Here is a 57,671-nt window from a genome sequence, read left to right as displayed (position 1 = left end):
ATAATCTGCGGCAATAGTTCTGGTTTTGACATAAAAACAGGAGAAACAACAGCCGAGAGTATCCGCATTGTGGCTAACTCATAGCTATCAGTCATTACCGGAACATTTTCTAGTTCCTCAAGCTGAGGTAACTTAATTGCAGCCAAACCCTCTCGCGGGAGTTTTGAGAGAGAAAATCCCAATATTTCCAAAGTCTGTAAACCAGTATCTATGGCTTGTAGAAGCTGCTTTTGAAAAATATAAGACTGGATTTGCAGTTCGTAACCTTTAACTTTATCCAGCAGATTTGTCGCTTGTTGTAACACGATATCAGCTAATTCTTGCGATCGCCCAAAGTTAGTATTCAGATACTCGGCTTCGGCTGCTTCTACGTGCAGGCTCAGCGTCAAGTCATAATCTGTCTGCCAACTTGACTGTACACTAACGGGAGATTGAGGGGAGGTAATGAGTTCCAAACCGACATTCAAATACCTGACAGCAGCTTCGTAAGCATTCGATACTTTAGCTTTTTTCCCTGCGATCAGATTCAGTTGTGCCAGTTGATATCTTTCGGCTTTTCCTGCAAGGAATTCAACACCGATATTTAATTGATTGACAATATCAAAGACATTTTCTTCAATGTCGGAAGCCGGAGTATTTTCGAGTAGTAGTTGACCGATTTTGAGGTGCGTTGCTTGCTTTTCTTCGTCAGGAATCAGAGAATATGCTGCTTGTTGTACTCTGTCGTGCAGGAATTTGTATGCAATCTTGGATTGGGAAGCGGGAAGAATCGATCGCAAATTCTCTAATCCCCAGCCTCCAAGCAGCGGAATCTTGTAAGCATTACTCAACGGGAGAACCAATCCGGTTTGTAGCCCCGCCCAGAGTTCGCTAGCTGCTTGCGCCTGAGATTGTTCGCTGACAATTGATAACACATCGAGGGTAAATTTGTCGCCAATACAAGCCGCCAATTGTAACATTTTTTGCGTGGTTTCTGGCAGTTTTTCGATGCGGCTGGCTACCAATTCGACGACACTTTTGTCCGTAATGCCGATCGCCTGAATCTCTGCTAAATCCCACTGCCAACTACCGCTGCTAAATTCAAAGTGTAACAGATTGTCTTGATACAGCGCTTGCAAAAGCTGCGTGATGAAGAAAGGATTGCCGCCCGTTTTGTTGAAAATCAACTCAGCCAGCAATCTCAGCTTGTCGTTAGCTGTGAGGGTGTCGGCGATTAATTCGTATACATTCGCGAAATCCAGCGGTTGCAAGACGATATGATGTACAGGAGTGCCAGTTTTTTCGATTTGGTCGATCGCCTGCACGAGCGGATGAATCGCATTAACTTCATTATCCCGATAAGCACCAATCAAAAGCAGATATTGACTTTCCGAGTTGCCAACCAACAACTGCATTAAATTCAGGGATGCCGAATCAGCCCACTGCAAATCGTCTAAAAATAGTACCAGCGGATGTTCTACACAAGTAAAAACGCTGATAAACTCTTGGAAGACTCGATTAAACCGATTTTGAGATTCAGCAGCCCCCAATTGTGGCACTTCCGGCTGTTTGCCAATAATCAGCTCAATTTCAGGAATCACATCAACAATCACTGCACCATTTGCACCCAAAGCCGCCGCTAACTTTTCGCGCCAAGCTTGCAAATTTTCCGCACTTTCAGTCAGCAACTGCCCGATTAATGACTGGAAAGCTTGAATCAAAGCTGCATAGGGAATGTTGCGCTTGAATTGGTCAAATTTGCCGCTAATAAAATAGCCACGCTGTCTGACAATCGGCTTGTGAACTTCATTGATAATCGCGGTTTTCCCAATGCCAGAATAACCTGAAACTAAGACTATTTCGCTTTGGGGAGTAGGTACGAGATTTTCTGCATTTTCTGACTGTTGCGCGTGATCAATTCCGCTAACTCGTTCAAAAGCAGCCAGGAGGCGATCGACTTCAGCTTCTCGCCCGTAAAGTTTTTGAGGAATTGACAGTTGTGGCGATCGATCGAACTCTCCCGGTAAAAAATCAGCAATTTCTCCAGTTGTCTGCCAAGAATTAAAACATTTTTCTAAATCTGCTTTAATTCCATCCGCAGTTTGATACCGATCTTCGGCATTTTTTGCTAACAGCTTCATCACAATATCAGCAACAACTTGCGGAATTTTATCACTATTTTCTTGATTTCTTCTGCATTCACAAGGCGGTGCGGGATGTCTGGCAATGTGACAATGCACGAGTTCCAAAATATCGTTACTGATAAATGGCAATTCGCCTGTCAGCATTTCGTAAAATGTGACACCGAGGGAATAAAAATCGCTGCGATAATCTAAGGTACGATTCATTCTCCCAGTTTGTTCGGGAGACATATAGGCGACTGTGCCTTCAACTAAGTTAGCGCTGTTAATTTGCGGGGTTTCTTTGCTCAGTCGGGAAGCGATGCTGAAGTCGGTGAGTTTGACGGTTCCTGTTGCCAGGTTAACGATTATGTTGGAGGGTTTGATGTCTTTGTGAATGATGCCCTTTTGATGAAGCGAGTTGATGGCTGATGCTAGTTGAATGCCAATGTTGAGAAATGCTGTTAAGTCAAGTTTTTTTGAGATCATTTGGCTGACGGAGTTGCCGCCAAAGTCTTCTAGAATTAGGGCGAGACGGTTTTGATAGGTTTCGAGACTGTATGATTTGACGATGCTTTCTACGTGTAAATGCTGAGTAATTTTATATTCGTTTCTTAATCGCGTAATTTGTTCGAGGGTGGGAAATTCTGCCTTAAGGATTTTGATGATGACTGGTTGTTCGTCTGACTGTCTAATTCCCCGGTAAACGCTGGTATTGAAGCCCTCGGAGATGGAAGTGCTGATTTGATAGCCCGGAAGTGTCAAGGTATTCATTGAAATCATCCTGATAGCTGAGGTAAGTTGATTTTTTTAAATGCCGACGGAAACGATAGGATGCAACGAGGGCGATCGCGCGGCGCTGGCAAAATAATGATTCTAATCTCGGCAGAAACGATATTATAGGGCAATAGGGTTCACTTAATATTGTCTGAAGAGAGGAACGAAGCAATCGCAGGATCTATTTTTCATAGTGTTTTACCCCGGAGCCGTCTTCAGTGAACCGTGTTGTATTATAGAGTTTAATTTTTATAATACTGAACATAAAATATGATGTCAACCCCAATTTGGCTTGGTACCTTAAGCTAAATCGCTATCTTTTATCGGCAATTTCACCTAGTAACTTCTATTTTTCCAAATTTAAGTACAGAGGCGGCACCGATACGGAGATTGAAACATTTTCAACAAACATACAAATCAATGCTTGATATCAGCTCCGATGGATTACGATAACTAAAACGGTTCGTAGTGCGGGCTTCAGTCCGCCGATTCGTTCGTTCGTAGTGCGGACTTCAGTCCGCCGATTCGTTCGTTCGTAGTGCGGACTTCAGTCCGCCGATTCGTTCGTTCGTAGTGCGGACTTCAGTCCGCTCCCGCAGAGCAAAGTTTCGCGGACAACCGCGAGCGAATCTTACTGCTATGAATCGATCCGACACGATAGGAATGCACAAAAATTCCACCAGTAATAAATATAGAGCTATACGGTTTACTTAAGACTGTCCGAAGAGAGGAACGAAGCAATCGCAATATCTATTGATCATCGGTTTCCCCTGTTGTCATTTATTAAGTAAATTCTATAGAAATATAGAGTTATCAATAAAACGGATACAATAATCAATGACATATCGATTCATATATCCGTATGGTTGAATTATAAATTAGGCTTGATGTAAGTTTTATAGGCCTAATTTACTTGGTAATTAATGCCCATATCAAATCAAGCGAATGTGAAATTGAGATGCCATATTTACTAAAGTTGTATGCTGAAATTGCAACTGAGTTGTCAAACCAAAACTATGAATATTATTCATTGTGGATGGTTGCGAAATTCCAGGAACACAAGATGCACCAAACAAAGAAGACTTGGTAGTTAAGAGTCGATCGCTCTGTTGGCTGCCGAAGTTGGTATTTTTGGAACTGCCGATTAAAAAGTCATCATTATCTCGATCGCCCGCAACAGAAGCACAGTTAGGTGTTGAAGGTGCGATCGGCTTGGCAGCAAGCAGCGGCGGGCAAATGCTGGGTGCTGGAGTGTTGCTGCGGTAATTGACGGGATTTGTTTGAGGGCAAGTTATGGGGTCATATCCGCGATCGGGCTGACGATTTACAGGTATCGGGGTGGATGTCGATCGCGCGATCGGCATTCCCGCAGGCGGACAATCGCTGACTGTGCGTGGGTTAGTTGGTGGCGCGGTAAACACAGGTGTTCGCGTTGCGATCGCGATCAGTGTGCGTGTCGCAGTTGCAGTTGCAGTTGTGCCAGTTGATGTCGCCGTCGCGATCAATTTGGGCCTGTCGATCGCTGTTGGTGCCGCCGTTGGTGTGTCGATCGCTGTTGGTGCCGCCGTTGGTGTGTCGATCGATGTCGGCGTGTCGATCGCTGTCGGTGTGTCGATCGATGTCGGTGTGTCGATCGCTGTCGGCGTGTCGATCAATGTCGGCGTGTCGATCAATGTCGGCGTGTCGATCGATGTCGGCGTGTCGATCGGTGCAGACTTCGCCGTCGGCGTTACTTTGAGAATCGGTGTCACGATGCTCGATGCAGGTGCAGATACAGGTGTTGTTGTGACAACCGGTGTGACTGGCGGTGCTGTGACAACGGGTGCAGGTGTGACTGGCGGTGCTGTGACAACGGGTGCAGGTGTGACTGGCGGTGCTGTGACAACGGGTGCAGGTGTGACTGGCGGTGCTGTGACAACGGGTGCAGGTGTGACTGGCGGCGCTGTGACAACGGGTGCAGGTGTGACTGGCGGCGCTGTGACAACGGGCGCAGGTGCGGCAGGAATATTGACTGTAAAAGTTCCCAGATTGCCAGCTACATCAAAATTACCAACAGTGTCGCTCACCTGCTGAGGTTGTAACTGTACCGTGTAAGTGCCATTATCTGCGGTATCCCAAGTGCCGCCGGGGGGAACGAAGGAGTAGGTGGCGCTACGGGGAGTGCCGTTACCTAGGGGCGTGAAGTTTACCAGAGTAGCTTGTTGGATTTTGCCCTCAGGCCCAGCCACCAAGATATCCTTACTATCTAAGGTACTGACATTGAGGGCTGTATTGTCGGTATAGGTGACAGTGAAGTTGTAAGTATTTCCACCTGCGGTGTTGATGTTGCTGAAGCTGCTGGCGGCGGTAGGCGCAGTGAAGTCGGCACTCCAAATATTGCTAGCATTTGTGTTGAGAGCGTTGCCGACTCGATCGACAATACCAGAACCAGCAGCAGTCAGAGAGAGTTGGTAATTACCGTCACCACCCGTCAATCCCGTTAAGTTGTCTAAAGTCCAATTAGTATTGTTAGTGCTGTTTAGCGTAGCACCTGTGAGAGGAACAGCCACGCCGTTGCGAGTGAGAGTGAGATCGGCTGTATCAAAGCCAGTTACAGGTTCGCTGAAAGTAATGGGAATTGTGGTAACACTTGTGTTGCGCGGATCTGGAGTAACAGGGTCGAAGCTGACTGTAGGCGGAGTTTTATCAATAGTATAAGTTTGTCCGGTAAAGTTGCCGTTACCTTGACCTACGCCACCTAAGGGTATAAGTAGGGAATTGTTAATCGAGTCATTATCGACGAGATTTAATCCGACGGTTCCAGAGCCTTTGCCAGTGTTAACACTTACGTTATAGGATGCACCGCTACCTGTAACTGCTGCGATATTGGCACCATTTATTACGTTCGAGTTCAGAGTAAAGTCTGCGATGTCTACTCCGGTAACACTTTGATTGAAAGTGACGGTGTAGTTGACTGTATCTGCTTTAGTGGGGTTGGCGTCAGCAAGCTGAATGCCATCCACTACGGGAGTGTTGCCTGTGAAACTCATAATTTGTTGTTGTATGGTACAGCTTACTTTAGCACGGTTAATACTGTTAAAAATTGACTCCTGCGAGTTCAATTGCTCGCTAACAAAGGTTGAACAAACAGGTTAAGTAGTCGGGTGTTATTTTTTAGTTAAGTTATTACTGATTTGAGGTTAAATTATCAGTCATCTTGGGTAATAAAAAAGTTAAATATCCTTGTTTATGCCTCAAAATGAGGAAATACGAGCATGATTACTGAGCGGTAAGTAAATATGTCCAGAGGCCTTGGCGATCGCACGATCGGCAAACTCACTAATTGCGATCGCACGATCGGCACAAATTCTCGGCATCTATAACAATTTCTCGGTATCTGGGAGAATTCTGAGAATATAGTGATATCTCTCTAGTTGAGTAAGGTAAAAATGAGCATTACACCAAATTTCAGATGGTTTTCGTCAGTCGCGAGTGTTTGTAGCGCGATCGCGATCGGCACTTTCAGCGGCTTGACATCTCCTGTAAAAGCGGCAGAAACCGTGGTTGTGCGTAAAGGTATTTTAGAATCGTCAATCTCGGTTGCAGATTTGCGCGAGCTGGCAAAAACTGGACAAGTCCCCGAAAAACTGCAAGCTTACGCCAGTCTGTTGTCTGACGCACAGCGCAGTCAAATCTTGGGAGCGCTAAAAGCGAAAATCCCCCTGAATGTAGTCGGTTTGAGCAACTTGCTCAATACGCGCATCGGGACGGCGATCCTGACGGATTTGACTACGGTGATACCGAGGCGCGACGGTGCGGGTGTGGAAGCCCTGCGAGCGGCTTTGGTGCTGGGGGCTAACGCGCCGGAAGGCTTATCGGTATTGAGTTTTATTGAATCTTATCCGAGTTCGCGGGTAGTGGTGGATCTCGATCGAGCTTTCGCAGTTTTGAGCAATTTAAACTCGGGTTTTTGGCAAACTCAGAGGTTTATGGCGGCGATCGCACCTCAATTAGCCGCTACTAAACCCGCCTTTAACCCGCCTTTCGACCCCACCCAACCCGGCCCGAATTCGGTGCGCGTACTGAAGCTAGATTTAAACGATAGCGCCCGCAATCGGCGCATTCCGGTTGATGTGTATTGGTCGAAAGCTGCGACTGCTGACAAACCGACGATCGTGTTTTCTCACGGTTTGGGTTCGGTACGCACGGATTTGCGCTATTTAGCCGAGCATTTGGCGTCTCACGGCTATGTGGTAGCTGCTTTGGAACATCCGGGAAGCAACGAAACGAATACCAATGCTGCGATCGCCGGTAAATCTCGGTTGTTAGCTGCTCAGGAGTTTTTAGACCGTCCTAAAGATATCAGTTTTGTGCTGGATGAACTGGCTAAATTAAACCAAACTGATGATAACTTGCAGGGGAAAATCGCGATCGAGCGATCGATGATCGTGGGCTATTCCTTCGGCGGCGGCACAGCCTTATCCTTAGCAGGTGCCGAACTGCAATTGACCAGGCTCAAACAGCGCTGTCAGGGCGATTTGATTGGGTTTAGCTTGGGCGAAGGCATTCAGTGCGCGGCGGCCGGATTGCCCCAAGAACGGTATCAATTGCGGGATGTGAGGATTAAAAGGGCGATCGTCATGAATCCCACCACATCATTACTATTTGGAGAAACTGGATTAAGTGCCATTCAAATTCCCACATTGATAGTAGCATCTTCAGCCGACAAAACCACACCCGCCTTAGTCGAACAAATTGCCGGATTCCAACAAATTCCATCTCCCAAATGGTTAGTCGGTTTTGTCGGCGGCACTCACTTAAGCGTTAAAGATCCGAGTACAACCTTAGACCAAGTTAGAAGGCCCAGCACAGTAATAACTGGCGACGAAGTTGTCGGCGAACAAGCAGTTAGCATACGCAATTATATTAAAGCTATCAGTCTAGCCAGTGCCGCTCAACTAACGGCAGAAGCTGACAAATATGCAGTATTTCTCACCCCAGAATACGCGCAATTTGCTTCAACGAATGCAATTCCAGTGCGCCTAGTTACAGAAATTTCTCCTGAAACTAACGCAGTCGTGCAAACTTTTATTCAAGGAAATAAGTAGTCAGTTGACCTGGGACAGTTGACCTGGGACAGTTGTCATTTGTCAGTTGTCAGTTGTCAGTTGTCAGTTGTCATCAATACTTCTGACAGTTTGATTCCCCGCGCAGAGGCGAGAAACCCGGTTTCTACGAGTTTCCCATTTAGTAACGATAAATTTACGAAGAAACCGGGTTTCTGAACTCACGAGTCCGCAGTATCAGTTGACCAGGGACAGTTGACCAGGGACAGTTGACAGTTTGATTCCCCGCGCAGAGGCGAGAAACCCGGTTTCTACGAGTTTCCCATTTAGTAACGATAAATTTACGAAGAAACCGGGTTTCTGAACTCACGAGTCCGCAGTATCAGTTGACCAGGGACAGTTGACCAGGGACAGTTGACAGTTTGATTCCCCGCGCAGAGGCGAGAAACCCGGTTTCTACGAGTTTCCCATTTAGTAACGATAAATTTACGAAGAAACCGGGTTTCTGAACTCACGAGTCGGCACATTTGAACTGAGATTGTCAGTTTGTAGTCAGCATTTTTTAATGATATTGCTACTTACCAGCATTTTATGCTGTCTGGGTGCCTGCTGCGCCGAGGCGTTTATTTTTCTTGAGCGCTGATATATTTTGTCCATGCCAGGGCAAAATATAAACAAGGACTTTTACAAACTTAACTGTGAAACTGCCATGCCTAAAAAAAATATTATCCCGATAGTGCTGCTGTTTGTAGCCCTGTTTACCCTTTACGGTGACAGCTTAACTTTTCTTCCCAAACCTATAAGAGATACCAGCGTGGCGAGTAGAAAATTATTTGTCGGGTTGTGGCCATCATGGGTAAAGCCAAAAGACGTAAACAAGCAAAGAGATAAGGAGATTGAGGACTTGCAAAAAAACCCTAGTCCGAATCGATAGTTTTCACAGTTGACAGTTGACAGTTGACGGTTGACAGTTGACAGTTAACAGTTGAAAGAAAGAAGAACTTAGTGACCGATTTTTGTCTGTTATACCATTTTTCTAAAGATGCAATAGAGGTAAACGACCGTTGGACATTGTAATTATCTCCTTGACCTTTTCATAAAACTCTATCATAACTTAAAAAAAATGGTATAAGGTTCGTAGTGTGGACTTTAGTCCGCTCTTATTGCGGACTAAAGTCCACACTACGAACCTTTCTTGTTATGGGATTGTTCGTGGCGACACACCCTACTACTACTTTTGAAAATTAGTATTAGATTGGCAATTTTAGATCTTAGATAGAACAAAAAATCTAAAATCTAAAATCTAAAATCTAAAATCGATTACGCTTGCTTTTTCAACCAGCTAAACATGGCGCGCAAATCTTTACCAACTTCTTCAATCGGATGTTCTGCTTCCTGACGGCGCATGGAAGTAAAGCCCGGTTTCCCAGCTTGGTTTTCGAGAACGAATTCGCGAGCAAATTGACCGGATTGAATTTCGCTGAGAATTTTACGCATTTCGGCGCGGGTGTCATCGGTGACGATGCGGGGGCCGCGAGTTAAATCGCCGTATTCTGCGGTATTGGAGATGCTGTCGCGCATTTTGGCGAGGCCTCCTTCTACTACTAAGTCAACGATAAGTTTAACTTCGTGCAAACATTCAAAATAAGCTAATTCCGGTTGGTATCCAGCGTTAACTAAGGTTTCAAATCCAGCTTTAATTAAGGCGCTTAAACCGCCGCACAAAACTACTTGTTCGCCAAACAAATCGGTTTCTGTTTCTTCGCGGAAAGTGGTTTCGAGGATGCCGGCTCTGGTGCCGCCGATACCTTTAGCATAGGCCATTGCCCGATCGCGCGCTTGGCCGGAGGCATCTTGATATACTGCAAACAAACTCGGCACGCCTTCGCCTTGTTCGTAAGTCCGCCGCACCAAATGTCCGGGGCCTTTGGGCGCTACCATTACTACGTCTACGTCGGCTGGGGGCACAACTTGACCGAAGTGAATGTTAAAACCGTGAGCAAATGCTAAAACATTTCCTGCTGAAAGGTTAGGTTCGATTTGTTCTTTGTAAATAGTTTTTTGAACTTCATCGGGTAATAAAATCATGATGAAGTCAGCGGCGGCGGCTGCTTTGTCTACCGGGTGAACAGTTAAACCTGCTTCGGTGGCTTTGGCGGCGGATTTGCTACCGGGATACAAACCGACAATGACATTCATGCCGCTGTCTTTGAGGTTGAGGGCGTGGGCGTGTCCTTGGGAACCGTAGCCGATGATAGCAACCGTTTTGTTGGCTAAGAGGTCTAGGTTGGCGTCGGTGTCGTAATACATACGGGCCATGGTGCTGGTCTCCTTGAGATGCAAATAGGGTAATTGACTGCAAAACTCTCATTTTATCAAAGTGGGGTGCTTTTTTTTCGAGAATTTTACCGATTAAGATTTGGAAGGGGGAAAATAAAGGGCGATCGGGCTTCAATCAGACCATTTTAGATTTTAGATTTTAGATTTTAGATTTTAGATTGAGGATGATTTACGGGATAAGGGTTTGAAGCACGGGGCGACAGTTTTATTATTTGGGGAAAATGGTATTAGCAGGTTTTCCTGGAAGTCAAATATAATTATCGATACCGTACTGTGCTACAAAACGCAACTAACTTTTTTAAGATGAAAATAAAAGCAATACATCATGTGGCAATTATTTGCTCAGATTACGAAAAGTCCAAGAAATTTTATGTAGAAGTCTTGGGATGTTCCATTATCAAAGAAACCTTCCGCAGCGAGAGAAGTTCTTACAAACTAGATTTGCAAGTCGGAAACGGCGACGCAATGATTGAACTGTTCTCATTTCCGCATCCTCCCGCCAGAGTCAACAATCCTGAAGCTTGCGGTTTGAGACATTTGGCTTTTGCAGTCGAGGATATAGAAGCATCCGTTGCTTACTTGAAATCGCGCCAAATAGAAGTAGAAGAGATTCGCTTTGACGAGATTACAGAAAAACGGTTTACCTTTTTTATAGATCCAGATAACTTACCGTTAGAAATTTATGAAATTTAAACAGTATTCTATTTGTTCAAGCCACCTTCGAGTCAATCAGTTTGCAATCCACACCCGACCAACTGAATCATTAAATTTCTTGCAAGAATCGGAACGGGCTCTCCGGCCCGTTCCACAATTTTTTTTTATGTGGAATGGGCCGGAGAGCCCGTTCCAAAAGTTGATTTAAAAGACTTTTGCAAGATATCCATTTATTTTAAAACTAAAATCTAACATTGTATGATTGACAAGCTCATCAGAAACACAATCACGATCGGATTTCCTGCTTTAATGCTATTTATCGCCATATTAGCTACGGGTAAAACAGGCGATTCAGCTACTTGGTCGGGTTTGAGGAAAGTAGGCCTTTCCTTTGGGATGCTCAGCGGTTTAGGTGTGTTGGTATTTGCAGGATTTGTTGCCAATTATTTTAGTTATTTTGTGGTAGATAGCTTGCTGGTAAGATTTTATCAGCAGCGGCGAGAGTTGGAACAGCCGGAACAATTGGTAACAGAAATTGATAGATTGCCGATTACCAACGACCTGAAAATTAAGCTGAAATGGGCGGTGCTGCACAGTAGCAATCATAAAGTTATTAGTTTAAAGCACGCAATCTTAAAATGGTTTATTATCGCAGCGATTGTAAATGCACTCTTGTCAATCGCAGGTTATCTGGGAGAATTTAATCTACTTTTTGAGTTAAATTCTCATTTTAAACTACAATATCTCCTGGTTAGTTTCTCTACTTTGATATTTTTCGCTTTGGTACGATCGAAAAAAATATGGCTGCTGGTAAGCGCATTTTGTATAATCATTAATTTAGCCGAAATTGTTCCTTGGTATTTTCCAGCGCCAGCATTTGCTGGCTCGACTCCCGGACAACTTTTGCGGATTTTGCATTCAAATGTTTTAACGAGTAATCGCCGATATGCTGATGTGATATCCCTCGTGAAATCAGAACAACCAGATATCGCTGTTTTTGTAGAAGTCAGCACAGATTGGGCAAAAGAGTTAGCGGTTTTAAGGGAAATGTTTCCTTATTCTTCCCAGCAGCAAGAATCTGAGGAATATGGAAGTGCAATCTACAGCAAGCTGCCTTTAGAGAATGCTGCTGTTAAAGCTTTTTCACAGACAAGAAGGAGCCTGTCTGCGGATGTTAAATTTCAAGGTAAAACTATTTCGATGCTGCTTGTTCATCCGTCTGTGCCGATCAAACCGCAGAGTTTTATCGATCGCAACCAACAGCTAGCAGCCATCGGCGAGTATGCAGCCCAACTCAAAAATCCGCTGGTGGTGGTTGGCGATTTCAATACCACAATGTGGTCGCCGTTCTACAAAAATATGGTAAATACTGGAAAATTGCACAATGCGCGATCGGGTTTTGGCCTTTTACCGACTTGGCCGACTTTTATGCCGCTGCTGTACATTCCCATCGATCACCTTCTAGTCAGCAAAGAAATTGGTGTACTCAAGATTCATACTGGTAGCAATATCGGTTCGGATCATTTGCCATTAATTACAGATTTGGTTGTGGGAAGGTAGAATGCGAACTTGCTATCATGAATTTTTCAACTTAAATTCATCAAACTTCACGACTGCCGACTCAGGTTTCCGCGTATCAAAATAATAGCTGCTCACCGTACCGTTCCCCGTATCAAACACACTAAAAGCTGTAATATCGTTGCTGTCAATATACGGCAGCGCCCGCCCATCTTTCCCCAACAAAGGCGCCACAGTAGGCACCACAGGTTCCAAATTGTTCGGATCTCCAATAGCGCTGTAATCTTCTTGATATCCCGGCGGTATAAATCGGCGCTTTTTCCCTGCAAAGGCGCCGTAACTGTTACCGACATTAGAAGTCTCTAAAAAGTGCATTCCGCTGGAGCTGATAAATCTATTCCACAAATGCGAATGTCCGTACAAAACTAACTGCACCCCCGCGGCTTCTAACAGTGGCACCACATCCCGAATCAGATAATCTTGCTGTTTTGGATATTCGTAACGCACCATATTAATCTCGCCATCGGAAGTGCGATCGACTATTTGCACCGGGTCAGTATAAGCAGGTACAATATTGTCGCCCAGAGAATGCGGCGGATGGTGAAACATCACAATTTTATATTTAGCCTGCTGAAATTCCGAACTATTTAACTCTTTTTGCAGCCAAGTATATTGAGCGCTGCCCTTGGCAATCGGCTCAAAAATATGCTGTCCGTATCCCCATTTTTCAGGGCGGTCAAAATCTTCGTCTCGTTCCCGATACTTGCCTCTGGCACCCGGATCTAAATTCGGAGTCCGCCAGATATTCGTCACATACAAAGTAATTAACCGCACGTCTCCAAAAGTCACAGCATAGTAATTTTTCTCACGGGGAAAGCTAAAAATCTCGTTGTAAGTATCGCTATTAAAACTATTGTTTTTTAACCAAAGGTCTCGATCTTTTACCGCATATTGTTGAGTGAGGTATGGATATATTTTTTCCACAGCAGCGCGGGGAAAAGGGTCATTAAACTGCTCGTTGAGCGTGCTGCTATTGGAAAACCTGCCCATGATTTCATGGTTCCCAATCGCCGGAAATAAGGGGGCGTGTTGGATCAGCTCGCCACCGCTGTACAGGGTTTTGATGCCGTTTTTGTCGATTTCGGAGAAGGCGCGGCCTTGCAAACCGGGGAAAAATGCGCGGCCTCGGTCGTCGTCGAACCATTCGGAAGCGCGATCGGCTATATTAATTAAATCCCCAGCCATGAAAACCGCATCAACTTTATCAAATGTTTCTGCTACTTTCTGGAGATTGGCCGCTGTCATCGGCATCAATTGATGGTCGGAAGTGAACAGAATTTTTAGCCCAATTCCTGGTGCTGGTGTCGGAGAGAGACTGAAGATTTTGCTGCTAACAGATGCGCCATCTTTCCTGTCGCTGGTGACTTGATAAGGAATGCGAACACCGGGCATTAAATTGGTAACTTCTGCTTCGTGGCGCCAGATGTTGCGAGCAATGGGATTGCTGCCAGTTATCCCCTGTTTCATTTCATCGGAGATGCGCGATTCTTTGTCTTCGCGAACGCGACTTAGCTTTGTAGTATTTGCCACCGCGATTTTAGTTAAATTTTTGCCGCAAGCAACAATATTGCGAATCCCGGGAAATTCGGTAAACCAGACGACTCGCACCGAGTTAGTTGTTGGGAGTTGCAGGAACGGATCGGTTAAAAGTTTTGGTTGGTTGAGAAAAGATTGGACAATTAAACCTAATAATAGGAGCGTCAAAATCAAAACTGCAAAAAACCAAGGATTGCGCGGAGAACCCTGAGGTGTTTCTGCTCGATCGGGCAATGGTGTTAACATAAGTTATTTGTCATTTGTCATTGGTCATTGGTCATTGGTCATTTGTCATTTGTCATTTGTCATTTGTCATTTGTCATTTGTCATTGTTCAAACAGGTCATTGGTCATTGTTCAAACAGGTCATTGGTCATTAGTATCAAACAAAAACAGCGATTTCATATTCTAGACTTTATATTTTAGATTACGAATGTTATCAAAAAGTTAAGAAATTTTTAGAATGTCTCAGATACGATTAACCTCAACTATAGCAGTTCGATCTCTCATATGAAGTAGGCTTGGGTAATCGCTAATCGGTAATCATAAAAAGTTTTGCCATTTAAAAGCCCAGAAGCCAATCATCAATGACTCATTACGCATTACCAGACATACCTGATCTATCTGAGAAAGGGTAGATTAATCTCAAATAGATATGACTTCGCCTAAAAAAGGGGTGAAAGCCCCCAACTTAAGTCATGGAGAGTCTAAAATTTTTAACCAAAGTTCATGTTTTTAGATTAATCTGTGGAGTAAATCTCAAATCGAAAAATCTCAAATCGAATGGCTCACCACATTCTCAAGGCTAACTGCAAAACCGTACACTTGGGCGGTTTCTCTCCCAAGCTTGAACCTGCTTTAATTGTCGATTCGGGCGATCGCATCGATATCGAAACCTATTCAGGATATTATGTTGCTGACAAGGCCCCGCCGGAATTTGTCACCCCCGAATTTTTAGATATTTGTGAGAATTTACCCGCTAACCGCAAAGTCGGCCCGGGCCCGCACTTGCTAACAGGCCCGATTTATGTTAACAATGCCGAACCGGGAGATGTTTTAGAGATTCACATCGAGGAAGTTTACCCGAGTTTACCAGTAGGATTTAATGCAATTCGTGCCGGATGGGGAGTTTTATCTGAGTATTTCCCTACACCTCAATTGCGGTTTATCCCCCTAGATTTACAGCAAAAGATTGCGGAATTTCCCGCAGGTAGCGGGGTTAAGATTCCGCTGCATCCCTTCTTCGGAATTATCGGTGTTGCTGATTCACAAATCAACCGTTCTTCTATTCCTCCCGAACGCTACGGCGGGAATATGGACAATCAGGAATTGCAACCGGGAACGCGGTTATTTTTACCTGTTTCGGTGCGTGGCGGTTTGCTGTCTGTGGGCGACGGACATTCGGCACAGGGAGACGGCGAAGTTAACGGTACTGCAATTGAAACTTCGATGAATGGAACTATTCAAATCTGCTTGCGTAAGGATTTATTTCTAATATTTCCGTTTGCTGAAACGCCTACTCATATTGTAATTATGGGTTTCGGTGAAACATTAGATGATGCGTTTGAGATGGCGGTAAAACAGACGGTTTATTGGCTGCAACATTTTGCAGGTTTCAAAGAAGAAGATGCTTATGTTTTGTCTTCGCTAGTCGTAAATTTTAGGGTTACGCAGGCTGTCAATAATCCGCAGAAAGGAGTGCACGGAATGGTGCCCAAGTCTGTTTTACCGGAGGTGAAAGTTTTGGGCCGTTGAGTTTGAGCTCGCATGATAACACGCATTGACAAAAAAAGCTCGATCGCGATCGCACAAATTACACAAATTTGTCACAGCGGTTGCTCGATCGCGATCGCCAGCGCCTTTAAAATTAACCTTAAGATTGGGATATGTTGCAAATTCTATATAAATCGACCTCAGCATGAAAAATCAAACTGACGATATTGCTAAAGAGGATTTAGTCGATCGGGCTTTTGGAAGTCCAGCTATCCCCGATCCGACAGCCTGGGTAGACGAACATTATTTTCTGGCTAATTTCGCCAATACTCTCGCCTACATTCAAGAACATCTGTCTGATGATAGTTGCGAAATCAGCGATAGTGCTGACTATGGTGAGGCGAGATTATCGATCGATACTAAAATTAGAAATATGTTGAGAGCTAATTTTAGCGATGACTGTTGGGAGTATGTCGAAAGTTTGTTGTGAGTTTAGCAAAATTCATCAGTATTTGTACGTAGATCAATTTTGAGCATAAATTAAGTTGTTGCAGGTTTAAATTGTCTATTTCAACCGATGATTGAAAATTATCAAATTGTCTCCCATCCTCGCCTCGGACATTATTGAGACGTTGTAACTTATTATACTTTAGGCTGACCGGAAATTAGGGTTGATAGGAATTTCGGTCGATCGCAAAAACTGAGCACTTTCCTCGGGTAAAGCAGTATTGATAAACATCCCGCTACCCAACTCAAACCCAGCCTGCTTCGACACTCTGGGAATAATTGCCATATACCAGTGAAAGTATTTTGTCCCCTGTTCGGCCGTGGGAACCGATCGAATACTATAATTGTAATCTGGATCGTTCAATCCGTAATAAAGCTGAGCGAGTACAGTTCTTAAACTATTAGCTAAATCCGTAATTTCCGCATCAGTAATATCATCAAACGAAGACGAATGTCGGCGCGGAAAAATCCAGATATGAAAAGGTGAAAGTGCAGCATAAGGGATAAAAGCTACAAAATATTCACTCTCAAAAATCACTCTTTCACCGGATGCTAACTCATCTTCCAAACTGCGGCAAAACAGACATTCTCCCGTATCGTCAAAATAGCGAACTGCTGCCTCTATGCGGCTGCGAAATTGGCTGGGTACAACGGGCGTCGCTGCTATCTGCGAGTGAGGGTGTTCGAGAGAAGTTCCGGCACTTTCCCCGTGATTTTTGAATATCACAATTGTTTCGATATGGGGAGATTTTCTGATTTCCAAATAACGCTGGCGGTATACTAAAAGTATATCCGTCACTTCTGCAACAGTGAACAAAGCAGTAGTTAAATCGTGCCGCGTGTGTTCGACAATTACCTCATGAACCCCGATTCCAGCCATCGTGCGATGAATTCCCGATGATATTCTCATCCATTCTGCTGTCGGGGAGAGGGCGGGATATTTGTTACCAATAGCCCGGACTTTCCAGCCCGTGTGTTCATCACTCAAACGAAAAGTTTCTAAGGTTCCATCCTCCTCATTTCCCACGCAAAACGGGCAATCGGCGCGGTGTGGCGGGACTGCTACTATCAACTTTTTCTTATTAGCAAATTCGTCCGGTCTTTTTGCCCGTTCCGTGGCGATAATTACCCAATCTCTGGTAATTAGATTTTGTCTAAGTTCAGACATTTTATTACCTTCAGTTTCAGGGCTTAGCTATTTTTGATTCTAGATAAATATTTGAATTCTGTCAGTCAGAGATTGCGAATATTTAATAAATCTTGATATTTGGTTCAGCAGCTATTACATAGATCGCGGTCAAAAAAGTTAACAATAACAATTGTTAATTACCAAAAATTATGATAAAATAGAGCCATCGCAACAGCTAGGAACTAATCTATGGTTCTCCAAATTAATCCCACGAAACAAGAACCAATTGTTACCTGGGAAAAACTGCCATCAGACTTTATATTACCCGACGATCCCGTGGAAAATATTCAACAGCCACCGCTGGCGGCCGCACTGACGGATGCTCTCGGTAGCAACGATCGCATCCAACCCGAAATGTTAATTGCGTCGAATTTTGCGATCGCAGCTACCGTCAATCAAAAAACCGTAGTGAAAGCGCCAGACTGGATGTATGTACCGCGAATACTGCTGCTACCCGAAGGAGTGATTCGCCGCAGTTATACGCCATCTGTGGAGGGCGATCGAATTGCGATAGCGATGGAATTTCTCTCGGAAACCGACGCTGGCGAATATTCGGTGCGCGCCAAATATCCCTACGGAAAACTGTATTGCTACGAGCAAATTTGGCAGATTCCTACCTACGTTATTTTTGACCCTTATGAACCAGATTTGGAAGTGCGCTGTCTGCAAGAAAATCAATATGTTTTGCAGTCACCGACAGCGGAGGGACGTTACTGGATACCTGAAATTAATTTATTTTTAGGCATTTGGTACGGGACGCGATTGGGTGCAACTATGCACTGGTTGCGCTGGTGGGATGCAGCCGGAAATTTGCTACTTTGGAGTTCGGAACAATCGGAATTGGAACGACAAAGGGCTGAACAAGAAAGGCAAAGGGCTGAACAAGAAAGACAAAGGGCTGAACAGGAAAGACAAAGGGCTGAAAGTGCGATCGGCCAATTAGAATCCGAACGCCGGCGCAGTGAAGCACTTGCAGCTAAACTTAGGGAATTGGGAATCGATCCGAATGCTTGAAATGCTATTTCTGCGGGGATAGTTGCGTTTGACGCCCTTTTGTCGATCGATAAAAATTGCGGGAATGGCGATCGGACTATCTGGTATATCAATAACTTGAAGCATTAGACATCAATCTATTTCCTACGCCCTAGAACCCCGAGTACCGATGAAAGCAATTAAAGTGATGGCATCGAGTTGATTATGCTTAGTCTGACTATGGGCGTGCTGGCTTTACTTAATCCTAAATCACACTCATAGTGTGTAGATTTTGGAGTGCAGTCACCGATATCTTGCTTATGTGGCAGAAAACCCAGAGCTAAAAAAATTTGGAGAGCAAGTTCGCAGGCTAAGAACATCAAAAGGCTTTTCCCAAGAAAAGTTAGCAGAACTAGCCGGACTGCACCGCAACTACATTGGTGGTATTGAGCGGGGTGAGAGAAACATAGCGCTGTTAAACATCTTGCGGTTAGCAAAAGCTCTAGGAGTATCGCCCAGCGAACTATTGCAGGAAATAGAGTAAATGCAATCACCCTATACGGGGCTTCCTGTCCAAGATTGGCAAGAGAAGACACGGGAACTCATAGATCAACACCCACTAGATCCACAAGAAATTTATGACGTGGTTATTCAAGTTTGGAGTGAAATTTTTAAATCCAGCATAACCAGCAGAGGCTACAGAATAGGAGTAAATTTATTCCCTACTCCCCAAATCATGGGCTTTTTTTTACATGAACTAATCCCATTAGAACTCGCCAGCAAATACCCCGGAATTTGGCGGCGCGATCGCAGTGCCATTGAAAAAGATATTGTTTACATCCCGAATAATGACTTCTCAATTGAAATTAAAACTTCTTCAAGTAGTCGTAACACTTACGGTAATCGTAGTTATTCCCAACAAAGTGCCACAGGAGCAAAACCGAAGAAAGACAAGTCTGGCTATTATCTTGTAGTTAATTTCCAGAAATTCGATCCAAAAATTCAAAGTGCACAAACTCTAAATATTAATTTAGTGAGATTTGGATGGATAGATCGAGAAGATTGGCAAGGGCAAACAGCAGCCACTGGTCAGCAAGCTAAATTAAGCCCTGATGTAGAGCGATATAAGTTGCTGCAATTGCCTATTTAGAAAAATTTATACTCTTTAAAATAAAGATAATTGAGCTTCACTAATCTGCTTTTCTCTTAGAAAATCATCAATTCGGTTGGCAGCTAAATCGCAGTATTCCTGACAAATCTCAAATCCGATAATAGTACGTTGCAAATCTAAAGCAACAACCGCCGTAGTTCCTGAACCCAGAAAAGGGTCTAAAATGATCTCATTTGGGTTGGATGAAGCTTTGATTATTCGCTGTATGACAGCACTAGGAAATTGAGCAGGGTGAGATGTTCGCTCTTTTGAGGCTCGATTTTTACCAGAAGTTACCTTCGGGAATTCCCAAACATCAGTCGGATTTTTGCCTTGGGAGTTGACTTTAATTTTGCCATTCTTTTTTTGATTAGGATATTTTACATTTGGATCGCGCACATCATCTAGATTGAAGGTATAATCTTTATGGTTTTTCACATACCAAAGGAACTTTTCATTGCGCGGTGAAAAGAACTTACTACCAGCAACCCCAGCGCCATAGTGCCAGATAACTTCTTGGATCAGGTAAAAAGGAATTTTGTCCCAAAGTAGATAGGGAATGGGGATAGCTTTAGCTTGATTGGGAATTGATAGATACCCCAAGTTGAGCCAGAAAGCGCCGTTAGGAAGGATTAGCCGATAATTTTCACTGATCCAGCTTTCACACCAGTTCAAATATTTATCAAGTGGTAGTGTTTTTTCGTATTCTTTGCCAATGTTATAGGGGGGACTGGTGACAGTGAGATTGACACATTCATCAGGGAGCTTTGACATTGCTTCTAAGCAGTCCATTTTATAAATGAGGCAGTTGGAGGCTTGGAAGTAGGGTTTACCTAAAAGATTTACTATGTCAGTTAAAAGCATGATTAAGTTGATGATGGTATAAATCTATATTGGCACGATTGTGTAATTTTTATTGATAAACTTATGAGGTAATTAAAATATGTATATTTCCTCCACTCGTCTTCCTAACTTTCCAATCATTACGCCAATTGCAACTGCACATTCTGCAACTTGCAAATAGCTTTCAACACTTGCGCCAATTCGATCGATCGCCCTTTGTCAATCAAATTCAATTCCGGTAAAATCTGATAAGTGCAAGGATTCCCCCGCGTCAACCGCACAAACCGATAACTTTCGCCATTCGTCGTCAATCCCCAAACAGACGATCGCACCTGCAAACTCTTAAACGCATACGTCAGCAATTGCGGTAAACCGGTCAAAGGGGCGATCGCACTATTTTTCGCCTCCACCACCAAAATCCAGAACTGTGTTGTCGCTATCTCTGCATCCGGCTGATTCAGTGCTAGAATATCCAACCGCCCTTTAATTAAAGTATCTTTATCTTCAACCTCAATGGGTATGCTATCCTCCATTGTCAGCACTGCGGGAAACTTAAAAAATCCTGTTAATCTCATCAACGGTGAAAGTGATAAAAACTTAACCAACTCTTCAGAGACTTTTCCCACTTCTAGATAGCGACAAAAGTCGTTGCTGATTTCTAACAGTTGCTGCTGTTCAAAGTCGGTGAGAGGTTCCACAGATAAAAATTCATCAAAAGAGCCTCCTGTTTGTCTTTCCAGTTTGAGAAGGCGGCGAACGTCATTTAGCGAGAGTTGGCTTGCTTCTAGATTTTGGGTCATAGCTTTTGTGCGATCGATCGACTGTTTCGACAACTTATATTATAAAACCATTACCAGCGAATTTGCTATGATATAATCTTACCAAATATCGATCCAGTAAATCGGGTAGATTTTATGAAAGCAATTAAAGTGATGGCAACGATCGACGATCGAGGACAATTGTGCATTGATGAACCGCTAAAGTTATATCGCAATAGCCGAGTCGAAGTAATTGTGCTGATTCCCGAAGTAACAGAAATCAATGAAGATGAGCAATCGAACGAAGCAATCTTAGCAGATTTTCGTCAAGCTTGGCATGAAGCAATGACAGGCAAAACAATTCCTGTTTCCCAAATCTGGGAGGGAATTGAGGATGTGCGATCGACTCTTGGAGGCATTCCCAGCAGATTTGGTCTGATATAATATTAGCATTTCTAACCCGAATTACCTATGCAACTAGAAGACTATTTCAATTTTCTGAGACATGACGATATTCGGCTCAAAGGTTCCCGCATTGGCATCGAAACCATTCTTTATGAATACCTGTTTCGCGCTCGAACTCCCGAAGAAATCGCCAACATTTATACATCGCTCACCCTCGAACAAGTTTATGCCACCATTTTGTACTACCTGCACAACAAAGAAGCCATTGGTCAGTACATAACTGAATGGGTGGAATGGGGTGATAAAATGCGAGAAGAACAACGTCTCAATCCTTCTCCAGCGGCTAAAAAAATCCGCAAACTGAGAGCAGCAAGAGATGCAATGAGAAAAGCTGATGGCAATCCAGTATCTATTTGATGAAAATGTCGATCCTGCCTATGCTAATCAAATTCGTAGGCGTAATCCCGATTTGGTTGTTCTAGCAGTCGGAGAACTAACAGCACCTTCCAAAGGAACTCTCGATCCAGAAATTCTTATCTGGTGCGAAATCCACAAGTTCATTCTTGTCACCAACAACCGTCGCTCGATGCCTGTTCATTTAACAGATCACATAGAGCAAAATCGTCATATTCCAGGAATATTTATCCTGAATTCCAAGATGAGTATTGGTCAAAATATTGACGAACTGATTTTGATTTATCAAGGATCGTTTGATGATGACTACCAAGATAAAATTGAGCATTTACCACTGTAATAATTTCTAACACATCCCCAAGACTTACAAAATCTTCCAAAGTCTTAAGGAAAATAAACATACTTTTCCCCCAATTTATGCACACAATAGCTGAAAAGAGTAACTGAACTAAAAACTAACAGCGATGTCACAAGATACCATCGAATCAATTCTGCAAGAAAAACGCCTATTCCCGCCCACGGCAGAATTCTCTGAAAAAGCTCACGTCAAAAGCTTGGAAGAGTACCGCGCCCTCTACGAAAAAGCGAAAGCTGATCCCCAAGCATTCTGGGCCGAACTCGCTACCCAAGAATTGCACTGGTTTCAAAACTGGGATACCGTGCTCGACTGGCAGCCACCTTTTGCTAAATGGTTTGTCAATGGCAAAATTAACATTTCTTACAATTGTCTCGATCGCCATTTAACTACCTGGCGCAAAAACAAAGCCGCCCTGATTTGGGAAGGCGAACCCGGAGATTCCCGTACCCTGACTTACGCCCAACTCCACCGCGAAGTCTGTCAAATGGCGAATGTCATCAAAGATTTGGGAGTCCAAAAGGGCGATCGCGTCGGCATTTATATGCCCATGATTCCCGAAGCTGCGATCGCCATGTTAGCCTGTGCCAGAATCGGTGCAGTACACAGCGTGGTGTTTGGCGGATTTAGTGCAGAAGCTTTGCGCGATCGCCTCAACGACGGCGAAGCAAAACTCGTCATCACCGCAGACGGTGGCTTCCGCAAAGACGCAGCAGTCGGCCTCAAAGTACAAGTAGACAAGGCATTAGCAAATAATGCTGCACCCAGCGTTACCAACGTTCTCGTCGTCCAGCGTACCAAACAAGAAGTGCAAATGGAACCGGGGCGCGATCGCTGGTGGCACGAATTGCAAAAAAACGCCTCGGCAAATTGTCCCGCCGAACCAATGGATAGCGAAGATATGCTATTCATTCTGTACACTTCAGGAAGTACCGGCAAACCGAAAGGAGTCGTCCACACCACAGGCGGCTACAACCTTTACACCCACATGACAACCAAGTGGATCTTCGACCTCCAAGACACCGATGTCTACTGGTGCACCGCAGACGTAGGCTGGATTACAGGCCACAGTTACATCGTCTACGGCCCGCTTTCCAACGGCGCGACTACACTCATGTACGAAGGTGCTCCGCGCGCCTCCAACCCAGGCTGTTTTTGGGATGTGATCGAAAAATACGGTGTCACTGTTTTCTACACCGCACCCACTGCGATCAGAACATTCATGAAAATGGGTGAAGAATTACCCAACGCGCGCAATTTATCATCTTTACGATTGTTAGGAACCGTCGGCGAACCGATCAATCCCGAAGCTTGGATGTGGTATCAGCGCGTAATTGGTAACTCGAATTGTCCCATAGTTGATACTTGGTGGCAAACAGAAACTGGCGGAATTATGATTACCGCTTTGCCCGGTGCAATTCCGACAAAACCCGGTTCGGCAACCCTTCCATTCCCCGGAATTGTAGCAGATATTGTCGATCAAGATGGCGAACCAGTAACTAATGAAAGCGGCGGTTATTTAGTTGTCAAACATCCTTGGCCGGGAATGATGCGTACACTTTACAACGATCCAGATCGTTTCCGTCGCACTTATTGGGAATATTTGCATCCGAAAGATGGCAATTTTGTCTACTTTGCCGGAGACGGCGCGCACAAGGACAAAGATGGTTATTTCTGGGTAATGGGCCGCGTTGATGATGTGATTAATGTCGCCGGACACCGACTCGGTACGATGGAAGTTGAATCGGCTTTAGTATCGCATCCAGCGGTGGCGGAAGCTGCGGTTGTTGGTAAACCCGACGAGATTAAAGGTGAGGAAATTGTCGCTTTTGTGACGCTGGATAACTCACAGCAGCCTAGTGACGCATTGGCGAAGGAGTTGAAGCAGCACGTTGTAAATGAGATTGGCCCGATCGCCCGTCCCGGCGAAATTCGATTCACCGATGCCTTGCCGAAAACGCGCAGCGGTAAAATCATGCGGCGTTTGCTGCGTTCTTTAGCCGCCGGAGAAGAGGTTTCTGGGGATACTTCAACCTTGGAAGATCGGACGGTTTTGGATAAATTGCGCGGCGGTTCGTAGGCTTATTTTTGCAACCACAGATGTAGGCAGATGAACACGGATGAACGCAGATGTAATTTGATCCGCGTTCATCTGCGTTCATCTGCGGTTAATAGTTAAATTCGCTTATTTACCACGCCACAGATGAACGGCATCTGGGTTAATTTCCGATCTTACCTGTAACCACTCGTCTAACAAGTAGTCATCATCGACTGCTTCAGAATGCTGTTCGTCTTTGAGAATTGCCAACACATGAACTCCAGAGGGATAGTTGACATGACGAATTTCTGGGTTATATCCCAAGTCCTGAATTTTTGCTAAAACGCGATCGACAGCACCGGCAACAGTCAGATCGACGGCCAGAATAATTTGACCGAGTTTAGCACCTGGTTTTACACATTCGAGAACAGCCATTACTCTTTCTCCTTGTAGTTACAACGGTACATTTGAGGGCGATTTTCGACTTTTCGGGGTAGAGTCACAGATTCTAAATTCAACCTGGTAGCGATCGGCTCGTTTTTGACACTCCTGTTTCGCTTGTCTGGGGTTATCCGCAACGATCGGCTCGTCCCAGCGTTCTGGTTCTTTTTCGGGATCTTGAATCATAATTAAATTGCTCCTTTGTTGGACGTTCAACTTCGGGGAAGTCGTCTTGGCATGGTGCGGCAACATTCTGCCAAGGCGCATTTCTCTGCTATAATTGTACTGCATTTTTCAGTATAATTGCAGTATGAGTAAAAATGTTAAAGTTCTAACCATCCGATTGCCTGAAGTAGAAATGCTTAGGCTGGAAGCTTATTGCGCCAACAGCGGTAGAACAAAAACCGATGTGATTCGCGAACAGATTAGGAGTTTAAAAGTTGAAGATAAGTAGCTTTACCAAGATTGATAACCTTGATTGATTGACAGACGAAATTCGATTTACCGATGCCTTGCCAAAAACGCGCAGCGGTAAAATTATGCGGCGTTTGCTGCGTTCTTTAGCTGCCGGAGAAGAGGTTTCTGGGGATACTTCCACCTTGGAAGATCGGACTGTTGTGGATAAATTGCGCGGTGGTTCGTAGGCTTATTTTTGCAACCGCAGATGTAAGCAGATGAACACGGATGAACGCAGATGTAATTTGATCTGCGTTCATCTGCGTTCATCTGCGGTTTCATTTTGAGTTAGTATATTAATATCAGCTAATTCAAGAGTTATCATACCTTGAGAAATGTCATGGTCACAGAAACCGTACAGTTGCCAATTCCCTTTCAAGTCCTAGTAGATGCGATCGCCTCCCTAAAACCAGAAGACAAACGCCGACTTTGGCAACTATTAAACGAACAAATTACTCAATTAGAAACCAACCAGCCCTCCCAAGTTCTGATTCAAAATAATAACGGATCTGATTACAAACCCACAGCAGAAATCTTGACTCTGGCAGAAATACGCGAGCGCTATCCTTGCGAGTGGGTGCTAATTGCGGATACTGAATCGGACGATTTATGGAATGTGATTCGCGGTGAAGTTTTGGCTCACTCACCGGAGCGAGACGAAATAGACCGAGCTTTGACAAAATTTCCAGATATCCGGTCAATTTCCATAGAATATACTGGCCCTATTCCTGATGACTATTCCCTAATATCGTGACTTCACAAAGACTTTATCGGTGTTCGCGTTACGGAAATTTACTCGTTTTAAAAGCTGCTGCTTCTACCACGAGCAATACTGTGAGACAATTCAGATTGTTAGTTGATACAGGATCGAGTTATACCGTCTTGCGGGTAAATATATTAGAAGCTCTTGGTTGCGATATCCAAAATCCTTTACGGAGAATTAGGACATCAGCAGGTGGCCGTATTGTCGAAGCACCAGTAGTAGCTGTACCTTGGTTTAATTGCTTGGGGGAGCGAGTGGAAAATTTTCCTATAGTTGCCTACACGTTACCAGCAACCACTTTTGTTGATGGTTTGCTAGGAATGGACTTTCTTACTCCTATGAAGGCTATTATCTATGCTAAAAATGGAGAGATTCTTATTCGTTTATAATTCAATACGGTTCACTTAAGGTTTATTTGTCATTGCGATCATAGAGAGAGCAATCGCAGGGTCTATTTATCACATTATTTTCCCCGTGAATTGTCTTAAGTAAACCGTATTGGTTTATAATTTATCTAAAAATTGTATATAGTTAGAAAAATTGACTATTTTGGATAAATTGCGCCGCGGTTCGTGGTTTTTTTGCAGCCGCAGATTTTAGCAGATTTTAGCAGATTAGTTTTGATTTGCGTTCATCTGCGATTTGATTGTTAATTCGCTTATTTACCACGCCATAGATGAACGGCATCGGGGTTAATTTCCGACCTTACTTGCAGCCACTCGTCTAACAAGTAGTCATCATCGACTGCTTCTGAATGCTGTTCGTCTTTGAGAATTGCCAAGACATGAACTCCAGCGGGATAGTTGAGATGACGAATTTCTGGGTTATACCAATTTAAAAAAACATTGCTACAAAAAAGAAATTAGAGGTTTTTATCTGTAGGGACACGGCACTGCCGTATCCGGGGATTTATGATCGTAACAGATAATTGATATACACTTAATAAGCGTAGCAACAATTTGTCAAAATGGTATTAGATAGCGTCCGCTCAAACCTATAATCAAATTGGTTTTTATTGAGTGTAATTCACATAAAAATAGTCCCCAAAATTCAGTTATCTCCCAAAATGCTGTTAGGCAATTTGTTAAAAAGTGTGTCAATTTAGTTAAGTAAAATTACTGAGTTCGCTTATAGGGCATAAAAAAAGCTAGCACAATTATACAGTTGTAGTCCGGGAAATTGGTGTCTGAATTTATTCTAAAGTACGATGTCAAATGCGAAGTTGTGAGTTATTTTTAGGTAATATGTCACACTATCCCGAACGCAAATCACATAAAACCTATGCACAAACCAACAACTTCTTCAAGCAGTGATCCAGCCCAAACAGCTTGGGATACAAGTGCTGGTGGTTGGGGTGGCGCGATCGCCCGATCGGGATATCAAATTACCGAACAAATTTACACCGGTTCCAGAACCTTAGTGTATCGAGCAATTCGAGAATCTGACCGCAACTCGGTGATTTTGAAGCTGCTGCGAAATGAAATGCCCACCTTTAGCGAGTTGGCGCAATTTCGCAATCAGTACGCGATTATGCGTGGAATTACCGCTCCAAACGCCAAGAGTATCGAGCTACAGGGAATTATTCAAGCTTATAGCCTAGAACATTGTGGCAATGGCTGGCTGCTGGTGATGGAAGACTTTGGCGGGATTTCTGTATCACAATTTACCCAAGGACACCCGCTAGACATCGCTACATTCAGCGCGATCGCCATTCAACTCGCAGATATCCTGCACCACCTCTACCAGCACCGCGTTATTCATAAAGATATTAAACCTGCTAATATTTTAATTCATCCTGAAACCAAACAAATCAAATTAATTGACTTTTCCATCGCTTCCCTGTTGCCGAGAGAAACCCAGGAAATCCAAAATCTCAACGTTTTAGAAGGAACCCTTGCCTATTTATCGCCAGAACAAACCGGGCGCATGAATCGCGGCATAGATTATCGCAGCGACTTTTATGGTTTGGGAGTGACCTTTTATGAACTGCTGGCGGGACAAGTCCCTTTTCTATGCGATGACGCTATGGAATTAATCCACTGTCACTTAGCAGTTTCGCCGATTCCCGTCCATCAGGTGAACCCAGAAGTACCCGCAGTTTTATCAGAAATTGTAGCGAAATTGATGGCAAAGAATGCAGAAGATCGCTATCAAAGCGCCCTGGGATTGAAGCACGATTTAGAAATTTGCCTGCAACAGTGGCAGCAAACGGGAACGATTGCAGATTTGGCGATCGCCAAACACGACAGGTGCGATCGCTTCATTATCCCCGAAAAACTCTACGGGAGAGCAGCCGAAGTTGCCGCCTTGCTATCTGCGTTCGATCGCGTTGCTAGCGGTAGCAGCGAATTAATGCTCGTTGCAGGCTTTTCCGGCATTGGCAAAACCGCCGCAATCAATGAAGTTCACAAACCAATTATCGCAGCGCGCGGCTACTTTATCAAAGGCAAATACGACCAATTGCAGCGCAACATTCCCTTCAGTGCCTTTGTCCAATCTTTCCGCGATTTGATGGAGCAACTATTGGGAGAAAGTAAAGCTCAACTCGCACAGTGGCGAACCAAAGTCCTGCAAGCTGTAGGCGAAAACGGACAAGTTATTATTGATGTAATTCCCCAACTTGAACAGATTATTGGTAAACAGCCTCCTGTGCCCGAATTATCCGGAAGTGCGGCGCAGAATCGGTTTAACTTGCTGTTTCAAAATTTTGTTCAAGTTTTTACTACTAAACAGCATCCGTTGGTGATATTTTTGGATGACTTGCAGTGGGCAGATTCGGCATCTCTTAATTTGCTAAAAATGTTGTTGGGCGAAACCGAAACTCGATATTTGCTGTTGCTGGGCGCTTATCGAGATAATGAAGTATTTCCGGCACATCCGCTGATGCTGGCGCTGGAGGAAATCACCAAAGCACAAGCAATAGTTAACACGATTACCCTGGCACCCCTGAATCAGGCAGAACTCAATCAGTTGGTAGCAGACACGCTGAATTCTGGGACAAAATTAGCCCAACCTTTGACAGAATTAACATATCAAAAAACGAAGGGAAATCCTTTTTTTGCGACGCAGTTTCTCAAGGCACTGCACAGCGATTCCTTCGTTAGTTTCAACCTTGAAGAACACTACTGGGAATGCGATCTGGTGCAGGTGACAGCAGCAGCCATCACTTCGGACGTGGTGGAGTTTATGGCAGCGCAGTTGCAAAAGTTGCCTGTGGAAACTCAGGAAATGCTGAAGTTAGCTGCTTGTATTGGCAACTCTTTTGATTTGACAACCCTAGCGATTGTCTCGGAAAAATTGCAGACAGAGACTGCTGCTGATTTGTGGAAAGCATTGCAGTCAGGTTTGATTTTACCGATTAGTGAAACTTACAAATTCTTCCAGTATGGCGATGGCATTTCGCCCCAGGAAACTTGGGCAGATTATAGGTTTTTGCACGATCGCGTTCAACAAGCCACCTATTCTTTAATTCCAGAATCTGAAAAAAACTCAACCCATCTCAAAATTGGTCAACTTCTGCTAGAAAAAATCCCACAATCAACTTTAAAAGAGAATATTTTCGATATTGTCAATCACCTGAATATTGGCTCTGAACTCATCGGCGAGCCAAGTCAACTCGAGCAACTGGCAAATTTGAACTTGATGGCAGGTCAAAAGGCTAAAGCAGCTACAGCTTATGTAGATGCAGTTAGATACTTAAACTTTAGTTTGGGGTTGCTAAAATCAGAACATTGGCAGAGTCACTATGACTTAATGTTATTAGTTCACATTGAAGCAGCAGAAGCAGAATATCTTAATACTAATTTTCCGAAATTAGACAACTTGGCACAGATTGTCTTGCAACAAGCAAAGACAGCCCTCGATCAGATGAAAATCTACGAATTGCAAATTCATTCGTATCAGTTACAAAGCCTTATGCTGAAGGCGATCGATACTGGATTAGAAGCACTCGAAAAACTGGGAATTTGCCTTACTGAAAATATCAGCGATCGCCCAATGCCAGACTTGCCAAGAATTGAGGATTTAGACAGTATTCCTGAGATGACGAATCAGCATCAATTAACAGCTTTGCGAATTATGATGGCACTATATCCGCCGATTTATATTGCCAAGCCATACCTGATCAGACCGCTCACTTTAACAATGGTTCAGCTTTCCATTGAAGGCGGTCATTCTGCTTTAGCTGCTTACAGTTACGTCCTGTATGGTATTATTTTATGTACTAAAAAAGAAAAAATAGAGCATGGATATCATGCTGGTCAACTAGCCTTAAAGTTGCTAGATAAATTTCATGCTGTCGAATTGAAGGCAAAAATTTATGTTTTATTTAATGGTCACATTCGTTTTTGGAAAGAACCTGCTGATGTAACTATAAGTGCATATTTAGAAGCATATCAAAGTGGAATAGAAACTGGTGACATAGAATGGGCAAGCTATAGTTGTATGCACTATTGTCAAAATTTATTTCTGGTAGGGCAATACCTGGAATTAGTCGAAAAAAAGCAAGCACAGTACCTATATGTAATTGTCAAAAACCATCATGAATTTGCATCATACTATGCCAAGATTTGGGTACAAATTGCATTGAATTTGCAGGGGAAAGCGAATGATACTCTTAAACTCACTGGCAATGATTTTGATGAATCGCTACTGATTCCCCTTTGGCAAAGCAATAAAAATTATATGTCATTGTTCGCGCTGTATCTTGCCAAAGCTAATTTACTTTATCTGTTTGATGATGTGAAGCTAGCTCTTGATTATGCTTTAATGGCTAGAGAATATATAGAAGCATCGATCGGATTGCTCACCATCGGAGTCTACAACTTCTACTTGTCCCTGATTCTCCTTGCTGCCTATCCTCAAGCAGAAACTAGCCAGCAACAACAATATCTATCTGATGTCGAAGAGAATCAAGAAAACCTCGGCGAGTGGTTGACTCATGCTCCGCAAAATTTTCACCATAAGTATCTACTCGTTGAGGCAGAAAAATTCCGAGTTTTAGGCAATAACTATCAAGCAGGAGATTTGTACGATCGCGCTATTTCCCTCGCCAAAGCTAACGGCTATATCCAAGAAGAAGCCCTCGCCAACGAACTTGCTGCTAAATTCTACCTCGGCTGGGGCAAAGAAAAAGTTGCCTCCGGCTATATGCAAGAAGCCTACTACTGCTACAGCCGTTGGGGAGCCAAAGCCAAAGTTGAAGATTTGACAGCCCGCTACGGGCAACTGCTGAGCCCTATATTGCAAAGAGCCCAGATTAGCGATCGCCACGGCTCTCTTACTGGCTCTATCAATACCCACATTTCCCCAGAACAAACTGTCTCCAGCATTTGCAGCTCTTCGGTTTCTAAAGAGCTGGATCTGAATACTGTACTCAAAGCAGCTCAAGCCCTCTCCAGCGAAATCGATCTCGACAAACTACTGGCTACGCTCATGCAAGTAATTGTCGAAAATTCTGGAGCAGATAAAGCAGCTTTGTTTGTCGCCAGCGACGGCGAGTTAGAAACGGCTGTGGAATATTTAGATCGTACCATCCGGCGCCTGTCTCCCCAGCCTGTAGACGAGTGCAGCAATTTCCCACCGGCAGCCATTCACTATGTCGAACGCACCTTAGAAACCGTCATTACTGATGCTAACTCTCATCCCAGCATTGCGAGAGATCGCTATTTCACCCAACACCAACCACTGAGTTTGTTGTGTACTCCCATTCTCAATCAAAGCAAGCTTATTGGGGTTTTGTATCTCGAAAATTCGCTGACAAAAGGAGCATTTACGCAACAGCGTATTGAACTGCTAAAACTGCTTTGTTCTCAGACTGCAATTTCCCTGAAAAATGCCCAGCTTTATCAACAATCCCAAACTTATGCCCAAAAGCTAGAACAATCTTTAGAGGAACTACAGCTTAGCGAAGCCCGCTATCGTTATCTGACAACTGCCACATCCCAGATCGTCTGGCTGGCTAGCCCTGAAGGAGAAAACCTCAATACAGTCCATTGGAGAGCATACACTGGCCAGACAGAAGAAGAAGTGAAGGGAACAGGATGGCTTAATGCTCTGCATCCCGATGACATTGAAGGCACAACCAAAGTGAGGGTTGAAGCCGTTACAAAAAAGAGCCTGTACAACACAGAGTACCGCATTCGAGGAGCTGATGGAATTTACCGTTACTTTGCTGTCCGAGGAGTTCCCCTTTTGGCAGAAGATGGCAGCATTCGAGAATGGATTGGAACTTGCACCGACATCGACGCCCGCAAGCAAGCCGAAGAGCGACTGCTCCACAAATCCCAACAATTGGAACAAACCTTAAAAGACCTTCAAACGATGCAACTGCAATTAGTTCAGAACGAAAAAATGTCAGCTTTAGGAAACTTGGTAGCAGGTATAGCGCACGAAATCAACAATCCCGTCGGCTTCCTCAAAGGTAACATCCAACCAGCTCTAGATTATATCACAGATTTGTTTTGCTTGCTCGATTTGTATCAGGAAAAATACCCCGTGCCCGATGCGGAAATTGAAGATGAAATCGCAGCAATTGATTTAGATTTTCTGCGCGAAGATTTACCCAAATTGGTGGGTTCTATGCGTGAAGGAGTCGATCGCATTGCGAACATCAGCACTTCGCTGCGCACCTTCTCCCGTGCTGATAGCGATATTCCCGTTACCTTCAACCTGCATGAAGGACTCGACAGCACGATTTTGATTCTGAAACACCGCCTCAAAGCCAATGAAAATCGCCCGGAAATTAAAGTAATCAAAAACTACAATCAGATTCCCCACGTAAAATGCTTTGCCGGACAGTTAAATCAGGTGTTTGTGAACCTGCTCGCAAATGCGATCGACGCCCTGGAAGAGTCGAATATAGGACGCAGCTTTGCCGAAATTGAAGCCAATCCGAATTTGATTGCAATTACCACGGAATTTCTGGAAGCTGAACATCAGGTTTTGGTTCGCATTAAAGACAACGGCACGGGAATTCCCGAGTCAGTAAAGCACCATATTTTTGACCATTTGTTTACCACTAAGGCCGTGGGCAAAGGCACGGGATTGGGATTAGCGATCGCCCATCAAATTGTTACAGAAAAACACCAAGGTTGGCTGGAACTAAACTCTACTTTAGGTCAAGGGTCTGAATTTATCATGGCACTGCCTGTGACTTAAATAAACGAGATATAGCACTTCTGGTGTAACACGAGGTACGTCTCGTTGGTAATTGGTAATTGGTATTACTGGCTCCCGTACCTCATTTAATTATACCTGTTGCAAAATAGCTAGGGACGGGCCGCAGATCCAGTTCCCAAACTCGCTATAATTAAGCAAAATTTGGTATAACATAACTTATATTATGTTTGCTAGAATAACCGTTATCCCGTTCGTAGTGAGGACTGAAGTCCGAAAAATCAAACCTCATGAATTATTTAGCTCATTTATTTTTATCAGAAGGCACGCCAGCATCGCTGATCGGCAACCTCTTAGGCGATTTTGTCAAGGGTTCGGCAGTAAATCTTTACCCCCAGGAAATTAGACAGGGCATCGACTTGCACCGAAAAGTCGATCGCTACACGGACTCTCACCCCATAGTGCGATCGAGCAAAAGCCTTGTTTGCGCCGATAGACGCAGGTTTTCCGGAGTTTTGGTTGACGTATTTTACGATCACTTTTTAGCTAAAAATTGGCTGGAATATTCAGAAATTCCCCTCAGCGATTTTGCGCGTTTCACCTACAAAGTCCTGCAAGACAATCGCGATATATTGCCAGAATCACTCAAGCGGGTGATGCCACAAATAATCGCCCGCGATTTGCTCGGATCGTATCAGGCAATTGGCGGCATAGACAATGCTCTGAATCGAATGTCAGCGAGAATCAAACGCACAAATAATTTAGCAGGCGGAGTTGAAGATTTAACAGTTAATTATCAGCAACTTGAATTAGATTTTAGGGCTTTTTTTCCTGACTTGATAAATTACGCAGCAACTTGCAAAAATCAAGATTAAAAATACCAATATTAATCGGTAGGCTGCTGGTGAAAGCACACAGCGCTATATATCGGGTGCCACAAAGAACTCCCGTCAGTGCTAACCAATTGCACTTAGCAGCAAACTCATGTACAATCTAGCCAATATGTGAATCAAATATAAAGTCTAACAGGGTGCGAAATATGGCAACCAGAATTCCGAACCTGCAAATAACTCAAGTAGTTGATGGCGATACTGTCAAAGTTGCTCTCAACGGCAAAACCGAGTCTCTGCGGCTGATTTGTGTCGATACAGAAGAAAGTTACTCCAACACTTCAAAACCTGTAACTGCCGCAGGGAAAGCAGCTTCGGAAATGGCTAAACAATATTTCGCGACAGCAGACGGCGGACTAGCTAAAGTTGACGTTGAGTTTGATACAGACGATCCGGTTGAAGTAGCTGTAGAAAAACATCGTGACAACTACGGACGCCTCCTTTGTTACGTACATAAAGATGGAGAAAATTACAATCTAAAACTGATTCAAGAAGGCTGGAGTCCTTATTTTATGAAATACGGGCGTTCCCGATTGTATCACCGACAAATGACTGAGGCAGAATCGGCGGCCAAAGCTTACAATCTGATGATTTGGAATCCGATTACCAACGCTAAAATTCCCTGTCGAAACTATGCTAATTTGCTGCCTTGGTGGTCGATGCGCGGCTCGATTGTTGAAGATTTTCGCTTGTCGGAAGCAACCACCGGAGCGCTGTCTGTGAGATTGCAATACCCGAAGATTTTAGCGGCTTCGGAGAATGCTAAATCTATTACTATTTTCTGCGATTTGCAGGCTGGCATTAATAAATGGATCGGCAGCAACGCTCTGATTTACGCTGGTTCAGTTTATCACAAATTAGATTTGTGGATACCGGATGCTGAAACTGATGCCATGGCTCCTTTGAAGCGGTTGATTGAAAAGCGTTATGCGGGTCAAGGACGGGGTTATGTGTATATCAGCGGCAAGGTTGAACAGTACAAAAGTAAGCCTCAAATAATTTTGAGGAATCTCAAACAGTTTTCTGATTTTCCTCCATAAACTAGACAATAAATCAGTTATAGCCTTTCTCTGAAAGATCGGGCACGCTTACACTAATTGCTAATTGCTAATTGGTAATTGCTAATTGCTAATTGCTTGTGCCTATTCTTCAGATTTCTATCCGGTAAAAATGCTCTGTAGTGATCTCAACCCGCTCGTCCATCGCAGAATCTGGTATACCTCATCTTTGTGAGAACCGTTATATATTAAGAGGTTTTGCTGGTTTTAAGAGAGTTAGGAAGTGAAATTAAAAATTCCGTTCCTTCTCCTGATTTCGACGTGCAAGTCAGATTTCCTTGATGTTTTTCTGCTACAATATGATAGGCGATCGACAACCCTAACCCGGTTCCTTTCCCTACAGGTTTAGTGGTAAAAAAAGGATCGAATATCTTCGACTGTAAATTTATAGAAATTCCGCATCCATTATCTTTGATGCGGACTGTACAACCTTTGTCTGATGTGATTTCGGTGGAAATCTCAATGACTGGTTTAATATTTTTACGGTAAAGTTGTAATTCTTCCAGAGCATCGATCGCATTGCTAAAAATATTCATGAAAACTTGATTTAACAAACCAGGGTAGCACTCTATTTTCTGCAAATTGCCGTAATTTTTGATAACTTCAATGGCTGGCTTTTTGTCGGTAGATTTCAGTCGGTGTTGCAAAATTAGCAATGTGCTTTCCAAGCCTTCGTGGAGGTCGGCTTTTTTCCTTTGCGATTCGTCCAGACGAGAAAAGTTACGCAGGTTTAAAACAATTTCGTTGATGCGTTTGGTTCCTTGTTCCATGGAATTTAGTATTTTTGGCAAATCTTCTTTTAAAAAATCTAGCTCAAAATTTTCTGAGTATTTCTGAATTTCTACCGCCGGCTGGGGATAGTGCTTTTGATAAAGACTTAAAATTACTAGCAAGTCTTGAATGTAATCTCTAGTACAGGTGATATTGCCGTGAATAAAGTTGACAGGATTGTTGATTTCGTGGGCAATACCTGCTACCATTTGCCCGAGGCTGGACATTTTTTCTGTTTGGACTAATTGCGATTGAGTTATTTGCAGGTTGTACAGAGCTTGGGAAAGTTCTTTTGTGCGTTCGGCGACTCTAAGTTCTAGTTTTTCGTTGGTATTTTCTAAAGTGCTGAAAGATTCGCGCAACTGCTGGGCCATGCAGTTAAAAGACTTAGCTAATATCGCTAGTTCTTTAATCCTTGATTCCTCAATTTTTTGAGATAATTCCCCAGAGGCGATCGCTTCCGAGGCCGTGACGATGCGAAAGATGGATCTGATAATGTAGCGAGATGTCCAAATTCCCAGAAAAACTGCTAGCAATAATGCTCCCAGGCACAGTAAAATTGTGGTGCGGGTGTTGGCATTAATCTGTGATGTGAAGTCGGATTCGGGGACGACGACGACTACCAGCCAGTCTAAACCAAATTTATCTTTCCAAGCTGTTGGTCGGACGAAGTAACGTTGGTCTTTTACGGTAAATTGTAGGTGGCGATTTGCTTTGACTTCTAGAAAATTGCCGAATTTTTCCTGCAAATATTCAGCAGTCGATCGTATGAAGATATCGCTACTCTTGAGACAATTTACTCGCTCAGCTTTTTTGTTTATAATTTTAAAAGGCTGTTCGCTAGAGGAACTAGCCACTAGCAAACCTGAACGCTCGACAATAAAAATTTTGATAGATGAACTGAGTGCTAATTGGCGCAGAAAATCGCTAATTTGAGAAAGGCGCACGTCAACAACTAAAACTCCTTTTAAAGTGTTATTGTTGTTGTAGACGCCAGAGCCAGAAGCAATGGATAAAATCTCTGGAAAACCTTCCCAATTTGTGATTTTACTCCAAATCGGTTTTCGGGCTAGCTTTGTATCCTTATAAACTGTATCATTCCGAGGCTCGTAATCGTACTCATAGCTCAACTTAAGGCGATTTCCTTGCTTGTCAGTATTGTAGCTGTGAGTTTTACCTTTGGTTTTAGCTGAAAGTTCATCAATCACAATCTTTGCGGGATCGAGTAAATACCCAGCGCCGGCATAGTAACCGGATGCTGAACTGTAAAAGATGTAGCCCACATTAAATACCTGCATTTGTTTCCAGAAATAATGTCCCAGCTTGGGCAGGTTTTGCGGGTCGATGTGTCCTACTTCGATCGCCGAAGCATTGATTTGATTGATTTGTTGGGGAGTTGCGAGGTAGCTGTCGAGGTGCTGGGTGATGCGAGCGCTAACTTCGGTACTGAGCCGATCGGCTAAATCGTTAACTGCTTTTTGTCCGTTGCGGAACGACAAATATCCAGTCAGCCCTACGGCTGCGAAGATTTGCACGACAAACGGAACGATCAGGAGTGTTCGCAGGGGAACTTGGACGATCGCCCTTTTTGTCAGAGGAACTCGGCTGAGTATTTTGGCTGGGTTAAGCATTGGCTGTAACTTGCAAGTTTCGCGATCGCCTAAATAAAGAGCTATACGACTTTAAAGGTGCGATCGCTCTCTATTGGGCCATGATATTCTTTTTTGCCCGGATGTCCTGATACTTATTGTCGCAGTGAAGGGGTATCAAAAAATCGACATCCTAAAGGATTGCTGCGTAAAGCTTGCTTGGATGCAGCCGCCGCCGTGGAAGTAGATGTAGCAGGTACGGTATTCGTCTCTGAAATCGTAAAAGATTTAGAAGTGTTAAGAGCTTTTGGGCGAGATCCAGCAGCAGTGTTACCGGCCTTCTGGGACTCGGCCGTTGTTAAATTTGTTTCTAACCTGACATTTGTATTTGATTCAACAACCGTTTGTGCTTGACAAGGACAGGCTGTCACTGCCGAAATTGCTGCCATACCCAGAACCCAAAAATAGCCAGTTGATTTAATCATCTTCTTTAACCTTAACTTTAGGAACCATCGCAGATATGTTAAAATGGTAATTGAATAAAAAAGTGATTCCTAGAGGGTATATGCGGATCTTTTTTGAGCCGGAACTCCGTATTGTCATGTAGAAAATACAGAGGAAATCCTAAATTACTCTGCCAGAATATAAAAGTTTAGTAAAGATTATGGGTTTGTACGTAGAAAACAGATTGATATTTATTTGGGGCGATTTAAATCGGTGTCACGAAGCGAAAACAGGTGCCTGGTAAAAATACTCATTTGTAACAATTGTTACGGAATGCGGTGCGATCGGGGAGGACAGAAGTCCTGACGGTCGAACCACATCAGATCGCCTCAGTCCTCACGATTTAACCAAATCAAAATGAGAAGGAAGTTCTCAATACACCCACCGTAATTGGATCGCTATTGCGAGTGTGATCGGGTTGAAAAATCATCATAAATCCGGGAGTAACGCTGATATTATCGTTCACCTGCCAGCGGTAGAACGCTTCTACATGAGTAGTAGTTCCCGGTTGGCCGCCTTTACGCCCTAAACCCGTATCTAAAAAATCAGGAATGTTGTTACCTGTAGGTAAATTGCTGCTGACAATTTTAGGAGGTTGCCCGATATAAATCCCTCCTAAATTTCCGGTACCAAACAAATCCGGAAAATTCACAAATACCATATAATTTGTAGTTGCCACACTGCCCGATTTTCCCGGAATCCGAGAATTAGTATAACCGGCCCAACCTCCAAGGGAAACTCGCGAGGAAACTCGCCAATTTACAGTCGCGCCCACAGCATTCGTTTGGAGGGATGCTGACTTGCCAGTCACAGGATTTACAGCAGTTAATTGGCTGTCTCCCGCGAAACTAATCAAATTGCCATCAGGCGAATAGTCGTTGACATAATAAACAGTAAGATCCAGTGGTTCGGCGGGAGTAAGAGTGAATTGGAATCCCAGTGTATTGTGTCCCGTTGGCCCGTTAGAACTGACAAAAAATCCGGGAACGGTAGTAGAATAAACAGCTTGGAAACTGGCTCGTTTGGCAAATTGCCAGTCAATTCCTGCGCCGCCTTGACCAAAACCGATGTTCAAAATTGGGTTTCTTTGAGCGAAGGTTGAAATCGGGCCGGAAGCTGCGCTTTCTGCGCGATTCGGCCCTCGGAAACCGCTAATCATGTTGACTCCCGCTGTTCCTGCAAACACTGCTAATTTCTCCCCGACTAAAAAGCGATAGTTAAGGTCGCTAAGGGTGACACCAGATGTTTCGCCGAAATTGTAAGCAAGGTTTATATCTTCGGTTAGTTGGGGTGAAGTGCTGCCATTCTGACTTAAAAGACCGATGAATAAGTTACTGCGGGGAGTGAATTGAGCAGTCAAGTATAATTGATTTAAAGCGATTGTATTGACATTTGTACCGGGGTCTTTGGTATCTTTTTTTCCATCTCTGGGAGCGCGATCTGCACGGTTGGGACTGCGGCCTTGTATCCCAAAGATTGTCAATCCTGATAGCTTGACTGTGGGCGAAAATTGATTGGCTTGTAGTTCTGTTATTCGGGATTCTAACAAGTCGGTGCGGCCTCGCAGTTGGGCGATATCAGCGGCAAACTCTTCTTGCAATCTTTGGATTTTTAGTAAATCTTCTTGCTTGACTCGGTTCTGATTTACCGTGCCGATAGCTTCGCGAATTTTATCCAAACAAGCATTGACTCCTGCTGCAAATTCATATCGTGTTAAAGCACGATTTCCACGAAAAGTTCCGTCGGGATATCCAGCTATGCAGCCGTATCTTTCTACTAAGGATTGCAGTGCTTGAAATGCCCAGTCTGTCGGTTTAACGTCGCTGAGTTGAGCAACTGATGTAACTTGTTCTGTGCTTTCCTCTGAGATTGGTTCATTCTGGTTTTCAATAGTCGTTGGAGATTGGGGTAAACTGTCATTGGCTGGGAGATTCTGATTAGCTGATGAAGGATTTTCGACTAACATCTTCTCGGGTGAGTCAACTGCAATTTCGCTAGGGACTGGTTCAGCAAGAGTTGCAAGAGTAGTGGGAGATTCGGGTAAACTGGGTTGGGATGGTTGGATGGTGCGATCGACAAATTGCTGATTTTCTGGTAAGATTGTATCCGGTGCATCAACCGCTATTTCCGTAGTGGCGGATTCACCCTGGTTTTCAATCACAGCCGGAGATTCAGCTAAACTTGGTTCTGCTAATGCTGGCAGACTAAATAGTCCCTGCAATCCCCATCCGAGGATTAAAGCTGTGAGAATTTGTCGATTTGGGCGATCGGCTTTGTGATTGAGATTGTGCATTTTAAATTGTTATACTTGCTACTTGTTGATTGAAGCTATGTGAAAACGAGACCACCTGATTAAAAATTCGGCTGTGAAATTAAAAATATTAGTAGTGAACCGCGCCGGAGCCACCTGAAAATCACCGCGGAAAAGTAGTTAATGCAGCCAACATTAAACGCTAACAGTTGCCACAAATAACGCCCCATGTCGTCATATTTGGGCGGTTTAGCAGTCCTAATTCGATCGCATTGCCATTAATCTGATTGATTTGATGGGAGTTGCGGGATAGGCATCGAGGTACTGTCAATGGAATAACTGATACAAGTTTAAAAAAGAATGTAACTATAGTCAAGATCAAAACAGATCGAATAAGTTATTTCCAATAAATTTAAAATCTCAAACTGCCTGACTTTTTGTGGCAACCGAATCGGCAGTTTGTTGATAGTTGTCTTACCATTGCCCAGGGATATATACCCCGCCACCTAAATCAGCAGAGGTTTGCAACACAAACAGAACAATCAAGACTGTTCTCCACCATAGGCGACTGAATTTTATCGCCTCGCATTTTCTATAATTTAAGTAATATTACGGTTGACAATGTAAATTAATTATGTTTTTTAACGAAGTTAAATATATTCATACTATAATACTATCATCAAAAATCTGTAGCTGCCAATAGCTGCGGCATCCATCCAAACTCCAAAAATTTAAAAGCTATGTGCCAATTACTGGGAATGAACTGCAATGTTCCAACAGATATTTGCTTTTCTTTTGAAGGTTTTTCTGCAAGGGGTGGTCGAACAGACGTTCATCAAGACGGTTGGGGAATTGCTTTTTTTGAAGGTTTGGGATGCCGCCTGTTTATAGACTCTAAACCTGCGATTGCTTCTCCCGTTGCGGAAGTTGTGCGTCGCTATCCCATTCACTCAACTAACGTGATTGCTCACATCCGCAAAGCTACCCAAGGCGAAATTGCTCTAGAAAACTGCCACCCTTTTATTCGGGAACTTTGGGGGCGCTATTGGGTGTTTGCTCACAATGGAAATCTGGAAAACTTTAATCCGGAAAGTGCCGGAGTTTACAAACCAGTCGGCAAGACTGACAGCGAAAAAGCCTTTTGTTTGATATTAGAACAACTCCGAAAAAGTTTCCCTCAAAATAAGCCAAATTTGACGGAAATTTACGAAGTGCTGAACGAAATTACTAAAAATTTAGCAGAATACGGAATTTTTAACTATTTACTTTCCGATGGAGAACACTTGTTTGCCCACTGTTCCACTAATCTGCATTATATTGTGCGACAAGCACCTTTTGCCAGCGCGCACTCGATCGACGAAGATGTAACTGTGGATTTCCGGGAATTGACAAAAGAGGACGATCGCGTGGCGGTTATTGCTACTTTGCCGCTGACTGATAACGAAGTCTGGACACAAATTCAACCGGGACAATTGCTGGTATTTCAGGATGGTTTGCCTGTTATTTGAAGTTACAATACAGTCTGCAATGAGGTAGCTTATGTATATTTTATTTAATGGTAATTTGGAAAAACCAGAAATAGAAATATCTGATTCATCACAAGGTTTGATTCAAATGGGGCAGCTTCTCCCAAGCATCAGTAAAGATTTTAAACTTTACGCGAGCAAAGAAAAGTCAGAATTTTATGCAGAAAATCTTGAAGCTGTTTCAATGAGGTTATTTCCGAGTAGGAATGGAGAAGAATTAGATTTGCTCACGACTTTTATGGCTAATAATGAGCTAGTGTTTGAAGGTTCTAAATTAGCTTTTAACAATCTTGGTATATCATTACTAAACTTCTTTAGTCAAACAAGTAAAAAAGGAGATCATTTTCACTTAGACTACATCGAAGGATATTCTCTTCTGTTAGCACCTACGAACTGTCACCTAATATTTATGTGTACAGGTTAAATAAAATGATAAGTGAGCAATCATGGGACGAAATAAAAGAGTCTCTAAAAGTTGGAACTAAATTGAAAGGAGTCGTCACTAAGCATTTTCCTTTTGGGATATTTGTTTTCCTTCCACATATCGAGTTTACGGGTATTGTTCAAATCCCTGATTTCAAAGATGAAGGTCATATGACCCCATCTGATTATCCAGCAGTTGGTTCATCAGTTAATGTAGTAGTGCTGGCATTTAAGGAAGCGGGACAACAAATCTGGTTAAGCATGAAGCCAAGCCAGTTAAATCAGTCAAAATAATTTGGAATCGCATCAAATCCCTGCTTCAGTAAAAGCTCGATTCAAATCATCAACTAACCCCAATTTTTCAGCCCACTCTGTTAAGTAACCCCAATCCAAATGCTCAGCTTGGACTTTCAGAATTCCCAAAACATCATTCCATTGTTTTTGAGACTGAGACTGTTGCCGCCAGAGCAGTTTTGCTAACACAATATCTTCAGGAGAAGCTATCCAAAACTGTTCTACACCAGCTTCGTCTAGGGCTTCTAATCGTCGCCTTGCCATTTTTGAGCGATCGAATTCAGTCTGAGAATTCAGCACAATATCGGCGTTCAATACTGAGGTCATGTGAGTGACGCTCAACACCATTCCTCTGCCCTGTTGAATATCTTCTACCGAACCCGGAGGGCAGTAAAAACCAGCGGTTTCTAGTGCTGCAACTAATTGCTCAATATTATCCCGGATTAATTCAATTACCAAATCTAAATCGCGTGTTGTTCTGGGGTCGCCATAGATGGAAGCGGCAACTCCTCCTGTAATATAGTAAGGGATAGATAATGTTTCAAAAATTGGGTGCAACAGTCTGGCAACTTCGCTGGGGTCTTGCGTCCACATAGATGAGTCACTGGTGGGGGTTAAAATTGGTAGCCATTTGCTACGTAAGATCGATCGGGAAAATCGCTCTTGGTAGGTTGAGGGGCAAGCTTTTTTCATCCCGCGCAAGCTAACAGTTTTTGCCCAACGATTTAATTTTGCCGCCGTTTGCCACCGTTGGGAATTGGTGAGTTGCCGCAGTCGGTAGAAGTCAATTGCATCGGCTTCAGGAGTTTTATCATCTGACTGGGCGCGGTATCCTGGTTTGATGGATATTTTCGGTATGGATTGAATCATTTTGGTTTGGGAACTTCTGCTGGTAATAAACTCATAAATTCGCGATCGCCTAATTAAACAGAAACAACCCCGGATCGACATGAAAAAGTTTTCCCAAAGCCTCAGCTTGTTGTTTAGTGATTTCTAGCCGATCGCAAATTACGTCAACTACAGCCTCACTCGACCCCAGAATTTCGACTAAATCCGCTGCTTCCAGACTCCGAGCATCCATCAAATGCAGCAGCCTTGACTGTGGTGTTGAGCTATTAATTTGATAGTGCTTATATTCAAAATCCTCAATCAGTTTTACCAGCAGTTCTAGCAACACATCTTCTTCTGGATTCAGATTTGTACGAGAAATTAACTCTTCAACAATCTCCAAAAATATCTCGTTTTCCTCTTCTGTTTTGATAATTCGAGGCTGATATTTGGAGAGCAAGTTGCTGTAAGTATCTGTGTCAAAAGTAACAGTCATTTTTCCAGGTCTCCTTGTCATACTCGGCGTGAGTTAAAATGTAAACCCCTTGTTAGATCGCCCGGAAACAGCCTGTTATTATGTTGTCGCCCTAGTCTCCGCTAATCTCTACCAATTTCTCTCCTGTCCGTAGGAGTTCCAGTGCGTTTGGCAAAGTCGAAATCAAGATTTCACGTAGCCGAACATTTGACGTATTTCCGCACGTTAACCAAATAATCTGTGGTGGTGCTTCGAGACGATCGACTAAATCCACAAAATCGCTGTCCTTAGTCATAAATATTACTGCTTGAGATTTGGCAGCCTCAAAGATTTCGGAGTCTTCAGCATCTCTTAAATTCAGATCGCGTAAAGCTATTGCTGTAATTCCAAATGTGCTGGTAATCCAAGTTGCGATCGCAGGCGATAAGTGTGCATCAATCCAGATAGTAGTCATGTAACCAACACAGGATGATTCAGTTTACGTGCAGCATATACAAGTGCAGCCCTCAAATCGTCCATTTCTAAGTCTGGTAGTTCTTCGACAATTTGTTCAGCACTCAGCCCTGCTGCAAATAGATCCAAGACATCAGAAACTCGAATTCTCATGCCGCGAATACATGGGCGGCCACCACACTGTTTGGGATTTAATGTGATTCGTTCAAGTAATTGTGACATGGGTAATTTATAGTTAATAGTTGACAATCAGTAAGTTTCGGTGTGCATCGCCATCGAGAAAACATTTGAATTAAGTTTATAGTTCATAGTATCTTCTATTAATTGTACCATAAATGTGCTACGAAGCGACTGCAAAATCTGTGTATTGCCGCATGGACGGCTCGTGAAATGCCAACACGATATCTTCCTTGGGAACTCCTGCTTCTACTAAATCCGTTGCAATCCCATATTCTGTCCAGTCTTCTTCGATCCAAAATTTTCTCTACTTCTTCTCTAAACTACCGCGCGGGGTTCAGAAACCGGGTTTCTTCCTAAATCTGGGTGGGGATGCGGGAATTATCCCAGAAACCCGGTTTCTTCGATCCCACATTTCGCATTTCAAAAATACTACATAATGTATTGTATAGCCTCCTGGCATGAGTGAGTAAAAATACTTAGATATTTAAAGCCGAAAAAGTGAGATCATCAACAAAACCTCAAAAATCTTATATAGGTCAAAAAATGTCTCTAACTTCAGAAATAGAAATCAAAAATATCGATCACTTAGGAATAGTAGCTGGACTAATTGACGAGATAGGAATAGTTGAAATAATCAACTCTAACTTAGGAATAGATGTTCGGGAAAGAATCTCATCTGGAACATTAGTGAAAGCTATTTTAATCAATGGATTAGGATTTGTATCAAGACCTTTATATTTATTTAGCCAGTTTTTTGAAGACAAAGGAATCGAAACCTTGTTAGGTGCGGGCATAAAAGCGGATTATATAAATGACGATAAAATTGGCAGAGTCATGGATAAATTATATAAACATGGATTGAACAAGATATTTATGGAAATTGTATGATCTGTGATTAAGAAGTTTCAAATAAATCTAAAGTATGCTCACTTAGATGCTACATCATTCCATCTACATGGGGAATACAAAAAGCCCCAAAATCCAAATAAAGAAACAGAAATAATCAAGTCAATCCCCATAAATATAACCTTCATGATATTCTCGCGATCATAGACCTGACTTGAAACAAGTTCTATGTGATTTAATTGTAAATAGTGAAGGCTTGCCATTATTTACAAGAGCTGGAGATGGAAATGAAGCGGACAAAGCCGTATTCGGAAAAATATTAGTAGAGTTCAAAAATCAGATAAATATTGACAGTATCATGGTCTGTGACAGTGCATTATATAGTCAATAAAATATCCAGTTAATCAAAGATACGAAATGGATAAGTAGAGTACCCAAGACCATAAAAAAAGCCCAATAATTAGTACAGTCATCAGAGATGCCAGAGATAGACACATTAGAAAGAGCCAGAACAAAAGCCCTCAAATTAGACGGATATAAATGGAAAGAGGAAATAGTAAATTATGCGGGAATCAAACAAACTTGGCTAATAGTAGAAAGCCGAGAAAGAAAAGAAAGTGATTTAAGGCAACTCGAAAAAAAGATAGAAAAGGCTAAGGAGCGAGCTGAAAAAATGCTCAAGGAATTAAGAAAATAAAAATTTAATAGTGCCGAGTCAGCTCAAGATCAACTAAAAAGTATCAACAAAAATCTGAAGCTATTTGAAATCAAAGAAATTCAGGTAAGTTCTGGAAACCAATCAAAAGATAGTCAGACTATTTGTCAAATAGAAGGAGTGATTCACCAAAAAGATTCAGAGATAGAAATCCTCATAAAATCAGCAGGAAGATTTATTTTAGCCACCAACCTAGTTGATGATGAGAAGTTAGAACCATCAGAAATTCTGAGCAATTAGAAAAATCAACAGTAAGAGCGAGAGAGGATTTCGATTTCTGAAAGCTCCCTTGTTTTTCGCGGATAGTTTTTTTGTATAAACCCCAAAAAGAGTTGAGACCATGTTATGTTTAATGTCTCTGTCCTTGTTGGTTTATAGTCTCGGTCAACGGCAACTTAGAAATCAATTAAAAGCAGCTAAAACTGGCATCAAAAATCAACTAGGAAAATCAACAGAGCTGCCCACGTTAAGATGGATATTTCAAGGTTTTCAAGGAATTCATATTTTGACTTTAAATGGGGTAAATCAAATTGTTAATTTAACAGATGAACGCCATTTTATTTTGAATAATTTGCCGTCATCTTGTCAAAAATATTATCTACTTTCTTAACCGTAACAACCAAACATCCTCTAACCCAAAATTATCATCATCAGGGGAATTAATTATTCCTCAATTTTTTAGTGCTTTACATAAACTATTTTATGAGTCAAAGATTTAAGATTTGATTATTTCTCTTCTTTCAGCAGATGGGGTCAAGTATTTTTTCTTAATTATCGTGATTTTTGGCTTTTTGGGGATTGTATTTTATCGTATTTCAATTTGAAGTGCGGAATGTGGGTTAATGGCAGTTTCTATATCTTCTACAACTTCAGTAGTTAGAAGCATCCATTCTCAAGCTGTTTCGCCTTCTGGGCAATCACTTTCAGTTGCATAAACAGCATAAACTTGTAATGAATCACGATTCTCAAAGCGATAGGGAACTCGTAGTTGAACTTGACAGAAGCGCACTGCCAATGAAGCTATCCTTCCCTGACGTTTACCAGTTTCTGGTACTTTGATTTCCTGCTCAAATCTGATTGGTTGCGATTCCAACTTTTTCCACAGACGTTCGCTATTCTGGTCTAGACTACGATCATGAGCTGCACGTACTAATACTCCTGTATGTTTGAGTTGACGTGAAGAGTCGAACACTTCAGTAATATCTCCGAATCGGTCAAAAACATGAATTAAGGAGCGTGCTGTTACTGACTTCATGCTCGACTTCGGTCATTGCTTCTACCCATCGATAAGACTCTTTTTCTTCAAATGGGCGTTGACGAGCAGCTTTTCGCGCCATTCCCTGTCGTTGTTTTTTGGCGGCTGCGGTTTCATGCTGCGGTGGCTTTTCTTTGTGCTCTCGATTCCAGAGCTTTTGCCATAGCAATCCCATTACTTGTCCTTGTTCGGGGGCGAGCGCTCTCGTCACTATGTAAAATTAATCCATTCCCGCCGTTGCCTGTGGGTCCATATCCTTCCCGTTTGGCTTGAATGCTGCCATAAGAAGAGAAAGGTAGTATCTCCTACGGATAATACAACTTCTTGTTCTTCCACAGCTTCACAGGTCATTTGACAGTGAGGTTTAATTACTTTGTCAAATTCTGTTTTGCTATTGGCAAAAACTCATAAGCTCTTTTCAACTCGTTTGCAATGAGTAAATATTTCTGACAATGCTTTCCCAAAGCCTTAAGTCAAGGCTTTGCCTATGCAATAGGCTCTATTGTTTAATCTCTCATCTCCTAATTCACAACTTGCCAAATTTTTCTCCCACCAGTTCAACATTTTTTGCCTGCCTTTACTTGATTTTCACGACATTAGATCACCATCCACCCCTTTTGCCTAGAATGACCTCCTACTCTACCTTTCAGAGATGCCGTGAAAAGTAAGGGTGCACCCTCTTGTTCAAACTCCCAGATTCACTGCGCCGCAAGTAAATCTAAAATTCTTCAATCTAAAATCTAAAATCTAAAATCTAAAATCCAAAATCGACTGACGATCGACTGCTGAAGCTCATAAAATAGACGAGTGACCTATGGCTTGTGACTAAAAAATGAATCCTATTAAATTCGGAACCGATGGCTGGCGCGGCATCATTGCTGACGATTTTACCTTCGATCGCGTAGCATTAGTAGCTCCCCTAGCAGCACAAGTTCTCGCACAAACCGGCGGCAATCATGCCAGCAGCGGCACTGTAATTGTCGGCTACGACCGCCGATTTCTGGCTGAAGATTTTGCCAAAACAGCGGCTGTTGCCGTCCAAAACGCCGGATTTGACGTGCTGCTGAGCGAATCCTACGCCCCAACTCCCGCCTTTAGTTTAGCTGCCAAACAATTAAATGCTTTAGGTGCGATCGTCCTGACAGCCAGCCACAATCCAGGCGCATATTTAGGATTAAAAGTCAAGGGCGGATTTGGAGGTTCAGTTTCGCCAGAAGTTACGCAACAGATAGAAGCAAAACTCGAAAATCCAGCGGAACTTGCAGCAACTCCCGGCAAATTGGAGAATTTCAATCCTTGGCCGGCTTACTGCAAAACCTTGCGGGGAATGGTAGATATTGAAGCGATAAAAGAGGCGATCGCATCCGGCAAAATTACAGTATTTGTAGATGTAATGCACGGTGCAGCAGCGGGCGGACTAGCACAAATCTTAGAAGAAACAGTCCAAGAAGTCAACAGCGATCGCGATCCGCTGTTTGGCGGCGGTGCGCCCGAACCCTTGCCGCGCTACCTGTCGCAGTTATTCCGCGTGATGCGGACTCACCAGCGAAAAGCATCCGGTTTGTCGATCGGATTTGTATTTGACGGAGATAGCGATCGCATAGCAGCCGTTGACTCAAGCGGCAACTTCCTGAGTTCGCAAATCCTAGTTCCCATATTAATCGAACACTTAGCAAAACGGCGCGGGTTAACCGGAGAAGTCATCAAAACCGTCAGCGGTTCCGACATCATGCCCAAAATAGCCGAACTTTACGGCTTACCATTGTTTGAAACACCGATCGGTTACAAGTATATAGCCGATCGAATGTTAACCACCCAAGTCCTAGTCGGAGGCGAAGAATCAGGAGGAATCGGCTACGGTACCCACATTCCCGAAAGAGACGCATTACTGTCAGCCCTGTACTTATTAGAAGCAGTCGTCAAATCCGGCGAAGACTTAAGCGAAATTTACAGCCGACTGCAAAAAGAAACAAACTTTACCTCAGCCTACGACAGAATCGACTTGCACCTAGCAAACATGGAAGAAAGAGCGCGTTTGCTGTCGCTACTGCAAAACCAACCATTAACAGAAATCGCCGGCAAAGCAGTAGTAGATTGCAACAAAGTAGACGGATACAAATTCCGCCTAGCTCACGGAAGCTGGCTGTTAATTCGGTTTAGCGGAACCGAACCAGTATTGCGGCTATATTCCGAAGCAGCCACATTGAAAGAAGTAATGCAAAACTTAAACTGGGCGAAAGCTTGGGCGCAGAGTTGATAAGAGTTTGCAACCGCAGATGAACGCAGATAAACGCGGATAGATTGATATTAAACCTCTCCTTCTCTGCGTTCTCTGCGGCCTCTGCGGTAACAACAAATCTTTCTTATTCACACATGAAAAGTATTGTAGGGTGTGTCGCTGTTGAAAATCCCTGAATTGACAGACAATCTTACAGCGACGCACCTGACAAAGCTTGATACACAATAATTCTTCGTGCTTGTTTATTCAACAATTGTGTAAGGTGCGTCGCCACTCGAAAAGTTGATTTTTATGCAGATATTTTTAAGGGCGACACACCCTACGGAAGACTTTGAAAGACGTGATGCACAACTTGAATTGGGCGAAAGGTTGGGCGCAGAAAAATTAGAATTTTTAACCGCAGAGACCACAGAGGCCGCAGAGGAAAAGAAGAGATAGAGATAAATAATTCCGATGTCAACGGATTTGATATCACTTATTTCTCCATTCTTCTTCTCTGCGACCTCTGCGCCCTCTGCGGTTAAAATAAATCTTTCTTGTTCATAAATTAAAAGTTTTGTAGTCTTGTAGTTCATGCTTGTTTATTCAACAATTGTGTAGGGTGCGTCGCCACTCGAAAAGTTGATTTCTATGCAGATATTTTTAAGGGCGACACACCCTACGGAAGACTGTTGCTGCAACCATGTCCCCAAAATGTGAGTTAATATTAATGCAAAGTTTTAATTTAAATTATGACCGATCGCAAATTGCTAGTTGTGGCTACCAGCAATCCCGGTAAACTCAAAGAAATGCAGCTTTATCTTCAGGATTTGGGGTGGGAGTTGCAACTGAAACCGGAAGAGTTGGAAGTTGAGGAAACTGGCGAGACTTTTATCGCTAATGCTTGTTTGAAAGCTTCTGAAATTGCGAAAGCAACTGGCGAATGGTCGATCGCCGATGATTCTGGTTTAATGGTAGATGCACTCGATGGTCAACCTGGGATTTACTCGGCACGCTACGGAAAAACCGATGCTGACAGGATATCTCGGCTGCTGAAAGAATTGGGAAACGAACCAAATCGGGGAGCACAATTTGTATGCGCGATCGCGATCGCCCGTCCCGACGGTACAATTGCCCTACAAGTAGAAGGAATCTGTCGCGGCGAAATCATCCACACTCCTCGCGGTACGGGAGGTTTCGGGTATGATCCGATTTTCTACGTCCCCGCACAGCAACAGACTTTTGCAGAAATGACACCCGATATCAAGCGATCGCACTCCCATCGCGGTCGAGCTTTTCAGGCTCTATTACCACAAATGGCAAATATTGTCAACCCCAACTGAGAGAAAAAGCAAAAATAGGGGGTAACTGTGGCATTGGATATTGACACTTAGGTATCATAACTAAACAGGAAAGAGGTTTTTCATTACAAATGACCTGTTTGGCCAATGACCAATGACCTGTTTGGCCAATGACCAATGACCTGTTTGGCCAATGCCCAATGACCTGTTTGGCCAATGCCCAATGCCCAATGCCCCAGTAATCTTAGATTGCTTCCTGGTTCTTTTCGCCAGTCCGAATCCGGATAATTTGTTCTACAGGAGAGATGAAAATCTTGCCGTCGCCAATCTCGCCCGTGCGGGAAGCAGCGATAATTTTATCCACCACCATGTCAACCTGATCGTTTTCGACAACAATCTCGACCTTGAGCTTTTGCAAGAACTCAACGGTGTACTCAGAACCGCGATACCGTTCTGTCATGCCCTTCTGACGGCCAAAACCTCTAACTTCAGAAACAGTCATCCCCACAATGCCAGCATTGACGAGTGCGATTTTCACTTCGTCTAGTTTAAAGGGGCGAATAATAGCTTCAACCTTTTTCAAGTTTCTCACTCCTAACATTACTACGTTCGTTATATTACTTAATCGGCGTCACATCTTTTAAGATCGTGGCCAACAGCAACTATTTTGTTAAATATATTACCTTATGTTGTACTCGCGTTGAAATAATGCAGGTCAAGCTTTAACAACATTCCCTGATTTTCCGGCAGCGGTGGCCGTGCGGAGCCGATCGCGGTAAAGTTAAAAATACCGCAGCCCGCAGTCCAGGGCCGCCGATCTGCTAAAACAGAAAAAGAACGCAGGAGACAGGAGTTTTCCGAGTCTCCGCTTTGTTGTGTCAAATTTGCACGTATTGCTGAAAACTACAATTGCCAGAGGCGGTCAGTTAAACTATTCCTATGCACCCAGCTAGCCCTCCCCCTGACCGCAGCGGGCTTGATGCCCTACTGAGAAATCGCCCCTTCCTCACCCTGTGGACTGGCCAGTTGTTGGCCCAAGTGGCGGATAAAATCTTTTACGTATTGCTGATTATTCTGCTGAAAACAGGCGATTACCGACCCTGGCCCGTTTCTTGGCAGTATTCGGAAAATTCGATGCTGTCAGCGGTGATGATCGCCTACACGCTACCGGCGATTGTCTTTGGTTCGGCGGCCGGTATCGTGGTAGACCGCTTTTCCAAAAAGCAAATGCTGATCGGGTGCAACGTGATTCGAGCGGTGTTGATTGGATCTTTGCCGTTTTTGCCCAAAACTTTTGTCGTGTTGTTGGTGCTGACGTTTTTAGTCTCTACCGTAACGCAATTTTTTGCTCCGGCAGAGGCGGCGGCAATCCCGCTGGCTGTGGGGCGAGAGGGACTGATGTCGGCAAATGCGCTGTTCGCTTCGTCCACGATGGGCGGGATTATTGTCGGAATGACGATCGGCGAACCGATATTTACTTGGCTCAAACACAGCTACGGGCCAGCTTCTCAAGAGTTTTTTCTGGGCGGGTTGTACCTGGTTTCTGCGGGTTTGCTCTACTTGATGCACATCAAAGAAAATCGCGGCGGTAGCAGTGGCAAAAATGTTCATCCTTGGCAAGACTTTAAAGAAGGTTTGCGGTATTTAAAGCACAATCGCCTGATCAGCAACGCGATGGTGCAGTTGACGATTTTGTATTCGGTGTTTGCGGCGCTGCAAGTGCTGGCGATCGCGCTTTCAGGCAAAATAGGTCTCAAAGAAACTCAATTTGGGTTTTTGCTGGCTGCTGCGGGAATTGGAATGGTCTTCGGCGCAGCTTTTTTGGGCCACTGGGGCGATCGAATGCACAACAAACCTTTGCCATTAATCGGTTTTTTGATGATGGGTTTTGTGTTGGGAATGTTTGCTTTTGTCAGACAGCTTTGGCTGGGATTCGCATTAAGCGCTGTGTTCGGTTTTGGCGCTTCTTTAATTAACGGCCCAATGCAAGCTCTGATTCAAGAAAAAACTCCCGAATCGATGCGGGGAAAAGTCTTTGGCTTGGAGAACAATGCGATTAACATTGCCCTCAGTTTGCCTTTAGCACTGACGGGCCCGCTGACGGATGCTGTCAGCAAAGCTGTGGGCTCCGATGACCTCGGTTTGCGGATCGTGCTGCTGAGTTTGGGATTTTTGGTTCCGGTGATGGGCGTGGCAGCTTGGCACCATACCCGCAAAGTCTTGCAGGCGTAGGAGGATCTTTATATCGGGCGGCAGATACGACGGCAGATAAGACGGCGGTTGAAACCGCGCCTACACAAACGAATTCCGCCTCCGCGGAATGAATGAAGAAGATCACCTAATTTTAACCGCCCGTTCTTCAACCCGCGCACCATCCGGGTTTTGTCTGTATAGACGCGGTTTCAACCGCCCGGTCTTCTGATTCGGTCTTCTGATTCGGCAATTTCCCTGTTTCTATTCTTCCTATGCTGTTTTACCAAAGAACGATCGGGCGATCGTACATCTCTCACGAAACTTTTTGTAAAATATTAGCAGTTAAATTTTCAGAGTTCGATCGTAGAGATTAAAGTAGTATCCAAGCTTTCATTAAAAATCATAATTAGTTTAAGGACGGAAATTCTGTGCAACTAAAAACTAAAGTAGCCATCAGGCGTGCAACGGGTGGATTCGCTTTGATAGATAGCTTGATCCGCCACGGCGTCAAGCATATTTTTGGTTATCCCGGCGGCGCAATTTTGCCACTTTACGACGAACTCTACCGCGCTGAAGAAACCGGCGCGATCAAACACATTCTAGTGCGGCACGAACAAGGTGCTGCTCACGCGGCTGACGGTTACGCCCGCGCTACCGGACAAGTTGGGGTTTGTTTCGCGACTTCCGGGCCCGGTGCGACTAACTTGGTGACGGGGATTGCAACGGCCCATATGGATTCTATCCCAATGGTAATTATTACCGGTCAAGTTCCCCGTCCGGCGATCGGCACGGATGCGTTTCAGGAAACTGATATTTACGGCATTACTTTGCCAATTGTCAAGCATTCCTATGTAGTGCGCGATCCGAGAGATATGGCGCGAATTGTCGCTGAAGCTTTCCACATCGCGAGTACGGGACGCCCGGGGCCGGTGTTGATTGATGTGCCCAAGGATGTCGGTTTAGAAGAGTTTGACTATCTGCCCGTCGCACCCGGATCTGTGAGAATTCCGGGCTATCGTCCGACTGTCAAGGGAAATCCCCGACAAATCAGTCAAGCGATTCATTTGCTGACGGAAGCAAAGCGTCCTTTGCTGTATGTGGGCGGCGGGGCGATCGCAGCCGGGGCCCACGAGGAAATTAAGGAACTCGCCGAGATGTTCCAATTGCCTGTCACCACAACGTTGATGGGCAAAGGTTCCTTTGATGAAAACCATCCTTTGTCTGTGAAAATGCTGGGGATGCACGGTACTGCTTACGCTAACTTTGCCGTTACCGAGTGCGATTTGTTGATTGCTGTTGGAGCTCGGTTTGACGATCGGGTAACGGGAAAACTAGACGAGTTTGCGGCGCGGGCGAAGGTGATTCACATCGATATCGATCCGGCGGAAGTCGGCAAAAATCGCGGCCCAGACGTGCCGATTGTCGGAGATGTGCGGCAAGTTTTGATCGATATGCTGCGTCGCTGTCGGGAAACTGGAGTTTCGGGAAATCCCGAACAAACTGCGGAATGGCTGCACAGGATCGATCGCTGGAAACAGGACTATCCGTTAGTTGTGCCCCACTACCCAGAGATTTTGTCTCCACAAGAGGTGATTTCGGAGTTGGGTACTCAAGCGCCGAATGCTTACTACACAACCGATGTCGGTCAACATCAAATGTGGTCGGCTCAATTCTTGAACAACGGGCCGCGCCGCTGGATTTCGAGCGCTGGTTTGGGAACGATGGGCTTCGGGTTGCCGGCGGCGATGGGCGCGAAAATGGCGCTACCCAACGAGCAAGTGATTTGTATTGCTGGCGACGCTAGCATCCAAATGAATATTCAAGAGCTGGGAACCTTAGCACAATACGGCATTAATGTCAAGCTCGTAATTGTAAATAACGGCTGGCAGGGCATGGTGCGGCAGTGGCAGCAGGCGTTCTACGGCGAGCGTTATTCGTCGTCGAACATGACTGTGGGGATGCCGAATTTTGTGATGCTGGCTGAGGCCTACGGCGTGAAGGGGATGGAGATTTCGCGGCCGGATGAGTTGGCAAGTGCGATCGCTCAAATGCTAGCCCACAACGGCCCTGTGCTGATGAACGTGAAAGTAACGAGGGACGAAAACTGCTATCCGATGGTTGTTCCGGGTAAGAGCAATGCTCAAATGGTTGGTTTGCCGGAACGCAGCACGTTGCCATCTGCGGAGTTGATTTATTGTCCGAGTTGCGGCGCGAAGAATGTTTCGAGTAATAAGTTTTGTCCTGAGTGTGGGACAAAAGTTTAAGTAGGGACAGGGCAATGCCGTGTCAATTTAAGGTTAAACGTAGTCACAGATAGCTGTCTGGTGATTAAGGCCTAGAACCCCCCTAGCCCCCCTTGCTAAGGGGGGGACAAGAGTCCGATCAAAGTCAACCCCTACTCCCCTTTTTAAGGGGAATTTAGGGGGATCTGGCCTCGGATAAAAGCGAGAGTTACAAAGGTTTTCTGGGTTAAGTTTACGGGGACAAGAATCCGATCAAAGTCCCCCTTCTTAAGGGGGATTTAGGGGGATCTGGCCTCGGATAAAAGCGAGAGATACAAAGGTTTCACACTTAAATTGACACGGCTTTGGGCAATGCCGTGTCTTTACCTGGATCTGCTGTTCCACATTTAACATCATGTCCGCTGGGAGCGCATCGAGAGCTTTAATCTGTAATTTATAAGCATATTTTATGAGCCAGTGTCTAAACCCTGATTGCCTATGGCCAAACCCGTCTGACTCTACAAAATTCTGTCAAAAATGTGGGAATAAACTGCTATTGGGCGATCGCTACCGAGCGCAAAAAATCATTGGACAAGGAGGCTTTGGGCGCACTTTTCTAGCTGTTGACGAGTATAAACCCTCAAAACCACCCTGCGTTATTAAACAATTTTACCCCCAAGCTCAAGGCACTTCTAGTATCAAGAAAGCCACTGAGTTATTTGAGCTTGAAGCAGTACGCCTAGAACAGTTGGGTAAACATTCTCAAATTCCCGATTTATTAGCATATTTTAGTCAAGATGACCGACAGTATTTAGTCCAAGAATTCATCGACGGTGAAAATTTAGCCCAAGCACTAGAATCTCAGGGATATTTTAGCGAAACGCAGATTCGCAAGTTGCTTAATAATTTACTGCCAGTATTCGAGTTCATTCACTCTCGCCAAGTTATTCACCGAGATATCAAGCCAGAAAATATTATTCTTCGGCAAGATGGGCAATTGGTTTTAGTTGACTTTGGAGCGGCGAAATATGCGACACAAACGGCTCTAGGGCTAACGGGAACGAGAATCGGGACGGCTGGATATATGGCACCAGAACAAGCCAACGGTAAACCGATTCATGCTAGTGATATTTATAGTCTGGGTGTGACTTGTCTGTGTCTGTTAACTCAGGTTGAACCCCTTGAATTATTTGATGTGAGCGAGTTTGAGTGGGTGTGGCGAGAAAACTTAAAAACATCTGTTAGTTCTGAATTCGGTCAGATTTTAGATAAAATGATTCAACCTGCTACTAAGAAACGTTATCAATCTGCTACTGAAGTTTTGCAGGCGCTTGGTAATCGAGCACCTCAATTATCACCTAAACAACCATCACCTCAACCATCATCTCAACCATCGCCTCAACCATCACCTAAATCATCACCTCAAACACCTCCACCTCCACCAGATTTACTTAAATCAGAGCGGGGAGTTGACTATACTTATCTGCGGGATTTATTAGCAGCAGGAAAGTGGAAAGAAGCCGATCAGGAAACTCTCAAGGTGATGCTGAAAGCGGCGAGACAGGAGAAGGAAGGTTATCTTACTAGGGAATTAATTGATAATTTTCCTTGTGATGATTTACGCACGATTGACCAACTTTGGGTAAAATATAGTCAGGGTCGCTTTGGCCTTAGCGTTCAGAAAAAAATTTGGTTAGAAGTTGGTGGTAAAGAAAAAGTAGATGATTATGAGAGTTATAAAAAGCTAAAGGAGCGCGTCGGTTGGAGAAAAAATGGCCACTGGTTGGTTAATCACGTCCTGACCTTTAATCTGACAGCACAGAGTGGCCACCTCCCGGCACTAGGCGTAACTCCAAGTAGCGGAGTAAGGAGCGATGAATACATCGGTGGATATCGGCCGATTTTGAATGGGTATGATTTTTTGAGGCTCTACTCTCGCATCTAGAACTGTAAGCTGTAATCTATAGCGATTTCAGCCCTTTGTTAAGCCTTTTTTTAAGGACTTTTTTCTACGAAGTTATCGGCTTTTCGTCCTTTCAATACCTCCTAGTTACATTAATAATAAATGCCAACAAAAGTCAGAGATATCATTAAACAACTAGAGGCAGACGGTTGGTATCTAGCTAGAACACGAGGGAGTCACCGCCAGTACAAACATCCTACCAAATCTGGTTTAGTTACAGTTCCCGGTAAACTCTCTGACGATTTGGCTCCTGGTACATCCAATAATATTCTCAAACAAGCTCAATTGAGAGAAGTCAAAGAGCAAGAAGAACCTAATGAAGTCGAAACAAATCATCAAGATGAGGATCTTAACTAATGCGTTATGCGATTGTGATTGAAAAAACACCGAATAACTATTCAGCTTACGCGCCAGATTTACCCGGATGTGCAGCTACAGGCGCAACCCTTGCAGAAATACAGCAGCAAATTAAAGAAGCGATCGAATTTCACTTAGAAGGATTGCGAGAGGAAGGTTTACCAATTCCCGAACCAACTACGCTTTGTGAATATGTCGAAGCACGATAATC

Annotated in this window: 53 protein-coding genes and 2 pseudogenes (1 of these 55 cut by a window edge); 30 read left to right on the top strand and 25 right to left on the bottom strand. The window is 43.8% G+C overall.

Going from position 1 to position 57,671, the window contains the following annotated elements:
* The 3 genes from QZW47_RS14300 to QZW47_RS14290 form a co-directional block, all read right to left on the bottom strand.
* A protein-coding gene (locus QZW47_RS14300; protein WP_293128104.1) for an ATP-binding sensor histidine kinase crosses the window boundary here: on the bottom strand, positions 1-2,873 show its 5' portion. 2,698 nt of this gene lie to the left of the window's left edge; only the first 2,873 of its 5,571 coding nucleotides appear in the window; the start codon lies at positions 2,871-2,873; its stop codon lies beyond the left edge, outside the window.
* A 935-nt stretch (positions 2,874-3,808) separates the two neighbouring features.
* On the bottom strand, positions 3,809-5,905 hold the full coding sequence (locus QZW47_RS14295) for a hypothetical protein (RefSeq protein ID WP_293128103.1): 2,097 nt from the start codon (positions 5,903-5,905) through the stop codon (positions 3,809-3,811).
* A gap of 204 nt (positions 5,906-6,109) precedes the next feature.
* Complete coding sequence (locus QZW47_RS14290; RefSeq protein ID WP_293128102.1) at positions 6,110-6,232, bottom strand: hypothetical protein; 123 nt, start codon at positions 6,230-6,232, stop codon at positions 6,110-6,112.
* 72 nt (positions 6,233-6,304) lie between these two features.
* Here QZW47_RS14290 and QZW47_RS14285 point away from each other — a divergent pair, with 72 nt between their 5' ends.
* Positions 6,305-7,963 (top strand): alpha/beta hydrolase, encoded by a 1,659-nt coding sequence (locus QZW47_RS14285; protein WP_293128101.1) that lies wholly within the window; start codon positions 6,305-6,307, stop codon positions 7,961-7,963.
* A 667-nt stretch (positions 7,964-8,630) separates the two neighbouring features.
* Positions 8,631-8,855, top strand: coding sequence for a hypothetical protein (locus QZW47_RS14280; RefSeq protein WP_293128100.1), 225 nt, complete (start codon positions 8,631-8,633; stop codon positions 8,853-8,855).
* A 386-nt stretch (positions 8,856-9,241) separates the two neighbouring features.
* Here the strand turns inward: QZW47_RS14280 and ilvC are convergent, their stop codons facing one another.
* Positions 9,242-10,240 (bottom strand): ketol-acid reductoisomerase, encoded by a 999-nt coding sequence (ilvC, locus tag QZW47_RS14275; protein WP_293128099.1) that lies wholly within the window; start codon positions 10,238-10,240, stop codon positions 9,242-9,244.
* Positions 10,241-10,564: 324 nt separating this feature from the next.
* Here ilvC and QZW47_RS14270 point away from each other — a divergent pair, with 324 nt between their 5' ends.
* Complete coding sequence (locus QZW47_RS14270) at positions 10,565-10,954, top strand: VOC family protein (RefSeq protein ID WP_293128098.1); 390 nt, start codon at positions 10,565-10,567, stop codon at positions 10,952-10,954.
* Positions 10,955-11,173: 219 nt separating this feature from the next.
* Positions 11,174-12,475 (top strand): endonuclease/exonuclease/phosphatase family protein, encoded by a 1,302-nt coding sequence (locus QZW47_RS14265; protein WP_293128097.1) that lies wholly within the window; start codon positions 11,174-11,176, stop codon positions 12,473-12,475.
* A 15-nt stretch (positions 12,476-12,490) separates the two neighbouring features.
* Here the strand turns inward: QZW47_RS14265 and QZW47_RS14260 are convergent, their stop codons facing one another.
* Positions 12,491-14,275, bottom strand: a complete 1,785-nt coding sequence (locus QZW47_RS14260; RefSeq protein WP_293128096.1) for a metallophosphoesterase family protein — start codon at positions 14,273-14,275, stop codon at positions 12,491-12,493.
* Positions 14,276-14,811: 536 nt separating this feature from the next.
* On the opposite strand from QZW47_RS14260, the gene QZW47_RS14255 reads away from it, so the two are divergent.
* A complete protein-coding gene (locus QZW47_RS14255) occupies positions 14,812-15,783 on the top strand; it encodes an acetamidase/formamidase family protein (protein ID WP_293128095.1) in 972 nt (323 codons plus the stop codon).
* Here QZW47_RS14255 and QZW47_RS14250 read toward each other — a convergent pair.
* The gene (locus QZW47_RS14250; RefSeq protein ID WP_293128094.1) at positions 15,754-15,948 is read right to left on the bottom strand and encodes a hypothetical protein; all 195 of its coding nucleotides are present in this window, start codon (positions 15,946-15,948) and stop codon (positions 15,754-15,756) included. The genes QZW47_RS14255 and QZW47_RS14250 overlap by 30 nt on opposite strands.
* Here QZW47_RS14250 and QZW47_RS14245 point away from each other — a divergent pair.
* Entirely contained in the window at positions 15,947-16,231 is a 285-nt protein-coding gene (locus tag QZW47_RS14245) for a hypothetical protein (protein ID WP_293128093.1), read from the top strand. The two genes, QZW47_RS14250 and QZW47_RS14245, sit on opposite strands and share 2 nt — an antisense overlap.
* Positions 16,232-16,390: 159 nt before the next feature.
* On the opposite strand, the gene galT is transcribed toward QZW47_RS14245, so the two are convergent.
* On the bottom strand, positions 16,391-17,416 hold the full coding sequence (gene galT, locus QZW47_RS14240; RefSeq protein WP_293128092.1) for a galactose-1-phosphate uridylyltransferase: 1,026 nt from the start codon (positions 17,414-17,416) through the stop codon (positions 16,391-16,393).
* A gap of 210 nt (positions 17,417-17,626) precedes the next feature.
* On the opposite strand from galT, the gene QZW47_RS14235 reads away from it, so the two are divergent.
* From QZW47_RS14235 to QZW47_RS14225, 3 genes are all read left to right on the top strand, one after another.
* Positions 17,627-18,451, top strand: coding sequence for a Uma2 family endonuclease (locus QZW47_RS14235; RefSeq protein ID WP_293128091.1), 825 nt, complete (start codon positions 17,627-17,629; stop codon positions 18,449-18,451).
* 280 nt (positions 18,452-18,731) lie between these two features.
* On the top strand, positions 18,732-18,953 hold the full coding sequence (locus QZW47_RS14230; RefSeq protein WP_265234942.1) for a helix-turn-helix transcriptional regulator: 222 nt from the start codon (positions 18,732-18,734) through the stop codon (positions 18,951-18,953).
* Positions 18,954-19,559 (top strand): ScaI family restriction endonuclease, encoded by a 606-nt coding sequence (locus QZW47_RS14225; protein ID WP_293128090.1) that lies wholly within the window; start codon positions 18,954-18,956, stop codon positions 19,557-19,559. It begins immediately after the preceding gene.
* A 15-nt stretch (positions 19,560-19,574) separates the two neighbouring features.
* Here the strand turns inward: QZW47_RS14225 and QZW47_RS14220 are convergent, their stop codons facing one another.
* Entirely contained in the window at positions 19,575-20,423 is an 849-nt protein-coding gene (locus QZW47_RS14220; RefSeq protein WP_293128089.1) for a site-specific DNA-methyltransferase, read from the bottom strand.
* Between the two features lie 119 nt (positions 20,424-20,542).
* A complete protein-coding gene (locus QZW47_RS14215; protein WP_293128088.1) occupies positions 20,543-21,202 on the bottom strand; it encodes a restriction endonuclease subunit R in 660 nt (219 codons plus the stop codon).
* A 114-nt stretch (positions 21,203-21,316) separates the two neighbouring features.
* Here QZW47_RS14215 and QZW47_RS14210 point away from each other — a divergent pair, with 114 nt between their 5' ends.
* The 4 genes from QZW47_RS14210 to acs all read left to right on the top strand — a co-directional run bounded on the left by QZW47_RS14210 (position 21,317) and on the right by acs (position 24,414).
* Positions 21,317-21,604, top strand: a complete 288-nt coding sequence (locus QZW47_RS14210) for a hypothetical protein (protein WP_293128087.1) — start codon at positions 21,317-21,319, stop codon at positions 21,602-21,604.
* A gap of 27 nt (positions 21,605-21,631) precedes the next feature.
* Complete coding sequence (locus tag QZW47_RS14205; protein WP_293128086.1) at positions 21,632-21,982, top strand: DUF433 domain-containing protein; 351 nt, start codon at positions 21,632-21,634, stop codon at positions 21,980-21,982.
* Positions 21,960-22,319: a DUF5615 family PIN-like protein gene (locus tag QZW47_RS14200; RefSeq protein WP_293128085.1), complete on the top strand. Its 360-nt coding sequence runs from the start codon at positions 21,960-21,962 to the stop codon at positions 22,317-22,319. Before QZW47_RS14205 ends, QZW47_RS14200 begins: the two co-directional genes overlap by 23 nt.
* A gap of 124 nt (positions 22,320-22,443) precedes the next feature.
* Positions 22,444-24,414, top strand: coding sequence for an acetate--CoA ligase (acs, locus tag QZW47_RS14195; RefSeq protein WP_293128084.1), 1,971 nt, complete (start codon positions 22,444-22,446; stop codon positions 24,412-24,414).
* A gap of 105 nt (positions 24,415-24,519) precedes the next feature.
* On the opposite strand, the gene QZW47_RS14190 is transcribed toward acs, so the two are convergent.
* Both QZW47_RS14190 and QZW47_RS14185 read right to left on the bottom strand, forming a co-directional pair.
* Entirely contained in the window at positions 24,520-24,807 is a 288-nt protein-coding gene (locus tag QZW47_RS14190) for a hypothetical protein (RefSeq protein WP_293128083.1), read from the bottom strand.
* Positions 24,808-24,825: 18 nt separating this feature from the next.
* On the bottom strand, positions 24,826-25,104 hold the full coding sequence (locus QZW47_RS14185; protein ID WP_293128082.1) for a hypothetical protein: 279 nt from the start codon (positions 25,102-25,104) through the stop codon (positions 24,826-24,828).
* Between the two features lie 191 nt (positions 25,105-25,295).
* On the opposite strand from QZW47_RS14185, the gene QZW47_RS14180 reads away from it, so the two are divergent.
* From QZW47_RS14180 to QZW47_RS14170, 3 genes are all read left to right on the top strand, one after another.
* Positions 25,296-25,457: a hypothetical protein gene (locus QZW47_RS14180; protein WP_293128081.1), complete on the top strand. Its 162-nt coding sequence runs from the start codon at positions 25,296-25,298 to the stop codon at positions 25,455-25,457.
* Positions 25,458-25,609: 152 nt separating this feature from the next.
* Positions 25,610-26,023 (top strand): hypothetical protein, encoded by a 414-nt coding sequence (locus QZW47_RS14175; RefSeq protein WP_293128080.1) that lies wholly within the window; start codon positions 25,610-25,612, stop codon positions 26,021-26,023.
* 95 nt (positions 26,024-26,118) lie between these two features.
* Complete coding sequence (locus QZW47_RS14170; protein WP_293128079.1) at positions 26,119-26,421, top strand: retropepsin-like aspartic protease; 303 nt, start codon at positions 26,119-26,121, stop codon at positions 26,419-26,421.
* A gap of 269 nt (positions 26,422-26,690) precedes the next feature.
* On the opposite strand, the gene QZW47_RS14165 is transcribed toward QZW47_RS14170, so the two are convergent.
* Positions 26,691-26,813, bottom strand: a complete 123-nt coding sequence (locus QZW47_RS14165; RefSeq protein WP_293128078.1) for a hypothetical protein — start codon at positions 26,811-26,813, stop codon at positions 26,691-26,693.
* 500 nt (positions 26,814-27,313) lie between these two features.
* Between QZW47_RS14165 and QZW47_RS14160 the strand changes: the two genes are divergently transcribed.
* The 3 genes from QZW47_RS14160 (at position 27,314) to QZW47_RS14150 (ending at position 35,078) form a co-directional block, all read left to right on the top strand.
* A complete protein-coding gene (locus QZW47_RS14160) occupies positions 27,314-33,190 on the top strand; it encodes an AAA family ATPase (RefSeq protein WP_293128077.1) in 5,877 nt (1,958 codons plus the stop codon).
* Between the two features lie 248 nt (positions 33,191-33,438).
* A complete protein-coding gene (locus QZW47_RS14155) occupies positions 33,439-34,023 on the top strand; it encodes an ACP phosphodiesterase (protein ID WP_293128076.1) in 585 nt (194 codons plus the stop codon).
* A 164-nt stretch (positions 34,024-34,187) separates the two neighbouring features.
* Positions 34,188-35,078, top strand: a complete 891-nt coding sequence (locus QZW47_RS14150) for a thermonuclease family protein (protein WP_293128075.1) — start codon at positions 34,188-34,190, stop codon at positions 35,076-35,078.
* Positions 35,079-35,284: 206 nt separating this feature from the next.
* Here the strand turns inward: QZW47_RS14150 and QZW47_RS14145 are convergent, their stop codons facing one another.
* The 3 genes from QZW47_RS14145 to QZW47_RS14135 form a co-directional block, all read right to left on the bottom strand.
* Entirely contained in the window at positions 35,285-37,498 is a 2,214-nt protein-coding gene (locus tag QZW47_RS14145; protein ID WP_293128074.1) for an ATP-binding protein, read from the bottom strand.
* A 113-nt stretch (positions 37,499-37,611) separates the two neighbouring features.
* A complete protein-coding gene (locus tag QZW47_RS14140) occupies positions 37,612-37,941 on the bottom strand; it encodes a hypothetical protein (protein WP_293128073.1) in 330 nt (109 codons plus the stop codon).
* Between the two features lie 371 nt (positions 37,942-38,312).
* On the bottom strand, positions 38,313-40,253 hold the full coding sequence (locus tag QZW47_RS14135) for an iron uptake porin (RefSeq protein ID WP_293128072.1): 1,941 nt from the start codon (positions 40,251-40,253) through the stop codon (positions 38,313-38,315).
* Positions 40,254-40,951: 698 nt separating this feature from the next.
* Here QZW47_RS14135 and QZW47_RS14130 point away from each other — a divergent pair.
* Genes QZW47_RS14130 through QZW47_RS14120 form a run of 3 tightly spaced genes read left to right on the top strand, consistent with a single transcriptional unit; the run spans position 40,952 to position 42,454 of the window.
* Positions 40,952-41,719: a class II glutamine amidotransferase gene (locus QZW47_RS14130; RefSeq protein ID WP_293128071.1), complete on the top strand. Its 768-nt coding sequence runs from the start codon at positions 40,952-40,954 to the stop codon at positions 41,717-41,719.
* A gap of 31 nt (positions 41,720-41,750) precedes the next feature.
* Complete coding sequence (locus tag QZW47_RS14125) at positions 41,751-42,161, top strand: hypothetical protein (protein ID WP_293128070.1); 411 nt, start codon at positions 41,751-41,753, stop codon at positions 42,159-42,161.
* Between the two features lie 5 nt (positions 42,162-42,166).
* A complete protein-coding gene (locus QZW47_RS14120) occupies positions 42,167-42,454 on the top strand; it encodes a S1 RNA-binding domain-containing protein (protein WP_293128069.1) in 288 nt (95 codons plus the stop codon).
* A gap of 12 nt (positions 42,455-42,466) precedes the next feature.
* On the opposite strand, the gene QZW47_RS14115 is transcribed toward QZW47_RS14120, so the two are convergent.
* The 5 genes and pseudogenes from QZW47_RS14115 to QZW47_RS14095 all read right to left on the bottom strand — a co-directional run.
* Entirely contained in the window at positions 42,467-43,324 is an 858-nt protein-coding gene (locus tag QZW47_RS14115) for a hypothetical protein (RefSeq protein WP_293128068.1), read from the bottom strand.
* 49 nt (positions 43,325-43,373) lie between these two features.
* Positions 43,374-43,778 carry a transcriptional regulator gene (locus QZW47_RS14110; RefSeq protein WP_293128067.1) on the bottom strand — a complete coding sequence of 135 codons (405 nt, stop codon included), beginning with the start codon at positions 43,776-43,778 and terminating at the stop codon, positions 43,374-43,376.
* Between the two features lie 91 nt (positions 43,779-43,869).
* The gene (locus QZW47_RS14105) at positions 43,870-44,211 is read right to left on the bottom strand and encodes a DUF5615 family PIN-like protein (protein ID WP_293128066.1); all 342 of its coding nucleotides are present in this window, start codon (positions 44,209-44,211) and stop codon (positions 43,870-43,872) included.
* On the bottom strand, positions 44,208-44,432 hold the full coding sequence (locus QZW47_RS14100) for a DUF433 domain-containing protein (protein ID WP_293128065.1): 225 nt from the start codon (positions 44,430-44,432) through the stop codon (positions 44,208-44,210). The genes QZW47_RS14105 and QZW47_RS14100 overlap by 4 nt, the downstream gene beginning before the upstream one ends.
* A 118-nt stretch (positions 44,433-44,550) precedes the next feature.
* A pseudogene (locus tag QZW47_RS14095) lies at positions 44,551-44,691 on the bottom strand (element excision factor XisI family protein); the annotation flags it as partial.
* A gap of 242 nt (positions 44,692-44,933) precedes the next feature.
* On the opposite strand from QZW47_RS14095, the pseudogene QZW47_RS14090 reads away from it, so the two are divergent.
* Positions 44,934-46,561 (top strand): annotated as a pseudogene (locus QZW47_RS14090) (IS1634 family transposase).
* A gap of 282 nt (positions 46,562-46,843) precedes the next feature.
* Here the strand turns inward: QZW47_RS14090 and QZW47_RS14085 are convergent.
* The 3 genes from QZW47_RS14085 to QZW47_RS30150 all read right to left on the bottom strand — a co-directional run bounded on the left by QZW47_RS14085 (position 46,844) and on the right by QZW47_RS30150 (position 47,770).
* Positions 46,844-47,206, bottom strand: coding sequence for a hypothetical protein (locus tag QZW47_RS14085; RefSeq protein ID WP_293128064.1), 363 nt, complete (start codon positions 47,204-47,206; stop codon positions 46,844-46,846).
* A complete protein-coding gene (locus QZW47_RS14080) occupies positions 47,166-47,417 on the bottom strand; it encodes a hypothetical protein (protein WP_293128063.1) in 252 nt (83 codons plus the stop codon). Before QZW47_RS14080 ends, QZW47_RS14085 begins: the two co-directional genes overlap by 41 nt.
* 257 nt (positions 47,418-47,674) lie before the next feature.
* Positions 47,675-47,770, bottom strand: coding sequence for a transposase DNA-binding-containing protein (locus QZW47_RS30150; RefSeq protein WP_366930880.1), 96 nt, complete (start codon positions 47,768-47,770; stop codon positions 47,675-47,677).
* 268 nt (positions 47,771-48,038) lie between these two features.
* Between QZW47_RS30150 and QZW47_RS14075 the strand changes: the two genes are divergently transcribed.
* A complete protein-coding gene (locus QZW47_RS14075) occupies positions 48,039-49,463 on the top strand; it encodes a phosphoglucomutase/phosphomannomutase family protein (protein ID WP_293128062.1) in 1,425 nt (474 codons plus the stop codon).
* A gap of 224 nt (positions 49,464-49,687) precedes the next feature.
* Here the strand turns inward: QZW47_RS14075 and QZW47_RS14070 are convergent, their stop codons facing one another.
* The gene (locus QZW47_RS14070) at positions 49,688-50,020 is read right to left on the bottom strand and encodes a hypothetical protein (RefSeq protein WP_293128061.1); all 333 of its coding nucleotides are present in this window, start codon (positions 50,018-50,020) and stop codon (positions 49,688-49,690) included.
* 156 nt (positions 50,021-50,176) lie between these two features.
* On the opposite strand from QZW47_RS14070, the gene rdgB reads away from it, so the two are divergent.
* Complete coding sequence (gene rdgB, locus QZW47_RS14065; RefSeq protein ID WP_293128060.1) at positions 50,177-50,767, top strand: RdgB/HAM1 family non-canonical purine NTP pyrophosphatase; 591 nt, start codon at positions 50,177-50,179, stop codon at positions 50,765-50,767.
* 202 nt (positions 50,768-50,969) lie between these two features.
* Here rdgB and QZW47_RS14060 read toward each other — a convergent pair whose 3' ends face one another.
* A complete protein-coding gene (locus QZW47_RS14060) occupies positions 50,970-51,308 on the bottom strand; it encodes a P-II family nitrogen regulator (protein WP_265234570.1) in 339 nt (112 codons plus the stop codon).
* A gap of 356 nt (positions 51,309-51,664) precedes the next feature.
* On the opposite strand from QZW47_RS14060, the gene QZW47_RS14055 reads away from it, so the two are divergent.
* From QZW47_RS14055 to QZW47_RS14035, 5 genes are all read left to right on the top strand, one after another.
* Positions 51,665-52,957, top strand: coding sequence for an MFS transporter (locus QZW47_RS14055; RefSeq protein WP_293128059.1), 1,293 nt, complete (start codon positions 51,665-51,667; stop codon positions 52,955-52,957).
* Positions 52,958-53,346: 389 nt separating this feature from the next.
* On the top strand, positions 53,347-55,182 hold the full coding sequence (gene ilvB / locus QZW47_RS14050) for a biosynthetic-type acetolactate synthase large subunit (protein WP_293128058.1): 1,836 nt from the start codon (positions 53,347-53,349) through the stop codon (positions 55,180-55,182).
* A gap of 427 nt (positions 55,183-55,609) precedes the next feature.
* Positions 55,610-57,085, top strand: a complete 1,476-nt coding sequence (locus QZW47_RS14045) for a serine/threonine-protein kinase (protein ID WP_366930879.1) — start codon at positions 55,610-55,612, stop codon at positions 57,083-57,085.
* A 120-nt stretch (positions 57,086-57,205) separates the two neighbouring features.
* Positions 57,206-57,460 (top strand): type II toxin-antitoxin system HicA family toxin, encoded by a 255-nt coding sequence (locus tag QZW47_RS14040; protein ID WP_293128056.1) that lies wholly within the window; start codon positions 57,206-57,208, stop codon positions 57,458-57,460.
* Positions 57,460-57,669, top strand: a complete 210-nt coding sequence (locus QZW47_RS14035) for a type II toxin-antitoxin system HicB family antitoxin (protein WP_265234576.1) — start codon at positions 57,460-57,462, stop codon at positions 57,667-57,669. Before QZW47_RS14040 ends, QZW47_RS14035 begins: the two co-directional genes overlap by 1 nt.
* Positions 57,670-57,671 lie beyond the last annotated feature (2 nt).

Source organism: Microcoleus sp. bin38.metabat.b11b12b14.051, from assembly GCF_013299165.1.
GTDB lineage: Bacteria > Cyanobacteriota > Cyanobacteriia > Cyanobacteriales > Microcoleaceae > Microcoleus.
Note: the sequence above shows the minus strand (reverse complement) of the source record. Positions and strands in the feature narration are given on the sequence as shown.

Excerpts from the sequence above, each read along its gene's own strand:
- QZW47_RS14085 (WP_293128064.1), bottom strand. The coding sequence starts at position 47,206 with ATGAAGTCAGTAACAGCACGCTCCTTAATTCATGTTTTTGACCGATTC.
- acs (WP_293128084.1), top strand. The coding sequence starts at position 22,444 with ATGTCACAAGATACCATCGAATCAATTCTGCAAGAAAAACGCCTATTC.
- QZW47_RS14035 (WP_265234576.1), top strand. The coding sequence starts at position 57,460 with ATGCGTTATGCGATTGTGATTGAAAAAACACCGAATAACTATTCAGCT.
- QZW47_RS14115 (WP_293128068.1), bottom strand. The coding sequence starts at position 43,324 with ATGATTCAATCCATACCGAAAATATCCATCAAACCAGGATACCGCGCC.
- QZW47_RS14190 (WP_293128083.1), bottom strand. The coding sequence starts at position 24,807 with ATGGCTGTTCTCGAATGTGTAAAACCAGGTGCTAAACTCGGTCAAATT.
- QZW47_RS14045 (WP_366930879.1), top strand. The coding sequence starts at position 55,610 with ATGAGCCAGTGTCTAAACCCTGATTGCCTATGGCCAAACCCGTCTGAC.
- QZW47_RS14290 (WP_293128102.1), bottom strand. The coding sequence starts at position 6,232 with ATGCCGAGAATTTGTGCCGATCGTGCGATCGCAATTAGTGAGTTTGCC.
- QZW47_RS14250 (WP_293128094.1), bottom strand. The coding sequence starts at position 15,948 with ATGCTGAGGTCGATTTATATAGAATTTGCAACATATCCCAATCTTAAG.
- QZW47_RS14280 (WP_293128100.1), top strand. The coding sequence starts at position 8,631 with ATGCCTAAAAAAAATATTATCCCGATAGTGCTGCTGTTTGTAGCCCTG.
- QZW47_RS30150 (WP_366930880.1), bottom strand. The coding sequence starts at position 47,770 with ATGTTGAACTGGTGGGAGAAAAATTTGGCAAGTTGTGAATTAGGAGAT.
- QZW47_RS14285 (WP_293128101.1), top strand. The coding sequence starts at position 6,305 with ATGAGCATTACACCAAATTTCAGATGGTTTTCGTCAGTCGCGAGTGTT.
- QZW47_RS14185 (WP_293128082.1), bottom strand. The coding sequence starts at position 25,104 with ATGCAGTACAATTATAGCAGAGAAATGCGCCTTGGCAGAATGTTGCCG.
- ilvC (WP_293128099.1), bottom strand. The coding sequence starts at position 10,240 with ATGGCCCGTATGTATTACGACACCGACGCCAACCTAGACCTCTTAGCC.
- QZW47_RS14235 (WP_293128091.1), top strand. The coding sequence starts at position 17,627 with ATGGTTCTCCAAATTAATCCCACGAAACAAGAACCAATTGTTACCTGG.
- QZW47_RS14265 (WP_293128097.1), top strand. The coding sequence starts at position 11,174 with ATGATTGACAAGCTCATCAGAAACACAATCACGATCGGATTTCCTGCT.
- QZW47_RS14220 (WP_293128089.1), bottom strand. The coding sequence starts at position 20,423 with ATGCTTTTAACTGACATAGTAAATCTTTTAGGTAAACCCTACTTCCAA.
- QZW47_RS14055 (WP_293128059.1), top strand. The coding sequence starts at position 51,665 with ATGCACCCAGCTAGCCCTCCCCCTGACCGCAGCGGGCTTGATGCCCTA.
- QZW47_RS14260 (WP_293128096.1), bottom strand. The coding sequence starts at position 14,275 with ATGTTAACACCATTGCCCGATCGAGCAGAAACACCTCAGGGTTCTCCG.
- QZW47_RS14075 (WP_293128062.1), top strand. The coding sequence starts at position 48,039 with ATGAATCCTATTAAATTCGGAACCGATGGCTGGCGCGGCATCATTGCT.
- QZW47_RS14140 (WP_293128073.1), bottom strand. The coding sequence starts at position 37,941 with ATGATTAAATCAACTGGCTATTTTTGGGTTCTGGGTATGGCAGCAATT.
- QZW47_RS14160 (WP_293128077.1), top strand. The coding sequence starts at position 27,314 with ATGCACAAACCAACAACTTCTTCAAGCAGTGATCCAGCCCAAACAGCT.
- QZW47_RS14105 (WP_293128066.1), bottom strand. The coding sequence starts at position 44,211 with ATGACTACTATCTGGATTGATGCACACTTATCGCCTGCGATCGCAACT.
- QZW47_RS14295 (WP_293128103.1), bottom strand. The coding sequence starts at position 5,905 with ATGAGTTTCACAGGCAACACTCCCGTAGTGGATGGCATTCAGCTTGCT.
- QZW47_RS14100 (WP_293128065.1), bottom strand. The coding sequence starts at position 44,432 with ATGTCACAATTACTTGAACGAATCACATTAAATCCCAAACAGTGTGGT.
- QZW47_RS14205 (WP_293128086.1), top strand. The coding sequence starts at position 21,632 with ATGCAACTAGAAGACTATTTCAATTTTCTGAGACATGACGATATTCGG.
- QZW47_RS14040 (WP_293128056.1), top strand. The coding sequence starts at position 57,206 with ATGCCAACAAAAGTCAGAGATATCATTAAACAACTAGAGGCAGACGGT.
- rdgB (WP_293128060.1), top strand. The coding sequence starts at position 50,177 with ATGACCGATCGCAAATTGCTAGTTGTGGCTACCAGCAATCCCGGTAAA.
- QZW47_RS14125 (WP_293128070.1), top strand. The coding sequence starts at position 41,751 with ATGTATATTTTATTTAATGGTAATTTGGAAAAACCAGAAATAGAAATA.
- QZW47_RS14200 (WP_293128085.1), top strand. The coding sequence starts at position 21,960 with ATGGCAATCCAGTATCTATTTGATGAAAATGTCGATCCTGCCTATGCT.
- QZW47_RS14270 (WP_293128098.1), top strand. The coding sequence starts at position 10,565 with ATGAAAATAAAAGCAATACATCATGTGGCAATTATTTGCTCAGATTAC.
- QZW47_RS14155 (WP_293128076.1), top strand. The coding sequence starts at position 33,439 with ATGAATTATTTAGCTCATTTATTTTTATCAGAAGGCACGCCAGCATCG.
- QZW47_RS14215 (WP_293128088.1), bottom strand. The coding sequence starts at position 21,202 with ATGACCCAAAATCTAGAAGCAAGCCAACTCTCGCTAAATGACGTTCGC.
- QZW47_RS14120 (WP_293128069.1), top strand. The coding sequence starts at position 42,167 with ATGATAAGTGAGCAATCATGGGACGAAATAAAAGAGTCTCTAAAAGTT.
- QZW47_RS14070 (WP_293128061.1), bottom strand. The coding sequence starts at position 50,020 with ATGAACTACAAGACTACAAAACTTTTAATTTATGAACAAGAAAGATTT.
- QZW47_RS14255 (WP_293128095.1), top strand. The coding sequence starts at position 14,812 with ATGGCTCACCACATTCTCAAGGCTAACTGCAAAACCGTACACTTGGGC.
- QZW47_RS14130 (WP_293128071.1), top strand. The coding sequence starts at position 40,952 with ATGTGCCAATTACTGGGAATGAACTGCAATGTTCCAACAGATATTTGC.
- galT (WP_293128092.1), bottom strand. The coding sequence starts at position 17,416 with ATGTCTGAACTTAGACAAAATCTAATTACCAGAGATTGGGTAATTATC.
- QZW47_RS14225 (WP_293128090.1), top strand. The coding sequence starts at position 18,954 with ATGCAATCACCCTATACGGGGCTTCCTGTCCAAGATTGGCAAGAGAAG.
- QZW47_RS14145 (WP_293128074.1), bottom strand. The coding sequence starts at position 37,498 with ATGCTTAACCCAGCCAAAATACTCAGCCGAGTTCCTCTGACAAAAAGG.
- QZW47_RS14175 (WP_293128080.1), top strand. The coding sequence starts at position 25,610 with ATGGTCACAGAAACCGTACAGTTGCCAATTCCCTTTCAAGTCCTAGTA.
- QZW47_RS14110 (WP_293128067.1), bottom strand. The coding sequence starts at position 43,778 with ATGACTGTTACTTTTGACACAGATACTTACAGCAACTTGCTCTCCAAA.
- QZW47_RS14135 (WP_293128072.1), bottom strand. The coding sequence starts at position 40,253 with ATGCACAATCTCAATCACAAAGCCGATCGCCCAAATCGACAAATTCTC.
- QZW47_RS14210 (WP_293128087.1), top strand. The coding sequence starts at position 21,317 with ATGAAAGCAATTAAAGTGATGGCAACGATCGACGATCGAGGACAATTG.
- QZW47_RS14150 (WP_293128075.1), top strand. The coding sequence starts at position 34,188 with ATGGCAACCAGAATTCCGAACCTGCAAATAACTCAAGTAGTTGATGGC.
- QZW47_RS14245 (WP_293128093.1), top strand. The coding sequence starts at position 15,947 with ATGAAAAATCAAACTGACGATATTGCTAAAGAGGATTTAGTCGATCGG.